This is a genomic window from Nostoc sp. FACHB-152 (assembly GCF_014697475.1).
GTDB lineage: Bacteria > Cyanobacteriota > Cyanobacteriia > Cyanobacteriales > Nostocaceae > Nostoc_B.
The window spans coordinates 1-57,671 of record NZ_JACJRV010000014.1; the positions used below are offsets into that span (position 1 = coordinate 1).

General features: G+C 41.7%; 41 protein-coding genes (1 of these 41 running past the window's edge). 17 read left to right on the top strand and 24 right to left on the bottom strand.

The annotated features are described in order from the left end of the window. Nucleotides 1–138: 138 nt before the first annotated feature. The 4 genes from cobM to H6G76_RS13680 form a co-directional block, all read right to left on the bottom strand. On the bottom strand, nt 139–933 hold the full coding sequence (gene cobM / locus H6G76_RS13665; RefSeq protein ID WP_190701099.1) for a precorrin-4 C(11)-methyltransferase: 795 nt from the start codon (nt 931–933) through the stop codon (nt 139–141). 210 nt (nt 934–1,143) lie between these two features. After that, nucleotides 1,144–1,998, bottom strand: coding sequence for a prolipoprotein diacylglyceryl transferase (gene lgt / locus H6G76_RS13670; RefSeq protein ID WP_190701103.1), 855 nt, complete (start codon nt 1,996–1,998; stop codon nt 1,144–1,146). Between the two features lie 351 nt (nt 1,999–2,349). After that, complete coding sequence (locus tag H6G76_RS13675) at nt 2,350–4,062, bottom strand: diflavin flavoprotein (RefSeq protein ID WP_190701348.1); 1,713 nt, start codon at nt 4,060–4,062, stop codon at nt 2,350–2,352. Between the two features lie 268 nt (nt 4,063–4,330). Next, nucleotides 4,331–6,070 carry a diflavin flavoprotein gene (locus H6G76_RS13680; protein WP_190701105.1) on the bottom strand — a complete coding sequence of 580 codons (1,740 nt, stop codon included), beginning with the start codon at nt 6,068–6,070 and terminating at the stop codon, nt 4,331–4,333. A 409-nt stretch (nt 6,071–6,479) separates the two neighbouring features. On the opposite strand from H6G76_RS13680, the gene H6G76_RS13685 reads away from it, so the two are divergent. Next, on the top strand, nt 6,480–7,088 hold the full coding sequence (locus H6G76_RS13685; protein ID WP_190701108.1) for a DUF1963 domain-containing protein: 609 nt from the start codon (nt 6,480–6,482) through the stop codon (nt 7,086–7,088). A gap of 284 nt (nt 7,089–7,372) precedes the next feature. Here H6G76_RS13685 and H6G76_RS13690 read toward each other — a convergent pair whose 3' ends face one another. The 5 genes from H6G76_RS13690 to H6G76_RS13710 all read right to left on the bottom strand — a co-directional run bounded on the left by H6G76_RS13690 (nt 7,373) and on the right by H6G76_RS13710 (nt 11,442). Beyond that, on the bottom strand, nt 7,373–7,672 hold the full coding sequence (locus H6G76_RS13690; protein WP_242056386.1) for a PIN domain-containing protein: 300 nt from the start codon (nt 7,670–7,672) through the stop codon (nt 7,373–7,375). Beyond that, entirely contained in the window at nt 7,673–7,894 is a 222-nt protein-coding gene (locus H6G76_RS13695) for a hypothetical protein (protein ID WP_190701111.1), read from the bottom strand. Nucleotides 7,895–7,947: 53 nt separating this feature from the next. Continuing rightward, nucleotides 7,948–8,553, bottom strand: coding sequence for an exopolysaccharide biosynthesis protein (locus H6G76_RS13700; RefSeq protein ID WP_190701351.1), 606 nt, complete (start codon nt 8,551–8,553; stop codon nt 7,948–7,950). Nucleotides 8,554–8,742: 189 nt separating this feature from the next. Beyond that, nucleotides 8,743–9,660 (bottom strand): lipid kinase, encoded by a 918-nt coding sequence (locus tag H6G76_RS13705; protein WP_190701114.1) that lies wholly within the window; start codon nt 9,658–9,660, stop codon nt 8,743–8,745. 921 nt (nt 9,661–10,581) lie between these two features. Then, the gene (locus H6G76_RS13710) at nt 10,582–11,442 is read right to left on the bottom strand and encodes a nitrate ABC transporter ATP-binding protein (RefSeq protein ID WP_190701117.1); all 861 of its coding nucleotides are present in this window, start codon (nt 11,440–11,442) and stop codon (nt 10,582–10,584) included. Nucleotides 11,443–11,457: 15 nt separating this feature from the next. Between H6G76_RS13710 and H6G76_RS13715 the strand changes: the two genes are divergently transcribed. Next, a complete protein-coding gene (locus tag H6G76_RS13715; protein ID WP_190701120.1) occupies nt 11,458–11,940 on the top strand; it encodes a hypothetical protein in 483 nt (160 codons plus the stop codon). On the opposite strand, the gene H6G76_RS13720 is transcribed toward H6G76_RS13715, so the two are convergent. The 3 genes from H6G76_RS13720 to H6G76_RS13730 form a co-directional block, all read right to left on the bottom strand. Then, the gene (locus H6G76_RS13720; protein WP_190701125.1) at nt 11,917–13,920 is read right to left on the bottom strand and encodes a nitrate ABC transporter ATP-binding protein; all 2,004 of its coding nucleotides are present in this window, start codon (nt 13,918–13,920) and stop codon (nt 11,917–11,919) included. The genes H6G76_RS13715 and H6G76_RS13720 overlap by 24 nt on opposite strands. 117 nt (nt 13,921–14,037) lie before the next feature. Next, the gene (ntrB, locus tag H6G76_RS13725) at nt 14,038–14,877 is read right to left on the bottom strand and encodes a nitrate ABC transporter permease (RefSeq protein ID WP_190701127.1); all 840 of its coding nucleotides are present in this window, start codon (nt 14,875–14,877) and stop codon (nt 14,038–14,040) included. A 46-nt stretch (nt 14,878–14,923) separates the two neighbouring features. Next, nucleotides 14,924–16,303, bottom strand: a complete 1,380-nt coding sequence (locus H6G76_RS13730; protein WP_190701129.1) for a CmpA/NrtA family ABC transporter substrate-binding protein — start codon at nt 16,301–16,303, stop codon at nt 14,924–14,926. A 697-nt stretch (nt 16,304–17,000) separates the two neighbouring features. On the opposite strand from H6G76_RS13730, the gene H6G76_RS13735 reads away from it, so the two are divergent. From H6G76_RS13735 to H6G76_RS13745, 3 genes are all read left to right on the top strand, one after another. Beyond that, nucleotides 17,001–18,458, top strand: coding sequence for a YdiU family protein (locus tag H6G76_RS13735; RefSeq protein ID WP_190701131.1), 1,458 nt, complete (start codon nt 17,001–17,003; stop codon nt 18,456–18,458). Between the two features lie 845 nt (nt 18,459–19,303). Beyond that, complete coding sequence (locus H6G76_RS13740) at nt 19,304–23,995, top strand: PAS domain S-box protein (protein ID WP_190701149.1); 4,692 nt, start codon at nt 19,304–19,306, stop codon at nt 23,993–23,995. After that, a complete protein-coding gene (locus tag H6G76_RS13745; protein ID WP_190701153.1) occupies nt 23,992–24,975 on the top strand; it encodes a PleD family two-component system response regulator in 984 nt (327 codons plus the stop codon). Before H6G76_RS13740 ends, H6G76_RS13745 begins: the two co-directional genes overlap by 4 nt. Before the next feature lie 70 nt (nt 24,976–25,045). On the opposite strand, the gene H6G76_RS13750 is transcribed toward H6G76_RS13745, so the two are convergent. Both H6G76_RS13750 and H6G76_RS13755 read right to left on the bottom strand, forming a co-directional pair. Next, complete coding sequence (locus tag H6G76_RS13750) at nt 25,046–26,086, bottom strand: glycerate kinase (RefSeq protein ID WP_190701156.1); 1,041 nt, start codon at nt 26,084–26,086, stop codon at nt 25,046–25,048. Nucleotides 26,087–26,119: 33 nt separating this feature from the next. Further along, the gene (locus H6G76_RS13755) at nt 26,120–26,452 is read right to left on the bottom strand and encodes a DUF565 domain-containing protein (RefSeq protein ID WP_190701158.1); all 333 of its coding nucleotides are present in this window, start codon (nt 26,450–26,452) and stop codon (nt 26,120–26,122) included. A 541-nt stretch (nt 26,453–26,993) separates the two neighbouring features. Between H6G76_RS13755 and H6G76_RS13760 the strand changes: the two genes are divergently transcribed. Continuing rightward, nucleotides 26,994–27,623: a hypothetical protein gene (locus tag H6G76_RS13760; protein ID WP_190701161.1), complete on the top strand. Its 630-nt coding sequence runs from the start codon at nt 26,994–26,996 to the stop codon at nt 27,621–27,623. Between the two features lie 316 nt (nt 27,624–27,939). Beyond that, nucleotides 27,940–29,799 carry a glycosyltransferase family 39 protein gene (locus H6G76_RS13765; protein WP_190701164.1) on the top strand — a complete coding sequence of 620 codons (1,860 nt, stop codon included), beginning with the start codon at nt 27,940–27,942 and terminating at the stop codon, nt 29,797–29,799. A gap of 35 nt (nt 29,800–29,834) precedes the next feature. Here the strand turns inward: H6G76_RS13765 and H6G76_RS13770 are convergent, their stop codons facing one another. Further along, nucleotides 29,835–33,185, bottom strand: a complete 3,351-nt coding sequence (locus H6G76_RS13770) for an ATP-binding protein (RefSeq protein ID WP_190701166.1) — start codon at nt 33,183–33,185, stop codon at nt 29,835–29,837. Between the two features lie 669 nt (nt 33,186–33,854). Here H6G76_RS13770 and H6G76_RS13775 point away from each other — a divergent pair. The 8 genes from H6G76_RS13775 (at nt 33,855) to H6G76_RS13810 (ending at nt 42,208) form a co-directional block, all read left to right on the top strand. After that, nucleotides 33,855–34,436, top strand: coding sequence for a KaiA family protein (locus H6G76_RS13775; protein WP_190701169.1), 582 nt, complete (start codon nt 33,855–33,857; stop codon nt 34,434–34,436). A 110-nt stretch (nt 34,437–34,546) separates the two neighbouring features. Then, nucleotides 34,547–34,873, top strand: a complete 327-nt coding sequence (gene kaiB / locus H6G76_RS13780; RefSeq protein WP_190701172.1) for a circadian clock protein KaiB — start codon at nt 34,547–34,549, stop codon at nt 34,871–34,873. Nucleotides 34,874–34,950: 77 nt separating this feature from the next. Beyond that, nucleotides 34,951–36,510 (top strand): circadian clock protein KaiC, encoded by a 1,560-nt coding sequence (gene kaiC / locus H6G76_RS13785; RefSeq protein ID WP_190701175.1) that lies wholly within the window; start codon nt 34,951–34,953, stop codon nt 36,508–36,510. A gap of 104 nt (nt 36,511–36,614) precedes the next feature. Next, nucleotides 36,615–38,921, top strand: coding sequence for a TolC family protein (locus tag H6G76_RS13790; protein WP_190701178.1), 2,307 nt, complete (start codon nt 36,615–36,617; stop codon nt 38,919–38,921). Between the two features lie 140 nt (nt 38,922–39,061). Beyond that, the gene (locus H6G76_RS13795; protein WP_190701181.1) at nt 39,062–39,445 is read left to right on the top strand and encodes a hypothetical protein; all 384 of its coding nucleotides are present in this window, start codon (nt 39,062–39,064) and stop codon (nt 39,443–39,445) included. Between the two features lie 131 nt (nt 39,446–39,576). Next, the gene (locus H6G76_RS13800) at nt 39,577–40,077 is read left to right on the top strand and encodes a hypothetical protein (RefSeq protein ID WP_190701184.1); all 501 of its coding nucleotides are present in this window, start codon (nt 39,577–39,579) and stop codon (nt 40,075–40,077) included. 59 nt (nt 40,078–40,136) lie between these two features. Continuing rightward, nucleotides 40,137–40,916, top strand: a complete 780-nt coding sequence (locus H6G76_RS13805; protein ID WP_190701187.1) for a photosystem II S4 domain protein — start codon at nt 40,137–40,139, stop codon at nt 40,914–40,916. Nucleotides 40,917–41,752: 836 nt separating this feature from the next. Beyond that, nucleotides 41,753–42,208 carry a rhodanese-like domain-containing protein gene (locus tag H6G76_RS13810; protein ID WP_190701190.1) on the top strand — a complete coding sequence of 152 codons (456 nt, stop codon included), beginning with the start codon at nt 41,753–41,755 and terminating at the stop codon, nt 42,206–42,208. Nucleotides 42,209–42,280: 72 nt separating this feature from the next. Here the strand turns inward: H6G76_RS13810 and H6G76_RS13815 are convergent, their stop codons facing one another. From H6G76_RS13815 to H6G76_RS13845, 7 genes are all read right to left on the bottom strand, one after another. Beyond that, nucleotides 42,281–42,910: a ribonuclease D gene (locus H6G76_RS13815; RefSeq protein WP_190701193.1), complete on the bottom strand. Its 630-nt coding sequence runs from the start codon at nt 42,908–42,910 to the stop codon at nt 42,281–42,283. Between the two features lie 62 nt (nt 42,911–42,972). Next, nucleotides 42,973–43,509, bottom strand: coding sequence for a CAP domain-containing protein (locus H6G76_RS13820; RefSeq protein ID WP_190701196.1), 537 nt, complete (start codon nt 43,507–43,509; stop codon nt 42,973–42,975). A gap of 210 nt (nt 43,510–43,719) precedes the next feature. Further along, nucleotides 43,720–44,121 (bottom strand): BON domain-containing protein, encoded by a 402-nt coding sequence (locus H6G76_RS13825; RefSeq protein ID WP_190701199.1) that lies wholly within the window; start codon nt 44,119–44,121, stop codon nt 43,720–43,722. Between the two features lie 212 nt (nt 44,122–44,333). Then, a complete protein-coding gene (locus tag H6G76_RS13830; protein WP_190701202.1) occupies nt 44,334–44,513 on the bottom strand; it encodes a hypothetical protein in 180 nt (59 codons plus the stop codon). 76 nt (nt 44,514–44,589) lie between these two features. Continuing rightward, complete coding sequence (locus tag H6G76_RS13835) at nt 44,590–45,222, bottom strand: CAP domain-containing protein (RefSeq protein ID WP_242056387.1); 633 nt, start codon at nt 45,220–45,222, stop codon at nt 44,590–44,592. 386 nt (nt 45,223–45,608) lie between these two features. Continuing rightward, nucleotides 45,609–46,850 (bottom strand): tryptophan synthase subunit beta, encoded by a 1,242-nt coding sequence (gene trpB, locus H6G76_RS13840; RefSeq protein ID WP_190701205.1) that lies wholly within the window; start codon nt 46,848–46,850, stop codon nt 45,609–45,611. A 157-nt stretch (nt 46,851–47,007) separates the two neighbouring features. Beyond that, nucleotides 47,008–47,670: a PEP-CTERM sorting domain-containing protein gene (locus tag H6G76_RS13845; protein WP_190701208.1), complete on the bottom strand. Its 663-nt coding sequence runs from the start codon at nt 47,668–47,670 to the stop codon at nt 47,008–47,010. 250 nt (nt 47,671–47,920) lie between these two features. Here H6G76_RS13845 and H6G76_RS13850 point away from each other — a divergent pair, with 250 nt between their 5' ends. Next, on the top strand, nt 47,921–48,268 hold the full coding sequence (locus H6G76_RS13850; RefSeq protein ID WP_190701211.1) for a translation initiation factor: 348 nt from the start codon (nt 47,921–47,923) through the stop codon (nt 48,266–48,268). 477 nt (nt 48,269–48,745) lie between these two features. Here the strand turns inward: H6G76_RS13850 and H6G76_RS13855 are convergent, their stop codons facing one another. Further along, nucleotides 48,746–51,868: an ATP-binding protein gene (locus H6G76_RS13855; RefSeq protein ID WP_190701214.1), complete on the bottom strand. Its 3,123-nt coding sequence runs from the start codon at nt 51,866–51,868 to the stop codon at nt 48,746–48,748. Between the two features lie 651 nt (nt 51,869–52,519). Here H6G76_RS13855 and fghA point away from each other — a divergent pair. Next, complete coding sequence (fghA, locus tag H6G76_RS13860; protein WP_190701216.1) at nt 52,520–53,362, top strand: S-formylglutathione hydrolase; 843 nt, start codon at nt 52,520–52,522, stop codon at nt 53,360–53,362. A 98-nt stretch (nt 53,363–53,460) separates the two neighbouring features. Here fghA and H6G76_RS13865 read toward each other — a convergent pair whose 3' ends face one another. Next, nucleotides 53,461–57,671, bottom strand: the 3' portion of a protein-coding gene (locus tag H6G76_RS13865) for a non-ribosomal peptide synthetase (protein ID WP_190701218.1). It continues 1,801 nt past the right edge of the window; 4,211 of the gene's 6,012 nt are visible here — the last part of the coding sequence; the start codon falls outside the window, past its right edge — the gene reads right to left on this strand; it ends in the stop codon at nt 53,461–53,463.

The window sequence follows — 57,671 nt, forward strand, 5'->3', positions numbered from 1 at the left end:
TATTGACATTAAGTCCTAATAAGCGTCCTTTCTACCAACAAGGTCAAAGAGCTATGAGACTTATTCTGTCTGCATTCTAGCCCTTTTTGTAGCCCCTTAAGGTGTTCATAACACAGAGATGAGAATAAAAGAAAATGATTATTCTTCTATTGCCTTTGAATCAGAACGAAATAGATGATTATATTCAGGATTATATAAATGCGATCGCCCGGTTTTTGGCAAGAGTGCGGGAGTAATTACATACAGTGTGGTGCGAATGAGATTTTCTTGCTGCGTACATTCTGCCATTTGTTTGAGAGGAACCACCCAAATTTTTTCATCAGGCCAACCTAGACGAAAGCATATAGCCACGGGGGTTTCATCTGGGTAATGTTCGAGTAATTTGGCTTGGGCATTTTCGACGTGACGCGCACTCAAATATAAGCATAAACTAGCTTGATGGGCAGCGAGGCTGGCTAATTCTTCTGTACTGGGGACTTCTGTACGCCCACTAATGCGGGTGAGGATGATAGTTTGAACTAAGCCTGGGATTGTTAACTCTACCTTGAGTTTGGCTGCGGCGGCTTGAAAAGCACTAATTCCCGGTACGACTTCAAAGGGAATGTTAGCCTCAGACAACATCTGCATTTGTTCGTGGACAGCACTGTAGAGGCTGGGGTCGCCAGAATGGAGACGGACGATAGATTTATGCGATCGCACTCGTTCTACCATCAAAGCTACAATCTCTTCTAAAGTCTGATTTGCCGTCGGAATAATTTCTGCATCCGGTCGGCACAAATTTAATATTTGTTCTGGAACTAAAGAATCTGCAAATAAAATTACATCCGCATGAGATAAGAGTTTTTGCGCCTTAACAGTTAATAAATCTGGGTCTCCCGGCCCTGCACCCACAATATAAACTGCTGTTTTTATAAAATTTTGATTAGTTTCCATACAAAAAATCAGATATTTTTCTAAGTATTTACCCGTAAATAAAAAAATCTCAAAAAAAAATTTGGGGTTTTTCTCAGTAACTTTCCGGATTCACCCTCTAGCTATAGAAGAATGGAATGGTAGATGCACCCTGGTTAAGCCCTAGAGTCAAATCTGGGGCATTTTTTATTTTTGGTCATTGGTCATTAGTGCTTCTAGTAATTACTCTTCTCAATCACTGGACGAAACGACATCAGGTAAATGACGGTTACGCAAATATAGCCAAGCTAACCCAGTTAAACCTGCAATAATACCCGTTAAACTTACAACTTGGGCTATTCTCAGCGGCCCCAGCATCAAGCTATCAGTGCGTAAACCTTCAATCCAAAAGCGTCCCGTGCTGTAGGCTGTTAAGTAAAGCATTATTAAAGTACCTACTTTCAGCCGTATTTTGCCAGATACACCCCGGAAAAATAAATTTAATAGCAGGGCGAATACCATTAAATTCCACAGAGATTCATAGAGGAAGGTGGGGTGAAAGTATTCAAAATTAACAAATTCTGGAGGACGACGTTCTAGAGGAATATATAGCTTCCAAGGTAAATTGGTCGGACTACCAAACGCTTCCGAGTTAAAGAAATTACCCCACCGCCCGATCGCTTGTCCTAAAATCAACGAAGGTGCAACTAAATCTGCTAGCTGCCAAAAAGAAACCCGCTTGAGTTTGGCAAAAATCAAGGCAGCTATTGTGCCACCGATAATTGCACCGTGAATCGCAATTCCACCCTCCCAAATAGCGATAATTTTATCTGGACGCTTGGCATATTCCGCCCATTCAAACAAAACATAATATAGTCGTGCGGCAGGAATTGCCCCAACCACTAGCCAAATTGACAAATCACTCAGCAACTCTGGATTAACATTACGGCGTTTTGCCAGGTACTGAGAAAGGCTAACACCAATTAACACCGCCGTAGCAATCAATAAGCCATACCAGCGAATAGTTAATGGCCCAATTTTCACCAAAATCGGGCCTGGAGAAGTAAATTGAAATGCCAAAGGCAAAGAAGAGATATCCAGTACCATGCAAAAGTACCTAGTTAACTACAGTATTTAGCTTGAGCAGCTAACAACCCCATGAATTATAGGGAAGTTTTGTATATAAACCATTAGAGCAGGTTTTGTTTGTAGAGAAAAATCGTCATAAAATCTTGACGCTATGATTTTATAGTGTTTGATACCTTTTTGATTTCTAAAAAAAACTCAGTATACCTTTGTTCCTTCTTTCCTGTTCCCTATTGCCTATTGCCTCTCTACACAAGTATTATTTACCATTGCATTGGTAACTATACAAAAAAGAGCCAGTGCTGCCTATAGAATTTCAGCACTGGCTTTAGTTGTAAATATCCGCAGGGCGGTAGGGAAAAAAAGAATTACTTAGTAATGAGTACCTGTTTTACGATGATTAATTGCTGTCACTGCATCCGGCTTAATTAATTTGCCGTTGTCAACAGTGGCATAAACTACCCAGTGGTCGCCACATTCCATGCGTTGCTCAACAGAACATTCAACATAAGCAAGCGCATCGGTAAGAACTGGGCTGCCATTTTCAGCAGCAATAGTGCCGAAATTAGCAAATCTATCTTCTCCCGGTGCAAAATTCTTGCGGAAATGCTTCATGTATTCTTGTTGATTGCCTTCCGCCAGGATATTTAAGGCAAACTTACCACCAGGATACATGAGAGATTCTATTGCCCGTTCTTTGGCGATCGCTACAGTTAAACCAGGTGGGTTAAAGGTGGCTTGCGATACCCAAGCACCTAACATCCCGGTAGAAACTTCACCTTGCTTGGCGGTGATGACACAAACTGAACCGACAATCCGACCTACGGCTTGTTCGACAGGGGTTGCAGATTGTTGGGGAACGCGGATTTTTCTGGCTTTTTTCAAGTTTTGAGCAAAGTCTGTACCGAGTTCTTCGCAGAACTTGAGGGTAACATCGTCGGGTTTGAACTTAACTTTTAAAGTTTCAAAACCAAAGCGATAGCCTGCATCCCTTAATTTACATTCAATCATCTCAACGGCTTCGCCACTCCAGCCGTAGGAACCGAAAACTCCAGCGACTTTGTTGTTATCGCCAACTTTCAAGACAATACCCAAAGCAGTGTGGATGGGTGTCGGTGCATGACCGCCGATAGTCGGTGAACCGATAAGAAAACCATCTGACTTTTCTACCGCCGCCTGGATTTCATCGGGACTGGCAAATTCGCAGTTGATAGATTGAACTGCAACGCCGCCCTTGGTTAATCCGAGAGCGATCGCCCGTGCTAATGTGGCAGTATTGCCGTAAGCTGAGGCGTATAGTAGGGCGACAGAAATTTCTCGATCTCTTTGCGAATGGCTCCAGTCTGCATAAGCTTTGGTCAGTTCAATTAAACTACTGCGAACCAAAGGCCCGTGACCAACAGCATACATTCTCACTTGGAAATCGGAGATTTTTTCTAAAGCGGCTTCGACGTGTTGCGCCTGGGGAGCCATCAAACAGTTGTAGTAGTAGCGTTGGTCTTCTTTGATTTGTTCCCAGTTGTCATCAAAAACTTCATCACCGCATATATGTGCGCCGAAAAGTTTATCTGTGAACAAAATTTGAGTCTGCTGGTCGTAGGTGCAAAGACTTTCCGGCCAGCGAGGGTTGGGAGTGGGGAAGGACTTTAATACATGACCCTTGCCTAAATCTAGGGTTTCTTTCCCCCGCATCACCAAAATATTTAAAGCATTATCTGGGAAAGCCGCCTTTAAATTAGCCGAACCAGGGAGCGAACAAACAAAGGTAATTTGGGGAGCCAGTTCCAATAATGCTTTTAAAGTTCCCACCCGATTGGGGCTAAAGTGACCCAGGATGACATAATCTAATTTTTTTAAGTTGATGGTCTGCTGTAAGGCTTCCAAAAAAATTGTCGTGAAGGTATCAGCAGGTGGGTCAATAATCGCAGTTTTATCACCTTCAATTACATAGCAATTAGAGGTTGTGCCTCTTTCTAATACGTATTCAATTTCAAACCGCAAACGTGACCGACTACGCGCTCTGAGAACTTTGGTGTTTGTAGCAATGGGAAAAATCTGTACGTCACGGGGCTTGGAATCGCTCATAGGTGTTGGGTGTTGAGATAAAAAGGGAAAAAACCGAGTCTTAACAGATTGAATAAAACGAGTCAAAGAATTGGAAGATTGCATGGATTTGTTAAATCTTGGCAGGATGGGGATGCAGGGGACATGGGGAGCAGGGTAGCAGGGGAAATAGGATACAGGATTGACAGAACTCACTTCTGCCTTCTGCCTTCTGCCTCCTGCCCTTCGGGTTCAGCAGTTGCTCATGGGGGCAACCCCCAAGACCGCACTGCTTCACCTCCTGCCTTATTTAGTAGTAGTTACCTACTTTGCGATGGCGAACTGCGGTTAAGCCATCGGATTTGGAAACACGACCGTCTTGGACTGTGCAATATAAAATCCAGTGGTCGCTGCACTCCATACTGCTTTGCACTTCACATTCCATGTATGCCAGAGCATCTGTCAAAATGGGTGAACCGTTTTTTGCGGTTTGGGTTTTCACACCTGCAAATCTATCAGCACCGGGATGTAGACGCTTGAGGAAGTGCTTTTTGAGTTCTTGATAGTTGCCTTCTTCTAAGACGTTTAGCACAAAGCGATCGCCTACTTGCATCAAAGCATCAATGGCGCGGTCTTTAGCAACAGCAATTGTAAATCCTAAAGGTTGCAAGCTGGCTTGGCTAACCCAAGAGGCTAACATCGCACTGCTGATATCGCCTTTTTTAGTGGTGACAATATACAATCCGTTGCTAATCCGCCCCAGGGCTTTTTCCATGTTCACATCAAGGGCTTTAATTTGCTTGATGTTACGTTCACGGGTGACTGCTTGCCCTAAATCTGTGCCAGCTTCAGTACACAATTGATATGTAGATGCAGTGGGAGCTTGTTTAATCCGAATTGCTGGGAAGGCTTCTTTTACACCTGAGTCGAGAAATTTCCGGCGGAGGGTATCGACTGGTTCATCATCCCCACCAAAGCATTCAAACAATCCAAAGAATTGTTTGTCTTTGGCAACGGAAATTAAAGAACTAATACCAGCTTGAGCCGCAACAGAGGTAGATGGAGGCATACCAATGATAATGCCAGCTGCTCTACCTGCTAATTCTTGAATTTCTTGGGCTTCGGCTGTGCTGATGTCGAGCATTTCTACTCCAACGCCAGTTTTTTGAATCCCTTCTGAGATGGCTTGACCGAGGCGATCGCTATAACCATAGTCAGAAGCGTAAAATAAGCCAACGGTGGTTAGGGCTGTGGCTTGTCTTTGGCTCCAGCTTTGGTAGCACTCAGTCAGAATATCTAGATGATGATAAAGTAAAGGCCCGTGACCGTTTGCAATGATTTTAATCTTGCCCAGTTCGCCCATACGCTTCATCGCATTCAATAGCGATCGCGCGTTTGGCCCCATAAGACAGTCATAATAAAATCTAAAGTCAGCTTCGATCGCTTCTAAATCTTCATCAAAAGTGCGATCGTCACAAAAGTGCATCCCAAAAGCATCACAAGTATAGATGGTTTGGGTTTTGCGATCAAAACTAAAGATGGTGTCAGGCCAGTGCAAGTTAGGCGCACTCACGAATTCAATTTCGTGACCTTTGCCAATATCAATGCGATCGCCACTTTTCACAATCCGCTTAGAAAAAGGCTCGTGTACCAAACCTTCCAAAAATTGCAGCGCGATTTTAGAAGCTAAAACAGTCGCTCTCGGAGCTAGTTGCAATACATCTTCTACTAAACCACTATGGTCTGGCTCTGTGTGGCTGACAATAATGTAATCAATAGTCTTGGGGTTTACTAGACTTTTGAGAGTATCTAAATACAACTGACGAAACTTCTGGTGGGAAGTGTCAATTAAAACTGTTTGTTCGCCCCGAATTAGGTAGGAATTGTAAGTCGTACCGTTTTGCAGTCCGAATTCGATATCGAAGCGATCGCGATCCCAATCAAGACAGCGAATCGCCGTCGTGTTTGGGGCAATTTCTACAGTTTGGACAGTGAGCCGATGCTGAACATTTTCTGCTTGGGCGTAGCCGGTCGTAGACATCGCTACCATTATTCGTCTCCGAGCGCAAATCTTTTGTTATCTTTCTCTGCCCCCATTGTGCCGACAAATGAATTTTAAAGTTGTAATGAAGACTATTTTTCAAAAAATTGAAGTTGTATCAATTATTGCTGTTTTCCAGCATTTTTTTTAACTCAATAAATTCCTTATAAATCAGCCAATATCAAGGTATCAAGTCTTAAATATTGATATTTCTTGGCATAATTTAAAATTCCAAACATATCATATATAACTTATTTCTTTTAATAATAGTTCCGTAACAAAAAGCATAAATTCTAACATTTGTGTATTTAAAAATACAAGTAAAAAATACTTATAATTTCGTATTTACTTTTCAGAACTCCTTTTAGCCTAAGTTGTTAACATCTAATTTGAAGCTAACTGTTAAACATATAAAATTATGGCTTTGTTAATGCGGGAATCTAATCAAGCTCCTCTTCATCAGCTGACAAAAATAGGTGGGAAACCCCTTGCTCCTGCGAATACTCAATGGGTGAGTTGCCGTGTATGTGGTGCGTGGATGCAGTTTCTTGGTCAAATTGGCTTAGAAGAAACGGCAATCAAAGAAGTCTGCGATCGCCAACAGCTACTCCTTATATTTATGTGTAGTAATAACCCTGGACTTTGTGATGAGTGGGATGCTAATTCGGGAGGCAACGTAGCAATACTAGTTTCTAAAACTAACTTGGCAAACCTTGAAGCACCTTGTGACCAAGAAGAATTTCTGTTAGAAGAAACTTTGTTAACTCTAGATGAGTGTAATGATTTAGCTGACACTTATTGTGATATTTTAAACCAATCTCAAAATCAAATATGCGGCAAAATTGGTGGTGAGCCTTTGTGGATTCAGGCGGATGAAACTCCTATCTGTAGTTGTGGAGCTAGGATGACGTTTGTATTTCAGTTAGAATACAGTGCCGAAGTTCAGTTTGGCGATTCTGGTTCTGGATATGGCTTTGTTTGTTCAGTATGCCAACAAGGGGCGAAGTTTCTTTGGCAATGTTGCTAAATAACTAACAAGCTCACTGCAATTTGTAATTCTTCCGGATATTGCCAGCATTCATAAGCTTATAGAAATAGTAGTAGATGCACCCTTATAATTAACAGCCCCCAGCTAATGACTGAGGGCTTTTATTTTTTAATTTCAGTGTACTGGCTTCACTTAAGAGGATTAATGATGGTAAGTTTTTGTTCAATAACCATGTTATCTTGCATATCTTCTGAATAAAAAATATTGGCATTTACAGATAAAGCACTAGCAACAATCAAGCCATCCCAAAATGAAAAGCTGTATCAACTCCGCAAATCAGAAGCATTCATAAGTATATCTCGATCTAACTCAACTACTGCAACTCGGCTGTAGAATGATTGAATAACTTGCTGAATTTGCAACTCAGTAAACGCGGCTTTTCTATGTAAAACAGAGCAAACTTCATTAATGACTTGAGTGCTGACAACACCATTAACGCTATTAATTAAATTAATAGCTAAAGACCTTTTCCTAAGCTCTTCTGTCGCACTAGAGTTTGGGTCAACTATTAGATAATAGAGCCAAATATTGGAGTCAATAAAGCAGAGATGATTGCTCATCATTTATTGCTCATGCATTTCTTCACGAGTAATTGAGCGAATTCCTGGTACTGAGACAGGTTTTTGTGCTAGTTCATTCATAATGTCGAATTGTACATCTTGTTTCTGAGACTGCTTAAATACAACAATCTTAACAGTGCTAACCTCTACTAATTCTTGTTGATATTCTTCAGGAATAACAATGACACCATTTTCAACTTTGGCTTGAAATTCAACAGTAGACATAATACTCCTATACAAATAGCTTAATTGTTTTACATTTTATCTAGATGAATTAATTATCTCAATACAGAAGGTAGCAAACTAGGTGCTAACCAGATTGCATAACCAATAAATGCAAATAGTGATGTAATTAAACCAGTCAGAATATAGCTAAAAACAATTAGTAAACCGTCAGATTCAATAGTAGCGACTGCAAAAAGTATAATCCCAATGGTGGGAATGGGATTTGTAAAGGGGATTGGTAACATTAATAATATTGTTAACCAAGAAATACATAGCCCATTTATCCGCCAAGTTAAAGGATTTCTCGCTATTCGTTTTAACCGAGGGCGAGTAATTTTTTCTAATATTTTGGTGAGACGTTGCAGATTTTTTAACAGAAGTTGGGCAAAAGGGCGAGGGAATTTATATTTGGCAATTTGTTTAGGCAGCCAAGGCGATCGCCTGCCGAAAATCATCTGTACCGATATCAGCAAACAAGCAGCACCAAAAGGCCCTGCCAACCCTGGAGGCATAGGAAACAAAAAAGGCAAAACTAATATTACAATTACCACGCTGAATCCGCGTTCAGCCGTCTCTGCTAAAATATCGCCTAAACTCAGGTGTTGGTCAGATAAGCGTTGCAGTAAGAATTTAATTTCTTGAGAAAATCTCAGATGCATTTGGCGTGAGTTGGTGTGATTTGCCACAAGACCCAGCTTTATTTAAGTATAACAATTTAGATATTAATAAAATGCACCCAGAAGAAGAGGCAGGGGGGAAAGGGAGCAGGGGAGCAGGGGGGAATTGCCTGTAACCTCTCCTCTGCTCCTCCGCACCTCTGCCCCTCTGCCAACAAGCTGCTCCCTCATTCATATCGGTGGCACTAAAACAGTGACAGCCTGAGGTATAACTCGAAAGCTAGCTGGCGTGTAAGTTGTAATTTCGCCATCAGTATTGATTGGGCGGGGTTTACGAGTATAAATTTCAAATTCCTGTCCCTGCAAAGCACGAACATCGCGCCAAAGAATGTGTCTACCTCGCCGCATTGCTGGCAATAAAGGTATGATTTGCCACCAATGTTGAATTTCTAAACTATAAAGATCAAGTCTTTGGTCGTCGATGGTGGCATCATGCACCACCGCCATACCACCACCATAATATCTACCATTACCTATAGCTATTTGAACTGTTTTTACCCGAAAGGATTTATCCTTCATCCGAATTTCTGCGCTAAACGGGCGAGACTCCCAAATTACTTGTAATGCGATCGCAGCATAAGCAAATACTCCCCATCGGCGTTTCACTTCTTTAGTCAGGCGTTGAGTAATTTTTACACTTAATCCCATACTGGCAACGTTGAAAAAATGCTTACCGTTGACCCAACCTAAATCAATACGCCGCATTTCTCCATAGGCAATAATTTTACAAGCTTCCTCTAATGAATTAGAAATGCCTAAAGTTCTGGCTAAGTCGTTGGCAGTTCCTAAAGGTAAAATTCCTAAAGGTAATTTGGTTTTAACTAATCCATCTACGGCTGCGTTAAGAGTCCCATCACCACCGCCAACAATGACTAAAGCCACTTCATGCTGGTAACGCATAATTATTTCTGAAAGTTGTTTGGGGTGTTCTGTAGATTCTTCAATTAAATGAAAACCCAATTGTTCAAGATAATGAATCGCCTCTATCAATCGCTGTTGTCCTTGGCGGGCATGATGATTGACTAATAGTAAGGCTTTGGTATTGACAGGTACTGTTCTTGGTAACTTTGACCAATTGTTTGTATCCATATATTTCCATATAATTTAATTGATGTTAACTAAAATCTGATATTTTATATATAAAAATGTCTGACTCTATTATAGAAGCAATCTTCAATCAGGTTTTTAATAGTTATCCGGTATATACTTGCAGGTAAAATGCAGAAAAATGCTAGTAATAGTTACAAATATTTAATTTTAATTTGTTTTTATTGATACTATTTGATGTCAATCTACCCTGTGACAGATTAAAATTTGTCTATTAGAGAACAGTTTATACCAATTCATAATTCGCGGCGCACACTCGCAGGCTCGCTAAACTAATCAGCATTTAAGCTGCACTATTGAAATTGTGAATAAATGACTTAAACCCTTTCCTCTGCCCCTCTGCTCACGGCAGTCGCTACACGCAACGCGCTACCTCCCCTGCAAAAGAGCGGTCTAAACTGCTCTCTTAGGTGCTTAACAGCTTACCGCCATTAAAAAAACTTAAATACAGCAAAGTTTTGGGAGTCTACATCTGTATCAGATTTTTCTTGGAATGGTATTACAGGTGACTCAGTTAAAATTATTTTGCTGTTTGTAAATAAATCTACTGTTTATTCCTGATAACAATTTTAGATTTTAGATTTTGGATTAAACGCTTTGATTCCAAGTTGGGCATTTCATACTGTTTCACTTTAAGTTTGATACAAATAGACAGCAGAAGAGAAATTATTTGTATCATTTATTTGGTGAAATGGTATAGCAATCCTATTTGATTTACAAATTACTCGTGGGGGCAGGCAATAGGCAATAGGTTTTGGATTTTATTTAGGCTTGCTATGTCAGTTTTTTAATTTTTTAGGAAATAAAATTTTTTGATAAAAAAGAAAGCAAAGGATTAAGAGTAAATTAATCTACCATTAATCTTTTGCTTTATTGCTAACCTGTATCGTCGCAAACAATCTATTAACCGACATCATCGTGGGCAAAACGGTTGAATAGGAAGTCTAAGGCATAGTTACGCAGTTTGTAATATTGTGGATCTTCCATAATGCGGGCGCGATCGCGGGGACGAGAAAAGGGAATTTCCATGACTTCGCCAATTTTGGCATGAGGGCCATTCGTCATCATCACCAACTTATCTGCTAAAAATAACGCCTCATCAATGTCGTGGGTAATCATCAACACTGTGCAGCGATTCTCGTTCCAAATTTTTAGCAGTTCTTCCTGCAATTCTTCTTTAGTAATCGCATCTAACGCCCCAAAAGGTTCATCTAAAATTAGCACTTTCGGGCGAATTGCCAACGCACGGGCAATAGAAACACGCTGTCTCATACCACCGGACATTTGCATGGGCTTTTTCTCCATCGCGTCAGCCAGTCCCACCATTGCCAAATGGTCGCGGACAATTGCCCGTTTCTCTGCTTCCATTTTGTTGGGGTAAACTGCATTCACAGCTAAGTAGATATTTTCAAATGCAGTCCGCCAAGGTAAAAGCGCATAGTTTTGAAACACAACCATCCGGTCTGGGCCTGGCTTGGTGATAGGTTCACCTTCGAGTAACACTTGCCCAGAGGTGGGAAAGTTGAAACCAGAAACCATATTAAGCAGTGTTGATTTACCACAGCCAGAGTGACCAATTACACAAAGAAATTCACCTTGATTGACATTTAGGTTAACGCCATCAAGCACAGTGAAGGGGCCTTTCTTGGTGGGATAAACTTTGCTAACGTCTCTGATTTCTAGGAAATGTCTGCTGTTGTCGCTCAGAGTTGGTAATGGTTTTCTGGAAGTGCTGGTGACGGTGGACAAATTGCGGTTTTGCATGGCGGTGGATGAAGTATGAAGGGTGAAGTAGATTGGGTGGAACTTAGGTTTTGGTATTACCCCCCTTATAAAGGGGAGGGAACTCTTTATAAGGGGGGATTTAAGGGGGATAATTTAACAGATGTGTACACCAATGAGTTTTTTATCTTCATTAATGGAGTTTGGAAATCGAAGAATCAGCCTTTTATCTCCATCGATGAAGTTCGGAACTTAGTGAATGAATCTTTTATCTTCAGCGATGAAGTTCTGAGCTTCGTGAATGAATCTTTTATCTTCAGCGATGAAGTTCTGAGCTTCGTGAATGAACCTTTTATCTTCAGCGATGAAGTTCTGAGCTTCGTGAATGAACCTTTTATCTTCAGCGATGAAGCTTTGAGCTTCGTGGATGAACCTTTTATCTTCAGCGATGAAGCTTTGAGCTTCGTGGATGAACCTTTGATCTTCATTAATGAAGTTCCAATACTCAAGCATCAGTTATGCAACTCTTCTAATGGGTGAGTCGAGGATAACTTCAGCAATAGAAAAGTCGCGTTTAATTTCTAAGCTGTTGAGGTAGGCGATGGGATCATCGGCGTTAAAAGGAGTACCATCAAATAACTGAATCGGTTGGCGAGTATAGCTGATATCTAAACCTAATTCTCTAGCGGCGGTACTGAAAACGCGTACCCGACAAACACGTTCTACAACTTCTACCCAATTTCTGGGGAAGGGAGTATCACCCCAACGCGCCAGCTGACTCATAATCCAAAGTTGTTCTGTGCGGCTGGGACGGTTAATAGCAGACTCAGAATAAAATTGGTGATGGGCGTAGTCCCGCAAAGGATGGTCGATATCACAAACCAAGCTATCCGGGTCTTCTAGTTGGATGTATTCTAAATCCGTGCTGACGTAATCTCTCCCCGCCACAATTCTTCTGACTTCTTCGACGTTTTGGGGATTTGCACAGTATTGGCAAGCTTCCAATAATGCTTTGGTTAAGGCGATGTGGGTGTTAGGATACTTTTCTGCCCAATCTTCCCGCACACCAAGAACTTTACCGGGGTGTCCTAACCAAACTTCTAAGTCAGTGGCGATGGTAAAGCCGACATTTTCCACGGCGGCGCGATAGTTCCACGGTTCGCCCACGCAGTAACCGTCAATACTCTTATTTTGCAAGTCAGCGACCATCTGGGCGGGTGGAATAATGTGCATATCCACATCTAAATCTGGGTCAATACCACCAGCCGCCAACCAATAACGTAGCAGCATATTATGCATGGAGGCGGGATGGACTACGCCCATTGTGTGGCGTTGGTCGCGGGTGCGGAGGAGATAATTTTTGAAGTCAGATAAGGTGCGGACACCTTCATCATAAAAGCGTTTGGCTAGGGTGATGGCGTTACCGTTGCGGGTCATGGTGAGGGCGGTAACTACAGGCAAGGGTTGGTTTTTATAACCGCCTAAAGTTAACCACATTGGCATCCCGGAAGGCATTTGGGCTGCATCTAAATAACCGCCAGTGATGCCGTCAACGATACCCCGCCAGCTACTTTCCCGCACTAAGTTAACTTCATCTAAGCCATGCTTGGTAAAGAAACCTTTTTCTTTAGCGACAGCCAGAGGGGCGCAGGCTGTGAGAGGTAAGAAGCCAATTTCTAAGTTAACTTTTTCTAAACCGTGACGGGCAACATCCGCTGTTTTTCTCGCCCGAATTTTCTTAATCCGTTTTTGCTGGTTGAGGAAGTAAATCATTTCACTTCGCAAGCTGTAGTAGCTGGGGTGTTCAACTACTTCCATGCGTTTGCGGGGTCTGGGGATATCAACTTCTAAGATGTCGCCAATTTTAGATTCGGGGCCGTTGGTCAACATGACAATTCTGTCAGACAACAGCACTGCTTCATCTACGTCATGAGTCACCATGACGGCTGTGACTTTATTTTCTTCGCAGATTTGCATTAACTGTTCTTGCAAGTTACCCCGTGTCAAGGCATCTAACGCACCGAAGGGTTCATCTAACAGTAACAGTTTAGGACGGATTGCTAAGGCACGAGCGATCGCTACCCGTTGTTTTTGTCCACCCGATAACATTCCCGGTTGTTTGTCAGCGTGGGGACGTAAACCCACCATATCTATATGTTTTTCAACAATCGCTTTGCGTTCTGCCGCAGGTAAACCATTCATTACTGAGTCTACTGCCAAGGCAATATTCTCTCTCACAGTCCGCCAAGGCAATAATGAATAGTTTTGGAATACCACCATCCGGTCTGGCCCTGGTCTGGTGATTTTCTGTCCTTGCAAAGTCACAATACCTTCAGTCGGCAAATCCAAACCCGCAATCATATTTAATAATGTGGATTTACCGCAACCAGAGTGACCAATTAAAGAAACAAACTCACCTTTTTTAATTTGCAGGTCAATACCTTTTAACGCAATATATTGACCGCCACCAGTTAAATTAAAGACCTTATCAATTTGATCAACAGCAACAAATACAGACATAAGCGTTAGGTAAGGAATTAGGGATTAGGGAGTGGAGAAAAATGGTGGAGATGAGGGTGTAAGGGGAGATATAAATTCTTTTTTCCTCCTGCCTCCTGCCCTCTGCCTCCTGCCTTCTTACTTTTGTTCTGCTGGTAAAATCAGGTTTTGCAACCAAGCCATGAATTTATCGAGCAATAAACCAACGACACCGATATAAACTAGAGCCAAAATTACTTCACTCACGTCGTTATTTTGGTAAGCATCCCAGATGAAGAAGCCGATGCCGACAATACCAGACATTACGATTTCTGCCGCAATAATCGCTAACCAAGCCAAACCAATCGCAATTCTTAATCCGGTGAAAATGTAAGGTAAAGCAGATGGAATCAAAATGTTGAGAAAGTATTCTTTGCGGCTGAGTTGCAAAACTTTGGCAACGTTGTTGTAATCTTGAGGAATTTGAGTTACACCAACCGCAGTATTAATTAAGATAGGCCAAATTGAGGTAATGAAAATTACGAATAATGCTGCTGGTTCGTTTTGACGTAGTGCAGCCAAGGAAATCGGAACCCAAGCCAAAGGAGGCACAGTCCGCAATAGTTGAAACAGTGGGTCTAAAGCTTTAGACATGGTTTGATTCACGCCAATCAAAATGCCCAAACCAATACCCACAATCGCCGCTAAAGTGTAACTAATAGCCACCCGTTGCAAACTAGCTAAAATCTGCCAAAAGAGACCTTTATCAATGCCGCCTTTATCGTAGAAAGGATACAAAATCAAAATCCACGTATCGCTGATGACTTGAATTGGCCCTGGTAATGTTGCGCCGGGAGTCAAAGCAAATAATTGCCAAAGTCCGAGAAATATTAAAAGTGCGATCGCAGGGGGTACAATGTTCGGAAATTGTTTTTGTAACTGGGATATAAAACTGTTATCAAACTTAGGGCTGGCTGCTCTTTTTTGGGCTATGGTCATGATATTTTCCTCAATTGACTAATGACTAATGACTAATGACTCTTAACTAAACACTCACTTTCTTAATCTTGAGACTCTTGAGATACGCTTCGGGATTTTCGGGGTCAAACTTCACGCCATCAAAAAATTCTTCTACACCACGAGATGTCTTTGTAGGAATATCAGCCGAGGCAATACCCGCTTCTTTTGCTGCTTCTTTCCAAATATCTTCGCGGTTAACTTTATTAATGAGTTCTTTCGCTTTAGCTGCATTATTGGCAATGTAATCTTTTGGCAAGAAGCCCCAACGAACGTTTTCAGTTATGAACCACAAATCATGACTCTTATAGGGATAAGATACGTTACCTTTTCCATCTTTCCAGTAATAAGCAGCCATTGATTTATCGTCAATTTTTCGGCCATCACCCATGTCATATTTACCTTGATATGGGCCTGCCAAAATTTCGGGTGTAGGTAAGTTGAAATAATTGCGTCCAGCGAGAATTTGTGCAGCTTCTTTGCGGTTATCAAAGTTATCTAACCATTGCTGCGCTTCCATAATGCCTTTTAACAGTGCTTTGGTGGCTTTGGGATTTTTATCAACCCAGTCAGCGCGCATTGCAAAGTATTCTTCTGGGTGATTTTTCCAAATCTCTGCGGTTAAAGCAGCCATGAAGCCGATTTTATCTTGAACAATGCGATATGGCCAGGGGTCACCGGTGCTGAAGGCATCCATTGTCCCGGTTTTCATGTTGGCGACAGTTTGCGCCGCAGGTACAGTCAGGAGTTTGACATCTGCATCTGGGTCTAAACCACCAGCTGCTAACCAGTAACGAATCCACAAATCTTGGTTAACGTGGGGGAAGGTGAATGCAGCTGTGAATGGTGTAGAGGATTTTAGTTCTTTGAATAGAGACTTAGCTTGAGCAACTTCTAGACTAATTTTACCGGCGTGTTTGCTGGCGATCGCAATCCCGTTCCCATGTGTAATTAACTGCGCCAACACATACATCGGGATTTTTTGATTACCTTTAGTAATTAAACCCTCGGTAATTAAATGTGGCATTGGCATTTGCCATTGTCCACCATCAATCCCACCACCAGCCGAACCAATCTCTACGTTATCTCGCGCTGAACCCCAAGAAGCTTGTTTAGAAAGCTCCACTTTAGTCATGCCATACTTAGCAAAAAAGCCTTTTTCTTGAGCAATAATTAAAGGTGCTGCTTCTACAATAGGAACATACCCTAACTTCACAGTTGTAGTTTCAGGTGCTTGTTCTGGGTTGACATTAGCAACTGATTGAGCAGTTGGTGCAGATTGCGAACTTCCACCAGTCAAATTCTCTGGAGGGTTTCCTAAACAGCCTTTGAGAAATACAGCACTTGCAGATGCACCTGCTGTTACGATAAATTTGCGGCGAGAAATTTGATTAAAAAAATCTGACATACTATATCTCCTCAAAGCTGAATTTAAATTTTTTTAAGCATGAAAATTAACGCAAGTCGAATATGATTTCGCTTGTGGCTCTCACATGATAATTTCGCTCTATATTCAAACAAGCTAATTCCAGCCAATTATTTTTAATAAAAGGCTAAAATAACCAACTGGAAAGAGAATTATTGCGGCTTGAGAACTTTGTTTGGGGATCACTTAATTCGTTGAAACTTAGTTTACAGGTTTTAACGTCAAATTGGTTAACTCTCAAACCATAATTCTTAAATAAATATTAGATTGATCATATAAGTAAAAATTTATTGTTAGCAGCAAAGTCAACGAATAATGGCAATGTATCGGAGGTTATTGATGATAACAATCAACTTTCCATAATGATTAAGCTGTGTAAAGGTAATTTATTAAATAAACCATCAATAATTACTTATACGTACTATTGTCTAAAACATATATTTTGTCTACAAAATAAAATACAATCGAAATAATTGATAATTACTGATGGTAATTATTGCTTTCAGCATATAGATAATGAGGCAATAGGCAATAGGCAACAGCAAGAATTCAAACGTCTTCCCCCTGCCCCTAAGCCCCTCTGCTCCCCCGCTCTCCTGCCCCCTTGCCCCCTTGCCTCCTTCCTGCGCTCTGCTTCAGCGTTACGATGAAGGGAATAATCCTTTGAGCTTTGCGCGTAATGACTCTGGCTGAAACTCCCAACCAAGACAACTCTTTTAATCCTTTGCTCACCCTTAACTACGAACCAGCCTTAGAATCTTTGGGTGATGATTACTATGATGAAGTAGCCGCAGAGGAATTCCCGCAACATATTTTGCGTTGGCGTAATGATGCCCTGTTACCTTATTTAGGGCTAGAGCCTCCAGCCGTTAAAGATGAGCATTTTATTACCGCCTTTGGCAAATTCCAAGGACGCAAACCTTTATTAGCACTGCGTTACCACGGTTATCAATTTGGTACCTATAACCCGCAGTTAGGTGATGGCAGAGGCTTTCTGTACGGTCAAGTTCGCAGTACTGATGGCGAATTATACGATTTTGGTACTAAAGGTTCTGGTAGAACACCCTACTCACGGGGTGGCGACGGGATGCTGACACTCAAAGGCGGAGTGCGGGAAGTTTTAGCAGCTGAAGCACTACACCAGATGGGAGTCCGTACTTCACGCTGTTTAAGCATGATAGAAACTGGCTTATCTCTATGGCGTGGTGATGAACCTTCTCCCACTCGTTCATCAGTAATGGTGAGAATGAGCAGTTCTCATATTCGCTTCGGAAATTTTGAGCGTTTCCACTATTTAAAGCGTTCTGATTTAACCCAAAAGCTGTTAGACCATGTAATTGAGTATTATTATCATCACTTAGTTACCGAAAAAGATAAATACGCCTTATTTTATGCAGAGTTGGTCAAGCGCGTTGCAGAATTAGTGGCACAGTGGATGGCAGCAGGTTTTTGTCATGGAGTTTTAAATACAGATAATATGTCGATTACTGGGGAAAGCTTTGACTATGGCCCCTATGCTTTTATTCCTACTTATGACCCTTATTTTACCGCCGCATATTTCGACTATTACAAACGCTATTGTTATGGTCATCAACCCAGTATTTGCCAATGGAATTTAGAAATGCTTCAGGAACCATTAAAGGCAATTATTGAGTCAAAGGACATGGAAGCAGGATTAGCCAGCTTTGATGACTATTATGGTGCAGAATATCGCCATTTAATGTTGAAAAAATTAGGTTTTGAACAGTTATTGCATCCAGAAGCGGATGAACTTTTAGAGCTAACTATTACATTCTTGAAAGAGAGCCAAGTTGGTTATCATTTATTTTTCTCGGAAATGGCTCGGACTTTTTCTTCTAAATGGCGTGATGAGCCAGCTTGCGTACTAAACAATTCAGATATTGTGCCAAATGCTGGTAATGCCGCAATTTTTGATAATTGGTGCATACTGTACCATAAAATCTTAAATCATTTCGATTTAGATGAGATGGCAAATATAGCCCAAACTTTATCTCAGCATAATCCTAAAACTGTACTAATCAGACCAGTAATTGAATCGGTTTGGGAACAAATTACTGAGCAAGATAATTGGCAACCTTTTAACCATCTAGTTCAAACACTTCAATCTCGAAGTTAGCATTTAAGATGTATAGCAAGCACTCCTATTTGATTGACAAACTAATCTTAGGGGCAGGCAATAGGTAATAGATTTGTTTGGCACTCATTTAGGATTGCTATGTACAGCTTGCTAGGAGGCAAACATCCTCTATAGCAGTCCTATTTGATTTGTGAAAATTCCAAGGCTCAGATCCCTGACTTCTTGAAGAAGTCGGGGATCTTGTTATTTACGAATGATTTAGGAATGCTATAGCAATCCTATTTTATTTACAAACTACTTATGGGCAGGCAATAGGGAAGAGGCAATAGGCAATAGAGTTGTTTGCAGCTGATTTAGGATTGCTATATAGATTAAGTATAATTAATATATTAATACTGTTATAAGAATCAAGGAAAATAATTATATTTCTTAGCTAGTTGTTAATATGGTATATGCTTGATTTGATATAGATAAAATATATTTAAAAAAAAGATTTAATAAATATTAAATAATATAAATTAATTTATATTATTTAATATTTAAGATTAAAAGACTAAAATTTTTTATAAAATATATAGTTAGTTAATGAACAATATCCTAAAAGTTTAATAAAGTTTGCCAAAAAATAAAAATAATTTTATTTAGATGAAATACTAGGATTATAAAACAATAAGGTTAAGTTAACGTTTTAACTGCTTTATATCCTTCCAACTCCCCTTAAAAAGCAGGGGGGCTAATAACCCTCTTTTACCCCCTTAAAAAGGGAGTTGCCGCAGGCAGGGGGATTTTAACTGAACCGTATTGGGTTATAAAATTAATTATTATCTTAAATAATTAACAAAAAATCATTATAAAAAATGCTGAAAGTGCTAGAGGATGAATAAGTGGTTAGGCAGCACAGATATCATCAGGTGACAGCAAAGAAACTCTTCAGCAAGCGAGATTTGCTGCCATTGTTAGTGGGAATTGTGATTTTATTTGCGTTAATTCTACTTTGGCAGAGACTAATAATAGAAGAGCAAAAAAGCATTAAACAAACTGTTCAACAGCAAGCGATCGCAATTCAAACCCAATTAACTGCTCAACTGCATACTCGCATTTTGGCATTAGAGCGCATAGGAAAGCACTGGCAACGGCATAGTGGGCTGGAACAAAGAGAATGGCAACTACAAGCAACAGATTATGTGGCAGATTTTGGCGGATATCAAACTCTGGAATGGGTAGATGCATCATTGCAAACTAGATGGATATTCCCTGAAGTTGGCAACAAAATGGCGAGAAATCTCAATCTCAGCCAAGAACCTCAGCTAAAAGCCGCTCTAGAAACTGCGCGCAATCTTCGGCAAACCAGCGTTAGCCGCACAATTGAGTTAGCCCAAGGAGGGCAAGGATTTTTAGTCTATGTGCCGCTTTGGGTAGGTGAGCGGTTTGATGGATTTATCTTAGGAATCTTTGAAATTCAATCTTTGTTTGATTCGATAGTGAATTTGCCCCAAGGTTACAACATTAGATTCTTGGAGGGAAAAGAGTTAATTTACGGACAAGATGCGGTGCTACCCCAGTTAATACCTTGGCAACGAAAGGTAGATATTGACTTATACGGAATCAACTGGCGCATCGAGGTTTATCCTACTGCCGAATTATTAACAAAAATGCGATCGCCCTTACCAACAATTGTCTTGATTTTTGGGCTAATTGTCGTTGGGACATTCACATTATCCATTCATGTATGGCTAGGCACAGAACTTAGAAATCAGCATATAGCAGCAATTAATCTCGAACTTGCCGAACGGTTTAAAGAGCAAAAAAACACCGAAATTGCTCTCCGGGCCAGTGAAACGCGGCTACGAGAATTACTAGAAACAGTCAAAGTTATTCCTTGGGAAGTAGATGCCAAGACTTTGCGCTTTACTTATGTCGGGCCACAAGCAGAAACCTTATTAGGCTATCCTCTTGAAGAATGGTACCAGGAAAATTTTTGGGTCAATCATTTACATCCCCACGACCGCGAACAAGCAATACAGATTTGCCAAGAAGCAACTGCTAGAGGAGAAAATCACGAATTTGAATACCGGATATTAGCTGCTAACGGCCGCATTGTCTGGTTGCGAGACATTGTAAATGTTGTACAGGAAGCTGGCACACCTATAGTATTAAGGGGATTTTTGTTTGACATTACTAATTTAAAGCTAGTAGAAGAAACCTTGAGATTGCGGGAACGGGCTTTAGCTGCCGCCAGTAATGGAATTATGATTGTTGATGCCCAACTACCCAATCAGCCAATTATTTATGTCAACCCAGCTTTTGAGCTAATCACAGGCTATAGTACCACCGAAGTAATTGGCTATAACTATGGTTTTTTGCTGGGGACAGACAACTTACAACCAGAAATTAGACAACTGCAAGCATCCCTAAAAGATGGTAATAGTTGCCAAATAGTGTTGCGTAACTACCGCAAAGACGGCAGCTTGTTTTGGAATGAATTAAGCATTTCCCCAATTCATGATGATACAGGCAAGCTCACCCATTTTATTGGTATTCATAACGATATTAGCGAACGGCAAGCCGCACTACGCGATCGCAAACAAGCAGAATTAGCCCTACATCGACAAGCCCTCATTTTTGAAAATATGTATGATGCGGTGATGATTGCAGACTTAACCGGCAAAATTATTGACTGGAATGATGCGGCCGAGTGGATGTTTGGCTATACAAAAGCCGAAATTATCGGGAAAACGCCAAGTATTTTATATAAACCAGAAATTACACAGACACCCATACCCCAAATTTGTCAAGAAATTCAGCAGTATGGACGCTACTCAGGGGAATTTCACTTTCGGCGGAAAGATGGTAGTGAAGGAATTTGTGAAACTACAGTCATTCTCTTACAAAATGAACAAGGAGAGGCGATCGCTAGTGTAAGTTTCAATCACGACATTACAGAAAGGGTCGCAGCACAAAAAGCATTACAACAACAATTACAACAAACGCTACTGTTAAAGCAAATTACTCAGCAAATTCGTCAAAGTCTTGATAGCAAACAAATATTTGCAACCGCAGCTATTCAAATCGGGCAAGCATTTCAAGTTGATCGCTGTTTAATTTACGCTTACGTTAGCGAGCCTATACCCCAAATCCCGCTCGTAGCAGAGTATAATACTTCTCCCACTTACCGTTGTCAGCAAACCTTGGAAATCTCCTTAACTGACAATCCTCACACAGAGCAGATCATTACAGAAGATAAAGCCATATCTTCTCCAGATGTGTATGCTGAACCTTTACTCCAAAACTTACAAAGCCTTTGCCAAGACATTGGTTTAAAATCCATGTTAGCAGTCCGCACCTCTTATCAAGGCCAACCCAATGGAGTGATTGGTTTACACCAGTGCAGTTACTTTCGCCAATGGACAGCAGCAGAAATTGAATTATTAGAAGCAGTCGCCGCCCAACTTGGCATAGCCCTCACCCATGCTCATTTACTAGAACAAGAAACTCGACAACGAGAAGAACTCACCTTAAAAAACTTTGCCCTAGAGCAGGCAACACGCCAAGCAGAAGCAGCTAACCGCGCTAAAAGTGAATTCTTGGCCATGATGAGCCATGAAATTCGCACCCCGATGAATGCCGTGATTGGCATGACAGAATTACTGCTAGATACTGACTTGACCCCACAACAGCAAGAGTTAGTAGAAACAGTCCATACTAGCGGCGATGCCTTGCTGACCATTATCAATGATATTCTCGACTTCTCCAAAATTGAATCCGGCAGGCTGGAACTAGAAGAAAAACCGTTTGATTTAAAGGCTTGTGTCGAGCAAGTCATCGACCTTTTAGCACCCAAAGCCGCCCAAAAACATATTGAACTGATTTATCTGATTCATCCCCAAGTTCCCAAGCAGATTATTGGTGATCTCACCCGCCTGCGCCAAATCTTGATGAACTTGCTCAACAATGCGATTAAATTCACGCACCAAGGCGAAGTTGTCCTGTCTGTCTATGCCCATCAACTAGAAACTCAAAATAGTGCAACCAGCTACAAAATTCTGTTTAGTATTCAAGATACAGGTATTGGCATCACCCCAGAAAAAATGACGCGGCTATTCCAGCCATTCAGCCAAGCAGATGCTTCCATGACTCGACTTTATGGCGGTACTGGACTAGGGCTAGTGATTAGCAAACGCTTAAGTGAAATGATGAATGGGAGCTTGTGGGTAGAAAGCCGTGGCTGTATTGGCGGTCATCCTTGTCCGGAATGGCAAAATCGCAAACGAGTTGCATCAGTTTGCTCAGAGATAGGTTCCACATTCTACTTCACTATTAAAACTAATATTGCCCATACCCTAATGTCAGAAGTTGGCACCTCATTAACCCAGTTGGCTGGGAAGCGGCTGTTAATAGTAGATGATAATCCCACCAACAGTAAAATTCTCAGCTTGCAAGTGCAGCCTTGGCAAATGCAAACATATATTGCTCAATCAGGTGAAACAGCTTTAGCCATGATTGAGCAAGGAATGGAATTTGATATTGCTATTCTCGATATGCAAATGCCGACAATGGACGGGCTGACACTAGCTAGAGAAATCCGCAAGCAGCCAAATTGTCAACATTTACCCTTGGTGCTTTTGACTTCCTTAACTCAAGCAGAAAGCAGCGACTTTGGTGATGTTGAAATAGCCGCTTGTTTGACTAAACCAATCAAACAATCTCAACTACATTACGTCCTGACCCATGCTTGGGCGCATCAGCAACCTCCAGCCAGGACTTCTCGTTCTCATCCTGGGCAATTTGATTTCCATATGGCAGAAAAACTTCCTCTGCGAATTCTCTTGGCAGAAGATACGATAGTTAATCAAAAAGTTGCACTACTGATGTTGCAAAAAATCGGATACCAAGCAGATGTAGTTGCTAACGGGCGAGAAGTACTACAAGCATTGCAACGTCAACCTTATGATGTCGTGTTGATGGATATTCATATGCCAGAATTGCATGGGCTAGAAACTAGCCGCATCATCTGTCAGGAATGGGAAACTAGTAGTCGCCCTTATATTATCGCTATTACTGCCAATGCCATGCGCGGCGATCGCGAAGCCTGTCTAGCAGCTGGTATGGATGATTACATTAGCAAACCAGTGCAAATGGCAGAGTTAGTCCATGCACTGAGCAAATGTCAACCTCACCTACAAGCACAATCAACACCGATATCCGAACAAACAAATTTAGTATCTACAATTGATAGCAAGGTTGTGCAATCTTTGCGCCAGATGGTAGCAGAAGATCAGTTAGCATTAGCAGAACTGCTGCACTGTTATCGCAGAGAAGCTGCGAAACTAATCCAAGAAATTAAAGAATCTGTGGCAACTCAAGATGCCCAAAGTTTATGGAAGACAGCTCATAAACTCAAATCCAGCAGTGCCTCTATAGGAGCAACAAACCTAGCACAACTTTGCCAGCAGTTAGAAGTTCAAGGAAAAAGTAATACTCTTTTTGGGTGTGCAGATATCTGTTCACAGCTTCAGCAAGAGTACGAGCAAGTCGCAACTGCATTGTTGCAAATGGAACTAGAGGAGAAAGCATGAAAAGCACTTTTCAAGAAGACCAATCTCTAGTTTTGATTGTGGATGATGAACCGTTTATCCGCACTCAGCTGCGGCTTGCTCTAGAGCGAGAAGGATATCAAATAGCAGAAGCTACAGATGGAACAGAAGCGTTAACCATATTTCAGGAATTACACCCCAATATCGTTCTCATGGATGCCATCATGCCAGGGATGGATGGATTTGAGTGTTGTCAACAATTACAATCTCTGGAGCAAGGCAAGTATACCCCAGTATTGATGATTACTGGACTAGAAGATCAAGAGTCTGTTGACCATGCCTTTGATGTGGGGGCAATCGATTATGTCACCAAACCAATACACTGGCCAATTTTGCGCCAGCGCGTCAAACGCCTGATTCAGCAATCTCAGCTACAGCACAAACTAGAACTTGCTAATGAAGAATTGCAAAGATTAATTACTATTGATGCTTTAACGCAAGTCGCTAGTCGCGGACGGTTTGAAGAGTATTTGACTCAAGAGTGGCAACGAATGGCACGAGAGCAATTACCTTTGTCTTTAATTCTTTGTGATGTTGATTACTTTAAATCTTATAACGATACTTATGGCCATCGAGCAGGCGATCGCTGTCTCAAAAAAGTAGCGCAAGCCATTAAAAATACTGCTAAACGTCCAGCCGATTTAGTGGCTCGTTATGGTGGTGAAGAATTTGCTGTGATTTTACCAAAGACAGAAATTCCGGGGGCATTGCTGTTAGCAGATCAAATTTGCTCGGCAGTCAGGAGATTAGCCATTCCCCATAGTAATTCTCAAGTCAGTGGTTATGTCACTATTAGTGCTGGGGTAGCCACAGATATTCCTCAGCCTGGATCGGACTTTCAAGAAATCATTGCTGCGGCAGATAGAGCATTATATCAAGCAAAAATCGCAGGACGCGATCGCTTTCAGCAGGCTCCCAAGCCATCACCTTCTAATTTTTCTATTCCCCGTTGGGGTGCATGATGTCTTTGTACTTATAGCAGAAGGCAGGAGGCAGAAGGCAGGAGGTAAAAGACGTTGCAGTGCAACGTCTCTACAAATCGTAGATTTTACCAAAAGTCCGGTCAGGGCAAATTTCAATCACCAAATCAACTATAGATGACGATCGCAGCAATGGCTTCAGAAACAATTCTGGGTGTAGCGATCGCCAAAAATAATTGACAAACTCTTCAATTTGTGTATTGCTCATCCCTGATTTGCCAGCACCCACCATTTGTTGTTCTGCTTGTTTGCGCCACTCTAAAGAAGAGCGATAATCGATAGGATATAGCAAAATCAAGCTATCTAATTGCTCCCACAACGGCAGATAATTGCCCAGTTGATAATTCAGATCACGAGCAAATGTTTTGTCTGCATCTGTAATAATTGGCGGTGGTGCTAGATCAAAGGCGTTTGGGTCAATAGGTCGCACACCAACAAACCAGCCTTCAAATAATACAATATCCACATTTGTAATTATTTCTGGATCTGTGCGATCGCCTGCACCTTCATGAGCCGATTTATCAAACCTGGGAACAGTGACACAAGTTGCGCCTTGGCGAATCTGATTTAAGACATTTAAGCCTAATTCTATATCGTGGGTTCCTGGGGGGCCGCGCCAAATTAAGCGCGGGTCTTGCTGTAATAAAGCCAAGCGATCGCTGTAAGTTTTATACAAGTCATCTAATGACCAACTCAGAGTGCGATATCCTAACTGCTGAAGAATCAAGGATAGAACTTGGCACATTGTAGTTTTACCAGTTCCTTGGACTCCTAAAATTCCTTGAATTAGGGGACGGTTTAGCTGTTGGCGGTGTGCTGCTAACTTCATCCCTAAAGGTAGCCACAACTCCCACAACAGGACTAACATTTCCTCAAAGTTGGCATGACGCAGACTTGTTTGGCACAATTGACTAAAAGCTGGCAAAACTGATTTGAGTAAGTGCGATCGCGCTTGGATAATTTCATCCACATTTGTTGGCGTAATCCCAAACGCCTTTGCCTTTAAAATATCAGCCAGTGCTGCCGCTCGTGCTTGTTGCCAAGTTAATTCTCGGACATCCTCTGCTATAATGGCACTGAGCCAAGAATGCATCTATATCACCATCAATTACAAATCAATAATTTTTCAAGAACCTAACTTAAAAGCTTCGATAAACAAGCTGTAGGTAAAACCTACTTTCAAGAGATTGAGCGATTCTATCCACAGCGATCTCCGGGCAAAAAAAGCACGACTATAAAATATCCTACTAGTCACCTCTGTTAATAATACTAAAAAGGCGGCTACTACAATATCTAATTCTGCTTTTTGTCCTGCTGTCGTCGAAATTGCTGTTCCCAGAAAAGAACCGAATAAAAAACTAATGATTAATAGCGATAGCCGTCGCCAAGGATTGAGAAATAACTTACCTAAGCTACTTGCAATTGCTTCAAATAAATTATTGATCCGTGTGTTTTGCATTAATCAACCCTCTCAATTATTATTGTAAATTTATGCTCAATTCTCTGTAAAGTTAATCATTTTATACTGGCTATTTGCCTATCTTTAGGAATGTATATTTATTGACAAAAAATCTTTTCAGTAGAATTAGTTAAGAATAAGTAATCGAAAAATGTTAAAAAATATAAACTGTATCCAGTAAATATAAATGGGGGCTGACTCACAGAGATTTTGTTGTTCAGAATACACTAAACACAAAAATATTGAAATGTGATTCTACGGCTATCATTTTTATTTAGGTATCATATTTTGCTGGGATTTTTTAGCTAATTAGTCCAAATTAACGAAATAATCAGGACTTTATAGGCTTTATAGTTGAGATACCAAACAATTATTGATGTAATTAGGTTTTCATCAAAATGCAACTTCTGATACATAGCAGGAGCTAATTGTACGAGAACCCATAGTAGACAAGCCAGCAAATTTCTTTAAATCTCATTGCGAATAATAGGCTAATATTTGGCCAAGACTAAACAAATACTTATTTCTAATCAATATCCAGATGAAATCTCAGGTGTATCGTAAAGCTGCGATTACAGCTTGTGCATTGGGGCTGCTTGGCTTTCTAGCGGGATGTCTAGATTTGAGCGTGTCATTTGAGGCCTCAAATCCTGAAACATCTTCCCCCGCCTCTACTAATATGTCTCAGTCAGAAGGTAGTGTAGAGTTGCCTATTGTAAATACTACAAATACTTCTAGGAGTGTTGCGAGCCAGCTAACAGTACCAGCAAACCAAGTACAGCAGAACAGCAAAGCTAATTCTATTTTGGTATATCGTCAAGAGGTCGCTGGTAATACTAAGGCTCTAGGAACCTTAAGGATGAGTAATCAAACTGATCAGCCTGTGCGGCTAGCTTTACTAGCACGGCAATCGCATAACAAAGGCACAGCGAGTAGCAAAATTAGCTCTGATATTCCAGCACACTGGGATTTTGCACCTCAAGAAGGTAGTAATAAAGGAATGATTCTTTCTTTGCCCAATGGCAATTTAAAACTAGAAAAAGGAGATATTTTAGTCGCCTTTGCCCAGGATGGTTCTAGACGCTATTGGGGGCCATATGTTGTCGGGGAGACTTCCCTACCGACTTGGAATGATCAAAGTAAAGAATGGTTATTGGTACTGAGTCCATAATGAACAGGGTGTAGGGTGTGGGGTGTGGGGAATCCCATTCTGAAAAAAAGGGGTTTCAAGCAAGGATGCTGTGTTTTGAGCATCGACGTGTCTGGAAACGCATCTTTTTTGTTTCCATGATTAAAATCAGGGGCTTGTACCTTCATCTTTGGGTCTGAATTATCTTTCTCTATACCCTACACCCTAGTTTTGCTCAAGAGTCCATAGTTGAACCATCAGAAATAACAACGAACAAAATCTCAAGATTTAACGACTAATAACTATTGACTGTTGACTCATAACTCTTGACGATTAACTATTGACCACGAATTTCAGAATGAAAATGAAATTGAGTGATTCCCACACTGTTGACCGATGGTTCAACAAAATAGCGCAACGTCCAGCCCTAGCGGTGACTTTATCGATTTTGTGGCTGATGCTAATTAGTTGGCTAGGCTACGGATGGAATTTAGGAAATATTGGCTTAGTTGATGAAACAGAGCCTTTGTTTGCTGAAGCATCCCGGCAAATGTTTGTCACGGGTGACTGGATTACTCCCTTTTTTAACGGCGAAACGCGCTTTGATAAACCTGCTTTAATTTACTGGTGTCAGGCGATCGCCTATGCAATTATTGGTGTAAATGAGTGGGCGGTGCGTCTCCCCTCTGCACTGGCCGCAATGGCAGTCATTAGCTTGGTTTTTTATACTGTACAGTGGTATCTCGGAAAGCAAGATACTGCCGAGCAAGTTGAACGCCCGACTCGTCGCTATGTGACAGCTGCGATCGCATCTGCGGTGATGGCTCTTAATCCAGAGATGATTGTCTGGGGTAGAACAGGTGTCTCGGATATGCTACTAACTGGGTGTATCGCGTCTGCCTTGTTGTGCTTTTTTCTCGGTTACGCAAATAATCAGGGGAATGGGAAAGAAGTATCTCAACTCCCCACTCCTTATTCCCTACTCCCTAACAAATGGTATTTAGCTTGTTATGTCCTAATTGCTGGGGCAATTTTAACTAAAGGCCCTGTAGGTATAGTCTTACCTGGGCTAATTATTTTGGCTTTTTTGCTGTATGTAGGCAACTTTTGGCAAGTTTTCCGAGAAATGCGCCCACTAATTGGGTTACTGATGATTTTTGCTTTATCAGTTCCCTGGTATGTATTAGTAATTTGGCGCAATGGCTGGAATTATATTAATGCCTTTTTTGGCTATCACAATATAGAGCGTTTTACAGAAGTAGTTAATGGTCACTCTGCGCCTTGGTATTTTTATTTTGTGGTGGTGTTGTTAGGTTTTGCACCATACTCAGTATATTTACCTGCAGCTCTAGCCAGACTAAAATTTTGGCAGCGATCGCAATGGCGCACCCAAGAACGTTCTCAGCAATTAGGTTTATTTGCTGTTATTTGGTTTTTTGGAGTTTTTGGTTTTTTCACAATTGCTGTTACCAAACTTCCCAGCTATGTTTTACCTCTCATGCCAGCTGCGGCTATTTTGGTAGCGTTATTGTGGAGTGACTATTTTATAACGCCTGTTAAATCTAATTCTCGCTCCTCGCTATCTTTTTTCCGAGCTAGTGGTTGGGCAAATGTCGTTTTGTTTGCCGCTTTATCAGTGGCTATGTTTCATGTCACCCGTTTATTAGGTAGCGATCAAGCTGCACCTAACTTCCGCCAAACCCTAGAAAATTCTAATTTAACCCAAATAGGGGGTTATATTTGGCTCTTAAGTGGTGTGAGCGTGGCATTTATGTTAATAACTCGGCGTTGGCAAGGAATGATGATTGCCAATTTGTTGAGTTTTGCTGCATTTTTAATTGTAGTTTTAATGCCAGCTGTAGTTTTGATGGATCAAGAACGTCAGTTACCTTTAAGGGAAATATCTACTGTTGTTGCTAACGTCAAACAACCAAACGAAGAAATACTTATGGTTGGCTTTAAAAAGCCTAGTGTCGTATTTTATAGCCACCAAAAAGTTAATTTCATCAAATTTACAAAAGATGCTGTTAACTATATCCAAAATCAAACCAATAGTCAGCCAAAGTACCCTTCATTATTGGTTTTGGCAGAACATAAAAATCTTGTGAGAATGGACTTACCACCAGATGATTACGAAAATTTAGCTTCCAAAGGTGCTTATCAATTAATTAGGCTTTCTTTTAAAAAAATGAAGCAGCCAAAAGTTAATATTTCCTAGTTGGTAATTATGAAAGTCCGACAGCCTTTTTACTATCACCTCTCACCTGTCACCTGTTCCCTCTCTACTTGATTGTGAAATAAAGCTTGATTAATGTGATTTAATAAATTTTCCATTGAGATAGAACGAGGTAAAATCTGTGTGGCGATCGCGCTGATTGCTGTTGCGACTTCTCCTGTCAAATCGTCTGGATGATTTGAACGTTGATCCAGTACCAAAATTGGTGGTTTTAGAGGTAAATCTTGCCATGATTGCAATGTTTTTAGCACTTCTGGATGAAGGGGTGATTCTCCTAGACAAATTAGCAGCAAGTCCACACTTTTATGGTGTATTTGTTGGTTGACTTCTGCCCAACTACCCCCAATTGCTGCTTTTAAACTAGCAGTTTGGAGGTACTGAACTAAAGCTTGAAACCATTCAGATCCGCGTTTAGCTGTAGCATTAGTGAGATGAGAATTTTTTCCAGTACGATAATTTCTCACCTGTTTACGTTTAATTTGGGGTAGGTCATGTAATGTGGTCAAATCTACAACTAAGATGCTAGGTGGACAGCAGATACCTGATGCGATTTGTAAAACTGACAACAGAGGATCTGTTTTGTCAGTCCGGTTACTGTTGTTTTGTCCAAATGGTGTTAGGCAAGGAAACACCGAAAGACCTGGTATCTGAGACGCAGCCAAGCTAGTAGCGACATCACAAGTTACTAATGGTAGAGCTACCAAGCGAGGGTGCTTAGTCAATTCTTCCAGATAAGTTGGCGATAAAGAACTGTCCACATCCAGTAAGATCACATCAAATTGCCACACTCGCGCTAAAAGTTCGGCTTGGTCTAAGTTATCTACTTCTATTACCCGATGTTCTCGTAAAGAAGGGTGGGGATTGATTGATCCCAACTCTGAATTAACTAATCTGAGAATTCGTAGCAGTTGCTTTTTGGCAACGGTTTGGCTGCTATCAACTTCTGATGTTGGAATAGTAGGTGTTGTACACAGCTTGTCTAAAAGTGGTGTTAATGACTGATTTTCGATAGGTAAACTTAAGAAACCATCGGCTTGATTAGCAAAAGCTTGGTCTTTTTCTGCTGCTGTAGCAGTGACAATCACAGGTATGTGACGAGTTGCAGCATCAGATTTTACCAATGTCAGCACATCCCAACCAGAAAGCAAGGGTAATAAGGGATTTAAAAATATGGCTTTTGGTTGCAAACGTCGGGCTTTTTCTACTGCTTCTGTGCCTGAACGCGCAATTACTACTCGGTAGCCTAAACCTTTAAGTTGTTCGGTTAAGTCTTCAATATATCGGGCAACGGCCTCAACTACCAGCACTAACCTTTGTGAACCAGCAGGTTGATGCTGCGTAGTAGCAGCCACCTGGGGCAGGACAGAAGTAGTAATTTTTTGAATGCCCTGGTCTTGTGTATGATCTTCTAGGTTGTCTGTTTCCGAATCGGCAGAACCTGCTGTAGGTGGGGTAGGTGGAAGTAAGAGTGTAAACTGGCTACCTTTACCTTCTTGTGATAAAAAGCTGACATCGCCGCCGTGCAAACGTGCTAAAGCCCTAGTCAAAACTAGCCCCAAGCCAGTACCTTCAAATTGGCGGGTGAGAGGGTTTTCGAGTTGTTGAAATTTTTGAAAGATTAAATGCTGCTGATGTTCGGGAATACCAATTCCTGTGTCCCAAATGGTAAAAGCCACCCATCCTTCCCAGTGACTTACCCGCAACCCAATTTCGCCAGATATTTCGGTAAATTTAAAGGCGTTAGACAGCAGGTGGACTAGCATCTGACGCAAGCGCAATTCATCTGCCACAATTTGGTCTAAGCCTGGTTCGATGGTGAGGGTAAATTGGGCTACTGATACAGGTATGGCTGCTGCTTGGCTAGTAGGTAAATTTTTGCTACTTTGAGTCTGGATAGCTTTAGCTTCCGATAAAGCGCGATCGCATACAGCGCGTATATTAACTGGTGACAGTGCCAGTTCCATCTGTCCCGTTTCCATCCGGGTCAAATCTAAAATGTCATTCACCACGCTCATCAAGTGGCGACCGCTTTGATGAATTAGTCCAGCGTAACGCGCTTGCCTTTCGTTTAATTCTCCTAACTGTCTATCTACCAGCAACCGCGATAATCCTAAAACTGCTGTTAGGGGAGTTTTGAGTTCATGACTAATACAAGCTAAAAATTCATCTTTTAAGCGGTTGAGTTGAATTAAGTCAGCATTTTTAGCTGCCAGTTCTTTGCACAACTGCTGCTGTTCGGTGACATCCGTGGCTAACACCAACCACAGATTATCACTATTAATTGATAATTCTTGGGTTGGCTGGCCATCAATCAACTTTAGTTCAGGGCTATCTAAAGGAATTTTCGCAAATTGCCAAACTCGTTCCTGCCCGTTTTGTTCTTCGACAACACAGGTACAAGTACCCATTTGACTATCTAAAAAGCAGCGATTAGCATTAGTCGCTGGCGGCACTAGCGGCTCGTTGAGGTTGTTAAAATTTGCTGTCGTGGCTGGTGATAGCGGGAGTAACCCATTGTGGGGTAAGGCTTCATGCCTCACCGCCCAAGTACTTTCTACCGAATGCAATTTCAGAGGTGAAGATGGGTCATCATTATCATGCTGGACTTTAGCTCCTGTTTGTCCTGCATATTCTGGCTGTTTAGCCAATTTTGGAGTCAGGATAGCTGCTACTTCTTCTCGCACGCCATCAGCATCTTTTAAAACACCTAATTGCTGCCACCATGCTGGATTTTGTGAGACTATTTCGCCAGTGCTGGTTTGCAACATTAAAGGCCAAGGCAGTCGTTCTAATAACTGGATTAGGGGTGTATTTACCAATAACCGACGTTGATTGGCTGTGCGTCGCCAGTGAGGTTTTAGCCTCAGCTCATGCTTTTCTATTTTGGCTGACGGCTTCACCGACTGGGCGTATTTGCTACTCGCCGCCGTAATTGGGGCTTTTTCTTGGGCTAACAATCTCAAAATTCTGTTACTATCCAGCAGTCCTAAAAATTTGCCCTCAGCATCAATGAGTACCCAATTTCCGCTATTGTGAGTTTGGGCTGGTTGGTAACGCAAAAACTGGACAAATTGCTCTACACAGTCGCCTGCTGTTAATATCTGGACTGGTTCAAAAATTTCTTTGCAGATTGTTAATGGCTGTTGTAATATTTGTAAATATTCAGATTCATTAGATTCTCCCAACAGTTTTTGTGTTAATCGGGCTGAGTTTAATAACCCAATTGGCATTCGCTGTTGATTTACTACTACTAAGCGATCGCACTGCTCTTGCTCAAAAATTTCTAAAACCGCTACCAACGCACTGGTTTCTCCGCATTTGGGTACGGTTGCTAGAAAGTTATAAAGCGGATAATGTAGCATTGACATAAGGCTTTGGGGTTGATTCTTCCTCTGGCAGCTTTTGGCTTTAGCATTGGCGATGGGACAAATATGTTCGCGCTTGCAGTAATATTCTCTAAAAAGACTATAGGGAGCGATCGTTGCTTTTGCGGGAATACCATTGCAACAATGAGTTTGGTTTTCTAAGATATAGCCTTGCTTGCTGGGTTACTTAATTATTCCAGTGCCAGCCTCTACCTTTGCCGCTTTAGAACTTTGGGGAATATTCTAGAGGGTGTTTGACTTATGTTGAAACTCCTCATCGATCTTGACAACTAAAACAATTATGGCTTCAAAGATTCGCTTTAGAACCTTGAGGAATTATAATGATTTAGAATCAGCGTCAACTTTAAGTTAGTTTAAGCATCTTAAGCAAGAGGTGAATTCAACAAATCTATATTCTGATAGATATACATATGTGAATTATCAATGGAGTTATGTATTCTCAACTAACACTATCACAACTACCCAATAATGCTTACCGCTCACTTATTGGTTGTTGAGTGCCTGTAGGCAATTATTTAGCTCAAGTTGTCCTGGGGAATTAGCTAACAAATTAACTCTAAGTCTTAGTCCCCTTTTCTAAAGTTTTACTCAAACTTTGTTCACCTGCCCAACGTTGGTTGGAGTGATTCAGCAAGATATTTAAATATATAAATGCTACTACCTATACTTATTTTCCAACCAAAAGTTAAAAAAATTTTAGATAAACCAGCTTGGCTAGCACTCGAACCAGCATACCAAACAAGCAATTACAGCTTTTGTGTACATAGCCTGGCCCAATTTAACACATTGCCATTGGTTGCCGCTACCATAGATAGACTCTATAACTTCCTGAATTGGTCGCTAGCAAATCTTAATGAAAATTTCACAGCCCAATATCTATATGTATTGGCGTGCCAGAGGCAAAAACCACAACAGGTTTTTCAACAAATGACTCAAGTCGATCAGCGAGTATTATTACAGCAGATCAAATCAGATTATCGCCAAATTCTTATAGATTACTTTACTACAGACGAAACATTGAAAGATAAGATTGATAAATTTATCAATACAGTCTTTTGTGCTAATATTCCTGTGCCGCAAATTATAGAAATTCACATGGAAATTATTGACGAGTTTTCTAAACAGCTAAGATTAGAAGGAAGAAGTGATGAAACATTACTTGATTATCGCTTAACATTAATAGATATTTTGGCGCATCTGTGTGAAGCTTATAGATGCGCGATTCCTAAATAGTAGATTACACTTCATAGCCTAGAAAAATGCTCAATAGCAGTAAACATCTGTGGATAACTACAGATTGCCTTTATTTTCTTTTTTATGCTTAAGCCTGTACCTTTATCTTTATGAATCAAGCCAGAAAGACCTACGTCCTTAAGCTTTACGTAGCCGGAAACACACCTAACTCAGTACGGGCGCTCAAAATACTAAAAAATATATTAGAACAGGAATTTCAAGGTGTTTATGCATTGAAAGTAATTGATGTGCTAAAAAATCCGCAACTAGCGGAAGAAGATAAAATATTAGCTACACCAACATTATCTAAAATTTTGCCACCTCCGGTTCGCAAAATTATTGGTGATCTTTCGGATAGAGAAAGAGTATTGATTGGACTAGATTTGCTTTATGAAGAACTGACTGAAGAAAATTGGCAAGAATCGGATAATCTTTAAATCTAAATTTTTTTGTTTACAAATTAGCTACTTTAGTAATATAAAAACCGGGTTAAAGACCCATTTAGAATCTAGCAATGAGTGAAAAAGAGCAACAAGAGAAGAAACTGACACCGAGTGGAGGTGTAGAAAAAATTCGCACAATGATCGAGGGCTTTGATGATATTAGTCATGGCGGGTTACCTGTAGGGCGAACTACCTTGGTTAGTGGCACTTCTGGGACAGGGAAAACCTTATTATCTCTTCAGTTTCTTTATAACGGGATCACCTACTTTGATGAGCCTGGAGTATTTGTTACCTTTGAAGAATCGCCCAGCGATATTATTAAAAACGCCCATATTTTTGGCTGGAACTTACAACGTTTAATCGATGAAGGAAAGTTATTTATTCTGGATGCTTCTCCAGATCCGGAAGGACAAGATATTGTGGGAAATTTTGACCTTTCGGCATTAATTGAACGCTTGCAATATGCGATTCGTAAATACAAGGCCAAGCGAGTTTCTATTGACTCAATTACCGCAGTATTTCAACAGTATGAAGCTGTGGGAGTAGTGAGGCGAGAAATTTTTCGGCTCGTCGCTAGGCTCAAGCAGTTGAATGTTACTACCATCATTACCACTGAACGTGGTGAAGAGTACGGGCCTGTAGCATCATTTGGGGTTGAGGAATTTGTTTCGGATAATGTGGTAATTGTCAGGAATGTATTAGAAGGAGAACGCCGTCGGCGCACGACAGAAATTCTCAAATTACGCGGTACAACTCACATGAAAGGTGAGTACCCGTTTACAATTACCAATGCTGGAGTCAACATTTTCCCCTTGGGAGCAATGCGGTTGACTCAACGTTCTTCTAATGTCCGCGTTTCTTCTGGCGTGAAAACTTTAGATGAAATGTGTGGTGGTGGTTTCTTTAAAGATTCGATTATTCTAGCAACAGGAGCTACTGGTACTGGGAAAACTCTGCTTGTAAGTAAATTTTTACAAAATGGTTGTGTTAACAGTGAACGTGCAATTTTATTTGCTTATGAAGAATCACGCGCTCAACTTTCACGCAACGCTTCTTCTTGGGGAATTGAATTTGAGGAATTAGAACATCAAGGTTTACTCAAAATCATTTGTACCTATCCAGAATCAACTGGTTTAGAAGATCACTTACAAATTATTAAGTCAGAAATTGCTGAGTTTAAACCAGCTCGAATTGCCATAGACTCCCTCTCAGCTTTGGCAAGAGGAGTAAGTAATAATGCTTTTCGCCAGTTTGTGATTGGTGTAACCGGTTATGCCAAACAAGAAGAAATAACTGGTTTTTTTACCAACACAACTGACCAATTTATGGGTTCTCATTCAATTACTGATTCCCATATTTCTACAATTACTGACACAATTTTAATGTTGCAGTACGTAGAAATTCGTGGTGAAATGTCACGGGCAATTAACGTATTTAAAATGCGAGGTTCGTGGCATGATAAAGGAATTCGTGAGTATAATATTACGGCAGACGGGCCAGAAATTAAAGATTCTTTCCGGAACTACGAACGAATTGTCAGTGGTGCGCCTACCCGCGTTAGCATCGACGAAAAGGCAGAACTTTCTCGAATAGTCAAACGTTTTGAAGAGAAACAGAGTACCGATTCCTAAATTTGGTATCGTGCTATATTCCTTCTTCAATTTAGTATCGTGCTATATTCTGTGGTGAAGAAAAGGTTTCTGCCGCTAGATTGATTTTCGTGTGAGGGGATGCGGTGAAAGGACAACAATTATTTCATACTTTTTTACCTGGCGTAACAGCAGCAGTATTAACAACTCAGCCTGCTTGGGCTGGGACAGTAGAGGTAAGTAGCATACAACCAACGTCTTCTCCTAATGTCTTGGCTTTCACTGAAGGTCACAACTTAGTGGCGGACAATACTAATATGCAACTGCCTAAAACTGCTAGCCAGAATTTTTCAGATAACGGTACTGTATCTGGTTTAAATACATTCTATGTGCCGACTTTAACTAATAACAGTAACCCTGTCATCTTGACAGGAAATGCTGGTGTAGCGTTTGCACAATTAACTCAGAAACAACAAAGTCGTGCTGTCAATGTGACACCTACATCAAAGTTGTCCCAACATTCACAGCAGCAAAATTCTACCAAAGTTAAAAAAACAAAGAAATTAGCTGCTGCGGGGCAGAAATCAAATAATGGGGTTGTTAATAGAGCTACTTCTCAATTCTCGACAATTCCCCCAACAACATTTTCCTTGGCTGCAACTCCACAGTCAGCACCCAGGCAAAATCTCAAAACGCAGCTAGCAAAAGTTTTACCAACGGTAGTCAAAGGTACAGGGGCGGCTCAACTTTTGGCAGTGCGAAGTTGTTCGCATCAGATGGGAATATCGAATAATTTGTCTTTGTACTCTAGAGGTTGTGGAGAGCCAAAGGTTACAGAAGGGCTGACAGCACAAAACAATACTTCTGAGACAAATTCAACCCCAGTACCGACTGATCCTAGTTCCACCCCAGCACCAGTTGAGGCGGCACCAGCCAATACTGTGCCGACTAATCCTAGTTCCACCCCAGCACCAGTTGAGGCGGCACCAGCTAATACTGTGCCGACTAATCCTAGTTCTACCCCAAATGAGTCAGCACCAGCAGCTAGCCCAAATGGGGTTGAGGCAGCCCCAACTGCCCCAGTTCCCAGCAACGCTAGTCCGGCTCCAGCAGGTGCTGTGCAAATTCCAGAAAACCTCATACCTAGCTCTAATCCTCTGCAATTTCCCACAAAGCCAGAGGAAGTGACAGTTCAAGGCAATCAACCGATTACTTTAGAACAAGCACTAGAGTTAGCACGGCGAAATAATCGGGAACTACAGGTATCTGTATTACAGTTAGAACGCAGCCGCGCCGCTTTACGAGAATCTCAAGCTGCTTTGTATCCGACTTTGGATATTAATGCTGATGTAACGCGCTCTCAGTCGGCTTCTAGTCAGCTTCGTGATGAGTTAAGCGGACGAGCAGGGGTACCTTCCAATGAAGATGAACCTGGTAATGCTTTTAATGGTCAAGCTCAGTTAACATATAACCTTTACACTTCAGGACAAAGGCGAGCCAATATCAAAGAAGCTGAAGAACAGGTACGTTTTAATGAATTGGATGTAGAACGGCAATCAGAAGAAATTCGCTTGAATGTGAGTATAGACTACTTCGATTTGCAGGGAGCAGATGAACAAGTACGCATTGCTCAGTCATCGGTAGCAAATGCCCAAGCGAGTTTGCGAGATGCCGAAGCATTAGAACGGGCTGGGGTTGGAACTCGCTTTGATGTGTTGCGATCGCAGGTGAATTTAGCTAATGCCCAGCAAGATTTAATTACTGCCATCTCACAGCAACAAATAGCTCGTCGGCAGTTAGCAACTCGCTTAAGTTTGCCACAAACAGTAACTATTTCTGCCGCAGACCCTGTGCAGCTAGCAGGATTGTGGAACAGGTCTTTGGAAGAAAGTATCGTTTTAGCTTTTCAAAATCGACCAGAACTCCAACAACAGTTGGCACAACGCAATATTAGCGAACAACAGCGTCGGCAAGCCCTCGCAACCCTTGGGCCACAGTTGAGTTTTATTGCTAACTACAACTTGTTAGATCAGTTCGATGATAGCGTCAGCGTTACTGATGGCTATTCTGTTGGACTGAGGGCGAGTTTAAACTTGTTTGATGGTGGTGCCGCAAGAGCCAGAGCAGCTCAAGCTAGAAGTAATATTGCGATCGCTGAAACCCAATTTGGCGAACAACGTAACCAAATCCGCTTCCAAGTAGAACAAGCTTTTGCGACCCAGCAATCTAACTTAGAAAACGTGACAACTGCCAATACGGCTTTAGAACAAGCTAGAGAAGCTCTACGTTTAGCACGCTTGCGATTTCAAGCTGGTGTTGGTACACAAACTGATGTCATCAACTCAGAAAACGATTTAACCAGAGCTGAAGGTAATCGAGTCACAGCTATTTTAGAATACAACCGCGCTTTGGCTCGACTACAGCGTTCAGTTACTACCAGGGCATTTCGTTAATCTGATCATTAGTCAATAGTCATTAGTCAATAGTCATGAGTTAATGATCATTAGTTGGTCATTAGTTATCAGCAGGTAGTGAAAATTCTTGGCTTTGAACTATTGACCTTTGACTATGGACTATGGACTATTGACAAACCATGACTCAAGTTACATCACAAGAAATTGCCTTATTTCGGTCTCAGTTAGTAGATGATCCTGTGGCAATGGAAGCCCTGGATTTAATTGAAGACTGTGAAGGAGATTTAGAAGATGCAGCCATGACCCTAGCCATCAAAGCCGGACAAGAACCAGAAACAGCAAATTCGGAATGGTTAGATTCTTTGGCGAAAAAATGGCGTGCCGTGATTTGTGAATCAGAATTTAGAGAAGAATTAGCTAATAACTCTATCTTAGGGATGATGGCACACATCAAAACAATGCAAACTTTCCCAAAAATTTTAGCAACACCAGTGTTAATTTATGTCCTCAAACAAGGCGTAAATAATTTTTGTGAACCATTGGATTTGATTAAATCAGAGTAGAGAATAGGGGCTAGAGGCTAGGGACTAGTATCTTTTACTCAGCACCAGCTTCTCTCTACGCTAACAGCACTTTTTTACTGATAGGCTGGTAATTAAGGACAAACTTCTATCAGACAACTGTTTTTAGATTAATGAATTATCTTGTTGCAGTATTACCAGACCGTATCCAAGCCGAAGCTGCTTATTTAGCTTTAGAAAAAGACAGCATCAATAGCACCATCCTCGGTAAGGGGTATAAAACTGCTGACGAGTTCGGCTTAATTGATCCCAAAGAAGAAGCTAAAAAGCAAGCACGGCTGATGTCATTTTGGCTAGTGCCATTTGGCTTTTTTGCTGGTTTTACCTTCAGTGTCATAACTGGTTTAGATACTTTTGCCTGGGCAGGTGAAATCGGTAATCATGTCGTTGGAGGACTGCTAGGCGCAGCTAGTGGCGGTATGGGTAGCGTGTTTGTCGGTGGTGGGGTTGGGCTGCTGACAGGTAGCGGTGATGCTTTGCCATACCGCAATCGCTTAGATGCTGGTAAATACTTAATTGTGGTTAGGGGTTCGGAAACTTTAACTCGGCAAGCAACCCGTATATTACGTCAGTTTGAACCGGAAAATATCCAAGGTTACGCAGAAGGTAAATAAGGGTGTAGGGGTGTAGGATTGACCATTGACTATTGACAATTGACCATTGACTTTTAATAATGTTGCCACGCGAAGAACTTTTAAAGGGTGTAGATAATAGAGATAGTATTGCTCGTGTGATCGATCAGGCGGAGCAAGCTATTAAAACTTGGGAAGTGGTTTTGACAGATTTTTTGTCTCCCCCTGAAGTAGCAGAAATTCAACGGGTTTTCAGCCGCTTAACAGAGGTACAGTTGCTGGCTTGGGGTGGGTATCCGCAAGCTGAACGGCAAAGAATGGCACTCGCCCGTGCCGAAATGCCTCTAGATCAATCGCAAGTCGCGGTTGTTGCCCTAGAAATTGCTGGTAATTTTTTGTTTGATACTGCTACTCACCGCGACTTTTTAGGCGCAATGCTGGGAACAGGAATTGTCCGTGAGAAGACAGGAGACATTATTGTTTTAGGCGAACGGGGAGCGCAGGTAATTGTTGTGCCAGAAATGGCAGAGTTTTTAGAGATGAACCTGCAACAAGTGCGTTCAGTTCCCGTGAAAACTCAGAAAATTGACATTAACGAGTTAAAAATTCGGGAACCGAAGAAAAAAGAATTAACAACTGTCGAGGCTTCTTTGCGCTTAGATGCGATCGCATCTGCCGGGTTTGGTATGTCTCGCAGCAAAATGGTTGACTTCATCGACGCTGGTGATGTCCGCGTCAACTGGAAGGAAATTACCCAAGCGAGTTCTCAAGTCAAATCTGGCGATTTAATAGCTATTCGCGGTAAAGGACGCTTAGAAGTTGGTGAAATTGCTGTGACTAAAAAAGAACGTTACCGCGTCCAACTCACACGCTATATGTAAGTAAAGGTAATCTTTAAAGGGATTAGGGGTTAGAGGCCAGGGACTAGAAAGTAGTATTTTCTACTGAGCGTCCCGTAGTTTCAGGTCAGCTATTCATAAGAAAATTTCATAACCAAAGATATAGCAAACTTAAATGAACGTGAGTTCGATGAACCTCTCCCCAACCCCTCTGTCTTGAAAAGTTTTGCGCCGGGAAACCCGGACGCGCAAAGCCAGTTGCTTTAAGCCGGGAAACCCGTCCAACGCACTGGCTCAACTTTTCGCTCCGACGCGGAGAGGGGCATAAATCTTCCTAGTTTTGAACGAAAAAACAAGTTTTGAAAGCCTCTCTCCTTGCAGGGGAGAGGTTTGGAGAGGGGTTTTTAACATCCGTCGAACTCACGTTATAGCGGTTCTCGTTCGGATGAAATACGCTTCAACCCCACCCTGTGAACGGGGTGGGGTTGCGACTGTATTGCAACGAAGTGAGAACCGCTATAAATGAGATCCAAACAAATCTGTTGCAAGAGTGCCTATTGCCTGTCTCCACGACTAGTTTGTAAATTAAGTAAGATTGCTATCCAAATCTTTATTCTCTAGCCTCTAATCTCTAGCCACTATTTTTTATTTAGATTTTTAAGATTTTGATATCAACAATAATCTAATTTTGATAACCCAAAATACATAACTATTAACCAGAATAATTGTTCTGATAGCTAAGTATATAAAAAGATAAATTTGTAAAAACTTACTGATCAGCCAGAAGAAAGACTTTTACAACATTCATACCCAGGAAAGAGCAATTAATTTTGTTGATGCCGTTAAATTGCTGTTAGAAAACAGTTTAGGAATATCTTATGACAAACAATATAGTAGGCGGTGTTATTCCTCCACAACCACCTATTGAGCCTCAGTCTGATGTTCATGTACTCAAGTCTCGCTTGGAGTGGGGTGAACCAGCTTTTACAATTTTGGATGTGCGCGATCGCCACACCTATAACGAAGGTCATATCATGGGATCGATGCCTATGCCCATTGATGAATTAGCAGAGCGAGCCGTACCATCCATCGCAAAAAGCCGTGATATTTACGTTTACGGTTCAAATGACGAAGAATCTGCCCAAGCTGCACAAGTACTGCGTTCTGCTGGGTTTGAACACGTATCTCAACTCAAAGGTGGTCTGGCTGCATGGAAAGCAATTGGCGGCCCCACAGAAGGAATCGTTGAATCCAGAACTCCCGCAGGTAAAGACGAGTATAATGTTGTTGAGCGCGTGAAAAGTCACGTAGAAACTCAGAAAAAAGAAGTATAGATTTTTGGTTATTAGTCAAGAGTCAGAGGTCAATAGTCATTGGACAGTTGACTATTGACTTTTGACTATTAACTAATGTTCAAATAAATCTTTGAACTGCAACAAATCTAAAGAAACTATTGTTGGTAGAACTTGAAAGCATTCTTGTGCAAGTTGCCAACGTTCTTCTCGTTTCAGCATTTCACTCAGCTTTTGCTGAACGCTGATTAGATAGCGAACATCGTTAGCAGCATAACTTAATTGAGCTTCTGTTAAATTAGCAGCATTACCCCAATCAGAACTTTGGGAGCTTTTATCGAGTTCTACTTGTTCTAACTCTTGTACAACATCTTTCAAGCCGTGACGGTTGGTGTAAGTCCGAGCTAATTTACTAGCAATTTTGGTACAGAAAATAGGCTGAGTGTAAATTCCCAAGTAGTAGCGCAAAGTGGCGATATCAAAACGAGCAAAGTGAAATATCTTCAGAACATTCTTTGCTTCGAGGAGTTGTTTTAAATTTGGGGAATCAGTTTGTCCTTTAGCGATGCGGATAGCCGTTACCTTACCGTCTGGGTTGCAAAGTTGGACGAGACACAACCTATCACGCTGTGGTAATAATCCCATTGTTTCGGTATCAACAGCGATTGTCTCTGATTGTAAGTATTCGCCCAGTGCAGCTTCACTAAGATCGCGATCGCAAACCTGAAAATCTTGTAATGTCATGAATTACTCAACAATATGCAGTTTCTTCCAGATTAGACACTACATGATTTAGGCAACTCCATTTATCTAGTCAATAGAAAAATTTGCGTTAGATAGACCTCGCCTTGTGCATTAGTAGCTACGCCAACCCCAGTCAGGTTGTATTTACCCTTAATATTTTTTAAATGCCCAGGACTATTCAACCAACCGATGACAGCTTGACTAGCAGGATTACTATATCCCTGATTAACTGCAACATTCTCGCCTGCACTACTGAAGCGAATTGAAATGGCTTTGACGCGTTTTTCTAAACCATGATGGCTAAAGGGAACTTTCCCTGTCGCCATGTTTTGACTGTGAATCCTTGCTTGTCGAGAGATCTTGGCATTCAGAGTCAACTTTGGCAGTTTTTTCGCAACTCGATAGCGGTTAATTTGTTCAAAAACTGATTTCTCTAAAGCAGTCGTGTTAAAGGTAGTAGTTGATGTAGCAACCTGACTAGAAGGAATCTCTTGATTGGGATTGTTGGTAGAAGAGTGACTGGGTATAGGAGTAGTCATGAATCCACTAGCAAGGACAAGCGTACTTAAAGCAATGCCAAAAGCAGGTTGTCGGAACATGAAGAATTTGCAATATAAATGATTTAGACCTATACTCTACCTTCGAGTTCCGAGAATGTAGAACAGGATATTATTCAGAATTAATCAACTCCACAGATGATGATGTTTGCATCTAGTTATGGATTTGACTTTTTACCCTGCAAATTCGCTGCTTTCACAGCGAATTTATGGCATTCAGCTAGCGATTAAGGCAACACGCACCGCCTACGCTTAGGCGGTAATTGTAACCTGGCTAGTGTCTACTTGCTTAGTACCATCTACTTTGGCGGCTGCATCTTTGAGATGATTTAGGATGTCCTGGCTTGGCACAGAACCCTTGAGGACAATAATGCTACCATCTTGACCGATTTGTAGAGATTCAATTTCATCAATATGTGGTGCTTGCTCGAAAGCCTCAGCCACACGTTTAGCTAAACCGAGTTGATCGTATTCACCCTCAAGCCCCATGTATTCAGGAGGTGGAGGAGGTTGATGCTCTCCAGCTTTCTCGCGCCGAGAATGATCGTACTCACCAGTCAGCCCAGGACTCATGCTCGTCTCCGATTGCCCAGAGTCCTTTGTCTTTAGTAAGCTGCTAGTTTCTTCTTCACAAACTCTGTTTAGCCAACTCATTAGTATTACCTACTTACCGTAGTTTGTATCCTTATACTCGCTTTCGCTGTTGATTTTTTATTTTCCAAACCGCAAATTCTTACAGTGATAAGGCAATGAATTGGGAATCGTTGCAATACCTAAAGCTTCATCTTTTATAAGCGAGTATTTGTTTTTAAGATAACTCTTACTACTGTTGATAACTTCTACTAAAAGAAAGGGTTTTATATTTATCACGATATCAGAGTGAAGAAGGAAGCAGCTAAAAAGAGCGCGATCGTAGTCCGGTCTTGGGGGTTTCCCGACAGGAGACGACTGGCGTTGCCAGGGTGCAAGGGTTTTGAAAATTTACCAAAATGTAGAGGTTTAAGTCCCCGACTTGCAAATTGCGTTAGCGAGCCTGTGAGCTTCATTGCCAATTGGTTTAAACCCCTGCATCCTTCTGCAAATCCTTGATTTTTTGATCACAGTGTAAGTTCTATAGCCTTACTACTTCAGAATAAATATTTGGGTAAAGTAAACTTCACCTTTACTATTTTTGGCAACGCCGATACCTGTGAGGTTGTAGTTACCTTTGATATTTGTCCAATGTCCCGGACTATTGCGCCAGCCTTGCACCGCTTGAGTAGCAGGATCGCTATAGCCCTGGTTGTAGGCAACATTCTCTGCTGCACTACTGTAGGAAATACCTGTTGCCTGAACTCGCTGTGCAAAACCAATATGACCAAATGGAACTTGCCCACTAGCCATATTCTGGCTGTGAATTCTAGCTTGATTGTCCATAGCAGAGTTGCGCTGTAATGGTGGCAGACCTTGACCACTCCGCAACTGATTAATTTGTTGATGAACTGAATTTTCTATAGCCGAAAGAGTGGAGGAAGTAGGAGTGGAAGTGGAAGTGTTATTAGTATTGGGTGTGTAAGTATTCCCATTACTGTACCTAGAATTGTTAGTAGTACCACGGTTGTAAGTATTAGTAATATATTGTCGCCATATGTCACTAAAACTTGCTACTTGCACAGACTTTTGTGTATAATTTTGAACTGAAGTTGCAGGTGTGATTGCTCCACCAACAAACATCAAAGCCCCAGCAGCAACGCTGTAGAGTTTTTGCTGAATCATAAATAGGTAGTCCTGAACACACTGAAGCTAATCTAGCCGGACTAACATAAATTCATCCACCGAGTTATCACTTGGTCTTTATGAATTTATCTCACTATCTTTATGAAAAATTTTTAACTCTCAACTGGCAATAACCGTATAAAACCGGATAACAAAAATAAACAAGTACAAAAATATTTCAGTACTTTAATAAGTACACTTAAGTAAATTTAGTTATCAATAAAAACATACTTGACAAATAAGATATCTATATATTTCCGATTTTAATGTATTTTATTTTACTTAATATTGCTACAAATACTAAGTAGGGGTTTAGCACTGCTAAACCCTTACAAAAAATCTGTATGAGGATTGTCGTTAATTGGTATAACTTCTGCCTCTGTTAATTACTGCGGAGTGAGGAATTTAGCTACTGTTTGTACATCCTTGTCTCCGCGTCCAGAGCAGTTAATCACAATCCGGGGACTACCGCTAAGTTGGGGACAGAGGGTTTCGAGATAGGCGATCGCATGAGATGTTTCCAATGCTGGGATAATCCCTTCCAAGCGTGACAATCGCTGGAAGGCCTCCAAAGCTTCTTCATCTGTCACACTAAAATATTCCGCTCGATTAATATCCTTCAAATAGCTGTGTTCTGGCCCCACACCAGGATAATCTAACCCAGCACTAATTGAGTGAGCCTCCGTGACTTGTCCATCCTCATCTTGCAGTAAATAGCTCATTGCTCCGTGCAGAACACCAACTCGCCCTTTTGTCAAGGTAGCAGCGTGTTTGTCTGTATTCACACCTTCCCCTGCTGCTTCTACCCCGATTAACCTTACAGATGAATCATTCACAAACTCATAAAATAAACCCATTGCATTGGAACCGCCACCCACACAAGCCATGAGAATATCGGGCAAACCTCCCCATTTTTCTAAAGCTTGGGTGCGAGTTTCTTGACCAATCACTGCATGAAAATCACGTACCATCATCGGGTAAGGATGTGGCCCGGCTACAGAACCGAGGATATAGTGAGTTGTTTCGACATTCGTCACCCAATCCCGAATCGCTTCGGAAGTAGCATCCTTGAGAGTACCTGTACCCGCCGCCACCGGACGCACTTCTGCACCCATCAGCCGCATTCTAAACACGTTCAAAGCTTGACGTTCCATATCGTGAACGCCCATGTAGATCACACATTCCAGCCCAAACCGCGCGCAAACTGTTGCCGTCGCTACTCCATGCTGTCCCGCGCCAGTTTCTGCAATGATGCGTTGCTTACCCATGCGCTTCGCCAACAACACCTGACCAAGGGCATTATTAATTTTGTGTGCGCCTGTATGATTTAAGTCTTCTCGCTTTAAATAAATTTGTGGCCCACTACCATCAGGACGCGCATAATGAGTAGTTAGGCGTTCAGCAAAATACAACGGTGTTGCACGTCCTACATAATCTCGCAGCAGTTGTTGTAGTTCTGCTTTAAATTCCTCATCATTACGATATTGCTGATACGCTGTTTCGAGTTCAGCTAAAGCAGGCATCAGCGTTTCCGGGACGTACTTACCGCCAAAGCGTCCAAAGCGTCCTTGTGTATCGGGAACCTGAGTAGTTGTGGAAGAATTTGGGGAAAGGGGAGTAGTAGTCACGGAATAATTTTGATGACAAAATATACTACTTTATTATAAAACCCATATTCCCATCTTTATTAATTACTTGTTTATACTGATAGCGAATCCTATTAAGTAAAGTCCTCATTCTCTATTAATGAAGACTTTGATATTTTGATTTCGTCTTGATGATTTTTTACCTATAGCAAGATAACCTCTTGTTTGCCATCAAAGCCGCACCTGCTAGTACAATTGCCAGCAAGCTTCCAGGTTCAGGTACAGCAGCAACGTCCGCATCAAGCCGTGCAGTTCCACCCAACCTACCTACCAAGCTGGGATTATCTAATATGCCTGCTAATTCTGGTGAAATCAGCAAGTTGACATTTGTGATGCTGAGATTTTCACCGTTGAATGCCACAGAATTAGCAGGAATGCTCAAATCAAACAGAACTGTATTGGTAGAAACTGTATCTTTAAGATAGAATCCGCTTACACCGTTGACAGCGCGTGTCGGATCATATCCGAGTGAAAAGTTCCCAATTGTAGTGGTGCTATTGAACAGTACAGTACCAAAGTGTTCGATTGTACCCGCAATTGGTGTAAAACCATTAGCATCACTAAACTTAAAATTTGAAGTTGGCGCAATTTTAAAGCCAAGCAAAAAATTATCTGTAACTGGTGGAATTGTTTGTTGAGGATTAGATAAATTGATCCCAATAGTACTTAGTTCTGGCAAGTCATGATAGACACTTGTTACTCCAGACTTTACCTGATAAATCGTAGCTGCTTTTACAGGTGCAATTGTCATAGCAGCTAGTGTTATACCGCCAAAAATTGATGCAATCTGAGAATAACGCACAAAAAGTCCCTGTATTCAAAAAAAGTATAAAAATAGTTAAGTATTTTTTGCTGGTAACACTTAACTTTAGATTTAATATAAAAGTTAATGATCCTAAATAAAGTTTTGATAAGTTAAAATAAAGACAATATAAAGAATAGCTAACAATAAATTTACGTAGTAGTTATTGTTTCTTTAAAAATTCACCTTTTAACCCGCAGTGAATTAAAGTAGAAGTCACTACTGTATGGTTTTTCTCAATTAAGTTTCTATGTCTTCTTCAAATTCCCAATCTTCTGACAAACGCATGATTTATCGTGAATTTGGTGACGACAACTCTGCCGCCACCGAAAGACCAATTCAGGAACTACCACCGCAGCAACAAAACGTGAGAGTTCAAGCAACCCGCTCTGGGCGCAAGGGTAAAACAGTCACTGTGATTACTGGGTTTCAAGCTAAACCAGAAACTTTAGCAGCTTTGGTCAAACAATTAAAAACCCAATGCGGTACAGGTGGCACTGTCAAAGATAATGAAATTGAAATTCAAGGTGATCACAAACAAAAAATATTGGAGATTTTGATCAAACTAGGTTACAAAGCCAAAATCAGTGGCGGTTAGAATGTTATGGCTGTAGTCACATAGGTTGGGACATTTTAAAAGCGTGAATACTAGGAAAAGCAATACTTTTACCTCCTGCTTTCTGCTATATATAACAACCCATGTAGGAGATCTGAACAAAAATCTATTGCCTATTGCCTCAACCCTATTGTCTGCCTAAATAAGCAGTTTATAAATCAGATAGATTGTTATAGCATTGTCATGCTTGAGAGAAACTTTAACACGCTATGTTTAGCTGTAATTGTATCAGTAATAGCCACAATCATTGGAATCAAAAATTTAGTTTGGTTTGTCCAATTAGTTAGTCCTGAAACGGCGAAAATTGAACGCTCTGATCATCCAAAATAGATACAGCGTTTCTCAGTTTTGTGCAGTACACCTTTCAAGGGGAGAGGCTAGAGACTAGAAAAATATACCTCATCCAGATGAAAAATGCTGTATGGCGTTTTGTGGAAGAGTAGCAGAAGGCTGCAAAACTCAGGATATTTTGAAGTCAGGACGAAGTACGCTAGAGATTGCTTGCACTAATTTCTTGGCTTCTATTGGCTTAGAGATGTGCTTCTGGAAACCCGCTTTGAGTGCCTGTTGCTGATTCATTTCACCAGCATAGGCAGTCAAGGCGATCGCAGGTATTTGTTGACCTTGAGGTAATAAGGTTCTAACTTGCTGGATCAGCATATAGCCATCAACATCGGGCATGGCAATATCACTCAGCAGCACATCGGGTCGGGATTGGGTAAGGGCTACAAGTGCCTCGGCTGCTGAAGACACGGCTATAACTGTTGCTCCATACTGTTCTAGAAGCAAAGCAGTGAATTCTCTTGTGTCGGTTTCATCATCTACTACTAAAACTTTGATATTCCTTAAATCTAAAGATGAGTCCAGCACTGTGCTGTCCTGATTTGTGGCTGGCTGAGTAGATATCAGGGGTAGCTTAATTGTAAAAGTTGCGCCTTGTCCAATCCCCGGACTTTCAACTTCAATTCTGCCACCATGCAGTTCGACTAGGTAACGCGCGATCGCCAATCCTAACCCTAGTCCCCCAAACTTTCTTGTAGTAGCACTATCTTCTTGGCGGAAGTAGTCAAACACGAAGGGAAGAAAATCAGGGCGAATACCCTTGCCTGTATCAGTAATGGTAATTTTGGCATGAGAACCAACCTGCTCTAACTTAATGTTCACTTGTCCCCTTTCCGGAGTGAACTTGATGGCGTTGGACAGCAGATTCCAAATTACTTGTTGCAAACGAGTTGCATCGCCAGAAACTTGCCCAACGTTGGGTTTTAGAAATGCTTGGACTTGGATTGATTTAGCTTGGGCTGCTAACCGCACTGTTTCCATTGCGGCTCTAACGATAGCACTCAGATCAACGTTCTCAACATTAAGCCTGATTTTGCCCCGCAGAATTCGGGAGACATCTAATAGATCCTCAATCAGTTCTGATTGCAACTGGGCATTACGTTGAATAACTGCCAATCCTTGGGCTAGCCGCGCTTCATCTAGTGTGTGGGTCTGAAGTAGAGTCGCCCAACCTAAAATGGGATTGAGGGGCGATCGCAATTCATGAGAAAGCACTGCTAAAAACTCATCTTTGACTCTATTAGCGGCTTGGGCTTCTTCGCGTAATGCTTCTGCGGCTAACCGTGCTTGTTGTTGTGCTTCGTATAAGTGGGCATTCTCAACTGCGATCGATGCCATATGCGCCAACTGCATTAAAATACCTTCATCTGCGACAGTAAACTCACCTTCATATTTATCTGACAGCTGAATCAACCCGATGTTATTTCCATCTCGCCCCATCAACGGTGCGGCTAGCCAACCCCGCAGGGGTGGGTGATTTTCTGCCTCGTTACTAAAATTTCGCCAAGCAGGATGAGATTCCAGTTGAGCTTGAGTCATTCGCATCGGCTGATTGAGCTGACAAACACAGGCGTAAACTCCCGACCCATTTGGCTTTGCATCGTAGTCTTGCCACTGAGCATACTTATCAGACAAGTACATAGAATGAATTGCCTGATCCCAGTTTTGGTCAATGGTCATACTGGCAACAGATTGATGAGCGCCAATAATCGATGCTGCCTGCTGGGTAATTACTTGTAGCACTTCTTCTACAGAAAGGGCAGAATTGATTGCCAGTGCGGCTGTTGTCAATCCTTGCAATTGGTTAGCATAGTTTCTTTCACTGGCAAGAAGTTGCTCTCGCTCAAGTTCAGCTAGCCGGCGATCTGTGATATCACGAGAGATACATAACAACCTTTCAACTTGCCCATCGGCTCCTCTCATGGGAGTGATTTTGTTATCCCACCATTTTGGTTCCCCTGTGTGAGTTGGGCGACAAGCTTGAAAAGTAGCAACTTTGCCGGCTTTAGCGCAAGCGATCGCATTTATTGCGGCTTCTCTGTCTGCTTCTGCCAAAGATTCGATCCATGAAAGGTTGAGAAACGGCGTGATGTCATCGATGCCTACCAATGTCTGTCCCCCCGAATTCATGTACAGGAGTCGCCCTGATAAATCTAACACCTTGATACAATCATCACTACTGTCTAGGATCTGTCGATTGAATTCCTCACTTCGGTGCAAGGCCGCTTCCGCTTGTTTTTGATTCGTAATATCAATTAACAACCCATCCCACACATCTCCTTCTGTGGTTGGTACGGCGCGAGAACTGCCACCAATCCACTTGAGTTTACCTGATGGTGTCATAAACCGCCCTTCCCAACGCCAAGGTAGGAAGTTCTCGACCGCATAAGCAACGGAACTTTTGAATGACTGCAAATCTTCAGGATGAATCAATTCTAAAAAAGAATTTATATCCTGGATAATGGTTTCCGGTTCTAATTCCAACAGTTCACGGGAGCCAGAACTCACAAAGTTAAACTGATGGGAAGTACCTGTGCAGGGCGCGTAACGATAAACTACACCCGGTAAATTTGCTACCAATGCCTCAAACTGAGCTTGGCTGTAATGCGGTGTTGCGCTGTTCGCTTGGTTTTGATGTGGAGTTTTTTGGGCTTTTTGACGCAGATGATTGACCTTTTGTAGAGTCGGGGCGGTCAAGGTGGCTAAACGGCTCATCAACCGAGAGTCTTCCGCATCAAACTGTCGTCCCTCCTGGTGTGTCACAATCCAAAAAGTCCCCAATGGTTGCTCGTTTACATACAGTGGAATTAGCAATTGCTCAACAAGCGGAAACTGTGGATGGTGTAGATAGGTGAAATAACGTTCTGGATAGGCATAAAGTTGTGGCTGCCGAGATGTAAGTGTGGTGCCACAAGGACTAAAATTACCTGGGGTAGTAGTTTGTTCTAAAAACTCTAATGTACCCGCGATCGCTACCCAACAAAATTGTAATTCACCATTGGGCGCGGTTTCTAACAAGCTAACTCCAGCACTATCGGCTTGGCATAGATTGATTGTCATCCGTACCAAGATTTTGAGTGTAGATGAAGGCTCATCAACTAGTTGTTGGGCGATGCTATATATAGCTTGGTGTTCAGCGTCTAAATCTGGCTGCTTGGCTGGACGAATAGCCAGTGCTGCTGTAATTAAGACATCAGCTTCTTCTATAGGAGCCGATGTATTATTGGGGGGAAGACACATTATATATACACAACTCGACTGTGTTTAACTGAAATCAAAATGTCTCACTATAGGACTCATATTTGATTTTTTCAAAAATCAGTATATTGTTACCTACCTTCTTTGCTATTGACTGTTGTCTATTGCCTCCCTACACAAGTATGTTCAGTAATCAAACCAGATTCCTATAATTGTTGGCTAACAAGTTCAACACTGCATCTATTTATAAATGTGTTTAATTTCTTGGCAATACCATCGAGAATTTCTTAGCTTCTTTTATGTAAGTTTTACTTGTTTTATCACTATTTTGGAAAATATAGAGATGCATGATCTAAATTCTAACTACCGTTGAAGTAAATAAAACGACTACAAAACAGACACTGGTATTTTTATTTGTAAAGATTAATCAAGAGACTACTAGTATCAAAAAATTATGCGTAGAAAATATTTTATCTGTAATAAAAAACTGACTGAACTAGCTAAAGATAGATAAGCTGTTCCACATTTAACTTGCATATTTTTGATTTAATAGAAAAACTTCAATCTCTCTCCCCTGCTCTCCTGCGGTCTTAATGTACAAATTATGTGTGTAACAGCTTAGGATTGGCAGTTCTAGTTAAATTGCTCGCTAATTTTACTAGGCTTAGGTGGTAATCAAAAAAATCAAGGCAGATGACTAATCTCAACCTGATTTCAGAATATAAATGCTTTGACGGCCAACTCGGCTTTTACTCTCACTTCTGTGCCACCTGTAACAGTGAAATGCGCTTTGCTGTCTATCAGCCACCGCAAGCACAGCAAAAACCGCTACCAGTGCTTTATTTTCTTTCTGGGTTAACTTGTACAGAAGAAAATTTTATGGTCAAAGCAGGGGCGCAACGTTATGCAGCCGAGTATGGTTTAATTCTGGTGTCACCAGATACTAGCCCACGTCAGACAGGTATTGCGGGTGAAGATGATGAGTGGGATTTTGGCACAGGCGCAGGTTTTTATGTTGATGCTACCGAAGCACCGTGGCGATCGCACTATCAAATGTATAGTTATGTTGTCCAAGAATTACCAACTATTATTGCTGCCAACTTTTCTATACAACCTGACAAGCAAGGAATTTTTGGTCATTCAATGGGGGGACATGGGGCGTTAATTTGTGCGATGAGAAACCCTCAAATCTTCAAATCAGTATCAGCCTTTGCACCGATTGTTGCACCTATGCGTTGTCCTTGGGGACAGAAAGCCTTCAGTCGTTATTTAGGCAATAATCAAGAAAATTGGCGTGCCTATGATGCTAGTGAGTTAGTTAGGCAAGTGGGATATCACAGTCCAATTCTCATTGACCAAGGCACTGCGGATAAATTTTTACCTCAACAGTTGCTACCAGAAGTATTTGAGCAAGCTTGCGCGGCTGTTGGTCAACCCCTAAAATTACGTTATCAAGCAGGATATGACCACAGCTATTATTTTATTTCGAGTTTTATTGCCGACCATATGCGCCACCATGCGATCGCTTTGGCATAAAATGTGAGCGATCGCCTAAATTTTACTCAGTGATAGTATTCAGAACCCCGACTTCTCTAAGAAATCAGGGTTCTTGTAGCCCATCAACTCACTAGCCTCTAGTCTCTAGCCTCTAACCTCTCTCCACCCATAAAACCTGCAACCTGGTCTAAATGTGCCTGCAATTTTGCAGCCAGCACTTTTACATAAGGTTCTTGAAATAAACCAAGGTGATAACCCGGAATCTGTTCGACATCTAAGCCGCCAGCTATTAAATCACCCCAGCCGAATAGCGGATCATATTGTACACCAATTGCATCTAGTCGCTCCCGATCATCAGTCCGCATCAGAACTGCTTTACCGGGATAAACTCGGAAGTTATATTCACTCACAGCTTGAATATTAACTTCCATAATTTCTACGTGCTGGTCAGTCTCAGATAGTTTTTGGGCAGAGTCTAGTAAATAAATAGGCTGAATATTTAAAACATCATTGCTTCTTTTTTTGAGATAGTATTTACTTCTGTTGAAACTGTCTCTAGCAACAGTACGCCAAACTTTCACCCTTTGCCTCAGGTAACTAGGCCCCATTTCTACCAGATTACGGAAATGCTCTCCTATTCGCTGCACAAATGGCAAACGCTGCGTAGACTCTGGTCGGCAAGAATCTATGAATACTAAAGTAGCGACTTGTTCACCTTGTTGACGGAGTTGTTGTGCCATCTCAAAGGCTACAAATCCACCAAAGGAGTATCCTCCTAAAAAGTAAGGCCCTTGGGGTTGAATAGCTTTGATTTCTTTAATATAGTGCGCTGCCATATCCTCTAAGCGAGTGATTAGCGGCTGTTTGCCATCTAGCCCTTGTGGTTGTAGTCCGTAAAATGGTTGGTCTGACCCTAGATGCAGTGCCAATTCCCGGAAACACAATACTTCGCCGCCTAGTCCATGAATGCAGAAAAACGGAGGTTTAGAACCATTTGGTTGAATTGCTACTAGAGATGACCAAGTGGGTGGTGATAGCTGTTGTTGGCTGGCTGCCGTCTTTGGTGCCAAAATTTGAGCTAAAGCTTCAATAGTTCCTGATTGAAACAGAATTGCTAAGGGTAGCTTTACACCAAATGTCTGTTCAATTTGCCAAAACAGTCTGACTGCTAGCAGCGAATGTCCTCCTAGCTCAAAGAAATTATCTTTCACTCCTATAGGCTGGACACCTAAAACTTCTTGCCAAATCTGCGCGAGTTGATGTTCTACTTGATTGCGTGGCGCAACAAAGCTGGCTTCTAATTCTTGTCTAGATAATTCTGGTGTCGGTAACGCCCGACGGTCTACTTTCCCGTTAGCAGTCAAGGGCAAGGTATCTAGTATGGCGAAAGCTGACGGGATCATATACTGCGGCAACTTCCTATCCAGGAAGCGACGCAGCGCGCTAATGCTAAGTGCTGCCTCTGGTTGTGGCACAATGTAAGCCACTAAACGTTGATCACCAGGAATATCTTCACGGGCAATCACTACAGCTTGGAACACTTCAGGGTGTTGAGTTAAGGCTGTTTCAATTTCCCCTGGTTCAATGCGGATGCCACGGATTTTAATTTGATGATCTCGACGACCGAGAATTTCTAGTAAGCCATCTGGACGATAACGACCGCGATCGCCTGTATAGTAAAGCAAATCCTTTTCATCATTCCTAAACGGATTTGGGACAAACCGCGCCTGATTCTCCTCGCTGGCGTTGATATAGCCCAAACTGCGAAATGGTGTCCGCAGCACAATTTCCCCAACTTCACCAATACCACATAGTTGGTTGGTGGCTGTCAAAACCAAAGCTTGAGTTTGCGGTAAGGTCAATCCTACAGGCTGTATCCCTGGTGTTGGGACAGCAGGCACTCTGTGGTAACACTTGGCGAGGGTTGTTTCTGTTGGGCCGTAAAGATTGACAATTTCACCAGATTGAGGGAATGCCGCCCGCCAGGATTGTACGAGTGTCTCTTTCAGTGGTTCTCCAGCCAAGAACAACCAACGTAACTTCCGCAAAGATACTTCTACTGGGACATTAACTAACCAAGACTGCGCCAAGGAAGGCACTGTATGCAGAACCGAAATTTGCTCTCTTTCTAAGTAACGTAGAATTTGCGTCGGTTCCAGGCTATCTTCTGCTTGGGGAATGCATAAAGTTGCACCACTTGTCAAGGGCAGAAAAATTTCCCTGAGGACGACATCAAAAGAAAGTCCAGTTAATTGAGCAACCCGGTCTTGCAAGCCAATGTTAAAGGTCTGCCGTTGCCAGTGGAGGAAGTGTGCCAATCCTTTGTGGCATCCCAGCACACCCTTAGGAACGCCTGTAGTTCCAGAAGTAAAGAAAACATAAGCTGCATCGTCTGGTTTGATGCGGGGCAGTTCTCTAGTTTTACTATCTTGAGGCAGATTGATAATTTTTCCTGTCTGGGCATTCACATAGATAATTTGCAGAGATTGCCATAACTGATTATCTTGTGGACACTGACCATCCAGACACAGCACATATTTTGCCTTCGCCGCTTGCAGCATGAGTTCATGGCGATAGCTAGGCAACTTCGGATCTAATGTTAGTAGTACGCCGCCACTCAAGAGTATGCCCAGCATACTGGCAATTAGCCCGAAACTGCGTGTGCCGTAAACAGCTACAACATCAGATGGCTCGACTCCGTAAGCCATTAACCCTTGTGCTAGGGTTTGAGCTATGTTGCTTAATTCTCTATAGGTGAAACTGCGATCGCCTTGAGATAGTGCAGTTTGTTCTGGGTTGCTGTCTGCCCAAGCTGTGAATAGCGTTGTGACTAATTGGTAGTCTGGTTGCGGCAAAACTACACTTGGATTTGGCAACAACCTTTGAGATTGTGGTGTTACCAAAGAATAACTACTGCATACTTGCTCTGGAACTGCAACTATCTGATTAAGTAAATGATGGAATTGATGCAGCATCTCCATCATTCGCTCTGGTGCAAATAAGTCAGCGTTATAAACTAATTGCAGTTGAATGCCTTGGGTTTGTTCAATGACATACAACGTGATGTCAAACTTAGAAGCTGTTTCTACCCCAGTAACGCGTTCGACAGCCAGCCCTGGTAATTCCAGTTGTGTATCACCCAAATTGAGCATATTAAACCACACCTGAAATAGAGGGTTGCGGCTAGTATCTCGCTCTAATTGCAGTGCTTCTACTATTTTTTCAAAGGGTGTGTCTTGGTGAGCATAGGCTCCTAAGGCAGTTTCTTTTACTTGGGCTAGTAGGGAAGCAAAACTTGGATCACCCGCAAAGTTAGTCCGTAAAACAACTGTGTTGATGAAAAATCCAATTAGCTGTTCAATTTCAGCTTGATTTCGACCAGCAACAGGAGTCCCAATTAAAATATCTTCTTGACCAGTGTAGCGATGCAGTAATGTACCGAAAGCAGCCAATAAGGTCATGAATAATGTTACGCCTTGTTGACGCGAAACTTTTGTGAGTGACGCGCCCAAAGTCGGCGGTAACATCAAAGATTGACTGGCTCCCCGATAAGTTTGCACTAGAGGCCGTGGTTTATCAGTGGGGAGTTCTAAAACTGTCGCCGCCCCAGCTAGCTGATTTTTCCAGTAATCTAGCTGTGTTTCTAGTCGCTTACCAGATAGCCACTGATGTTGCCATACGGCAAAATCGGCATATTGGATTGGTAATGGTGGTAATGGGTTAGGTTTACCATCGAGAAAAGCTGCATAAGTTGCTGCTAACTGCTGCCACAAAATACCTATTGACCAGCCATCAGAGGCAATGTGGTGCATTGCCAACATCAAGATATATTCCTCGGCGGCGATTTGTACCAAGGTAGCTCGCAGCATGAGGTCTGATGTCAGGTTAAAGGGGCGTTTTGCCTCTTGGTTGAGGATTTGTTGTGCTTGTTGCCAAGGATCGCTTGATTGGGATAGTAGGGGCGGTAAGAGCGATCGCAAATCAATAATCTTGAGTTCAACTGGTCGAGGTAAGCTAATTACCTGTACAGGAATACCATCATCAGAAGTAATAAAAGTAGTTCTTAATGCTTCATGTTCTACAACAATCGCATCCAGAGATTTTTGTAGAACATCTATATGCAGTTGTCCCTGCAAATGCTGTGTATCAGTAATAATATATGCCGCACTGTCTGGTTCAAGTTGTTCTAAAAACCAGATGCGCTGTTGGGCAAAGGATAGAGGAAGAGATTCCCGCTTTGCCGGTTGAATAATAGATTGGGTAAGAGTAGTTTCTGTAATTTGGTGCTGGTCAATTACTTGGGCAAACTGAGCAATTGTCGGACTAGCAAACAAAGATTGTAGAGGAA

Bases quoted from the DNA above. Each gene is read 5' to 3' on its own strand.
- H6G76_RS13720 (WP_190701125.1), bottom strand. From the start codon at position 13,920: ATGTCTGTATTTGTTGCTGTTGATCAAATTGATAAGGTCTTTAATTTA.
- ntrB (WP_190701127.1), bottom strand. From the start codon at position 14,877: ATGACCATAGCCCAAAAAAGAGCAGCCAGCCCTAAGTTTGATAACAGT.
- H6G76_RS13850 (WP_190701211.1), top strand. From the start codon at position 47,921: ATGTCTTCTTCAAATTCCCAATCTTCTGACAAACGCATGATTTATCGT.
- H6G76_RS13700 (WP_190701351.1), bottom strand. From the start codon at position 8,553: ATGCATCTGAGATTTTCTCAAGAAATTAAATTCTTACTGCAACGCTTA.
- H6G76_RS13695 (WP_190701111.1), bottom strand. From the start codon at position 7,894: ATGTCTACTGTTGAATTTCAAGCCAAAGTTGAAAATGGTGTCATTGTT.
- H6G76_RS13825 (WP_190701199.1), bottom strand. From the start codon at position 44,121: ATGAGTTGGCTAAACAGAGTTTGTGAAGAAGAAACTAGCAGCTTACTA.
- kaiB (WP_190701172.1), top strand. From the start codon at position 34,547: ATGAATCAAGCCAGAAAGACCTACGTCCTTAAGCTTTACGTAGCCGGA.
- H6G76_RS13855 (WP_190701214.1), bottom strand. From the start codon at position 51,868: ATGTGTCTTCCCCCCAATAATACATCGGCTCCTATAGAAGAAGCTGAT.
- H6G76_RS13795 (WP_190701181.1), top strand. From the start codon at position 39,062: ATGACTCAAGTTACATCACAAGAAATTGCCTTATTTCGGTCTCAGTTA.
- H6G76_RS13675 (WP_190701348.1), bottom strand. From the start codon at position 4,062: ATGAGCGATTCCAAGCCCCGTGACGTACAGATTTTTCCCATTGCTACA.
- H6G76_RS13815 (WP_190701193.1), bottom strand. From the start codon at position 42,910: ATGACATTACAAGATTTTCAGGTTTGCGATCGCGATCTTAGTGAAGCT.
- H6G76_RS13730 (WP_190701129.1), bottom strand. From the start codon at position 16,303: ATGTCAGATTTTTTTAATCAAATTTCTCGCCGCAAATTTATCGTAACA.
- H6G76_RS13705 (WP_190701114.1), bottom strand. From the start codon at position 9,660: ATGGATACAAACAATTGGTCAAAGTTACCAAGAACAGTACCTGTCAAT.
- H6G76_RS13820 (WP_190701196.1), bottom strand. From the start codon at position 43,509: ATGTTCCGACAACCTGCTTTTGGCATTGCTTTAAGTACGCTTGTCCTT.
- H6G76_RS13685 (WP_190701108.1), top strand. From the start codon at position 6,480: ATGGCTTTGTTAATGCGGGAATCTAATCAAGCTCCTCTTCATCAGCTG.
- H6G76_RS13775 (WP_190701169.1), top strand. From the start codon at position 33,855: ATGCTACTACCTATACTTATTTTCCAACCAAAAGTTAAAAAAATTTTA.
- H6G76_RS13765 (WP_190701164.1), top strand. From the start codon at position 27,940: ATGAAAATGAAATTGAGTGATTCCCACACTGTTGACCGATGGTTCAAC.
- H6G76_RS13810 (WP_190701190.1), top strand. From the start codon at position 41,753: ATGACAAACAATATAGTAGGCGGTGTTATTCCTCCACAACCACCTATT.
- H6G76_RS13710 (WP_190701117.1), bottom strand. From the start codon at position 11,442: ATGCAAAACCGCAATTTGTCCACCGTCACCAGCACTTCCAGAAAACCA.
- H6G76_RS13830 (WP_190701202.1), bottom strand. From the start codon at position 44,513: ATGAAGCTCACAGGCTCGCTAACGCAATTTGCAAGTCGGGGACTTAAA.
- H6G76_RS13805 (WP_190701187.1), top strand. From the start codon at position 40,137: ATGTTGCCACGCGAAGAACTTTTAAAGGGTGTAGATAATAGAGATAGT.
- fghA (WP_190701216.1), top strand. From the start codon at position 52,520: ATGACTAATCTCAACCTGATTTCAGAATATAAATGCTTTGACGGCCAA.
- cobM (WP_190701099.1), bottom strand. From the start codon at position 933: ATGGAAACTAATCAAAATTTTATAAAAACAGCAGTTTATATTGTGGGT.
- H6G76_RS13745 (WP_190701153.1), top strand. From the start codon at position 23,992: ATGAAAAGCACTTTTCAAGAAGACCAATCTCTAGTTTTGATTGTGGAT.
- H6G76_RS13835 (WP_242056387.1), bottom strand. From the start codon at position 45,222: ATGATTCAGCAAAAACTCTACAGCGTTGCTGCTGGGGCTTTGATGTTT.
- H6G76_RS13755 (WP_190701158.1), bottom strand. From the start codon at position 26,452: ATGCAAAACACACGGATCAATAATTTATTTGAAGCAATTGCAAGTAGC.
- lgt (WP_190701103.1), bottom strand. From the start codon at position 1,998: ATGGTACTGGATATCTCTTCTTTGCCTTTGGCATTTCAATTTACTTCT.
- H6G76_RS13680 (WP_190701105.1), bottom strand. From the start codon at position 6,070: ATGGTAGCGATGTCTACGACCGGCTACGCCCAAGCAGAAAATGTTCAG.
- H6G76_RS13770 (WP_190701166.1), bottom strand. From the start codon at position 33,185: ATGTCAATGCTACATTATCCGCTTTATAACTTTCTAGCAACCGTACCC.
- H6G76_RS13760 (WP_190701161.1), top strand. From the start codon at position 26,994: ATGAAATCTCAGGTGTATCGTAAAGCTGCGATTACAGCTTGTGCATTG.
- H6G76_RS13735 (WP_190701131.1), top strand. From the start codon at position 17,001: ATGACTCTGGCTGAAACTCCCAACCAAGACAACTCTTTTAATCCTTTG.
- H6G76_RS13800 (WP_190701184.1), top strand. From the start codon at position 39,577: ATGAATTATCTTGTTGCAGTATTACCAGACCGTATCCAAGCCGAAGCT.
- H6G76_RS13715 (WP_190701120.1), top strand. From the start codon at position 11,458: ATGAAGGGTGAAGTAGATTGGGTGGAACTTAGGTTTTGGTATTACCCC.
- H6G76_RS13690 (WP_242056386.1), bottom strand. From the start codon at position 7,672: ATGATGAGCAATCATCTCTGCTTTATTGACTCCAATATTTGGCTCTAT.
- kaiC (WP_190701175.1), top strand. From the start codon at position 34,951: ATGAGTGAAAAAGAGCAACAAGAGAAGAAACTGACACCGAGTGGAGGT.
- H6G76_RS13750 (WP_190701156.1), bottom strand. From the start codon at position 26,086: ATGCATTCTTGGCTCAGTGCCATTATAGCAGAGGATGTCCGAGAATTA.